Here is a 57,671-nt window from a genome sequence, read left to right as displayed (position 1 = left end):
GAGGAAATAATTATACCAGAAAAGAAATCGATAAATTAATCGATTGGGTAAAACGCCCTCAAGTTGGTGCTTTAGGTATGGTTTACTGTCGTTGTAACGAAGATGGCACATTCAAATCATCAGTAGATAAATTCTACGATCAGGATGATTTAGCAAAATGGGCTGAAGTTACCGGAGCTAAAGCCGGCGATTTAATTTGTGTGCTTTCTGGTGATAAAAATAAAGTTCGTTCGCAATTAAGTGCCTTACGTATGGAATTAGCAGAACGTTTAGGTTTACGTAACCCAGAAGAGTTCGCTCCGCTTTGGGTAATGGACTTCCCATTATTAGAATGGGATGAAGACACCGAGCGTTACCATGCTATGCACCACCCCTTCACATCTCCTAAACCTGGTCAGTTAGAATTATTAAAAACTAATCCGGGTGACGTAAAAGCGAATGCTTACGATTTAGTATTAAATGGAAACGAAATCGGTGGAGGTTCTATTCGTATTCACGATAAAGAAACCCAATCGTTAATGTTCGACTATTTAGGATTTACCCCTGAAGAAGCGAAAGCGCAGTTCGGCTTCTTAATGGATGCCTTTCAATATGGCGCACCACCACACGGAGGGTTAGCCTTTGGTCTGGATAGATTGGTGTCAATTTTAGGCGGACAAGAAACCATTCGCGATTTTATCGCATTCCCTAAAAACAATGCAGGTCGCGATGTGATGATTGATGCCCCTGCGCCAATTGATGATACACAATTAACAGAGCTTAATTTAAAACTAAATATAAATCAATAATCTAAATCCTGCTTTTGCAGGATTTTTTGATAGCTTATAATACTATGCCCAAAAAAACCATTTTAAAACAGATTTTAATCTGGAGAGCCAAATACATTTCTCACAGGCAGTTTATTTATATTCTAAGTATTATAATAGGTTTCACATCTGGAGTTGGTGCCGTTGTATTAAAAAACTTAACGCACTTTATTCAGCACTTATTAGAAGGGAAACTTATCGCAGATTATCATCATGCTTTTTATTTCTTGTTCCCAATCATTGGTTTAGCACTAGTGTATTTAATTATTAAATATGTTATAAGGAACAAAGTAAGCCATGGTATCCCTTCTACCCTTTACGCTATGGCTAAGCGCAAAGGTATTATGAAACGCTATCAAATGTTTGGTTCTATTTTAACGGCTCCTCTTACCGTTGGTTTTGGAGGGTCGGTAGGTTTAGAGGGTCCAACAGTGGCAACAGGTGCTGCGCTTGGATCTAACATTTCGAGGATGTTTCACATGAATCAAACCTCGAGAAATCTTCTTATTGGTTGTGCCGCAGCCGGAGCTATGAGTTCTATTTTTAAAGCTCCAATTGCTGCTATTATTTTTGCTATAGAAGTTTTTAGTTTAGACTTAACCATTGCTTCGATGTTGCCCCTGCTTTTGGCATCGCTTTCAGCTATTTTAACATCATACTTTTTCTTTGGAGATGACATCCTATTACCTTTTAGAATTGAAGACAAATTCTACATTGACGACGCCCCTTTTTATATTATTCTTGGTGTTGTCGCTGCATTCATTTCTATTTATTTTACTGAAATATATGATAGAATTCATACGTTTTTCGATAAGATTGAATCTCCCGTAAAACGATTAATCATTGGAGGGTTAGGACTTGGGCTTTTAATATTTTTAATTCCACCTCTATATGGTGAAGGTTTCGATGTCATCAACAATTTAATTATTGGTAACCCCGAAAAAGCATTACAAAGCAACCTGTTTCATATGGATACCGATAACATCTGGATTGTCGTTATGTTATTAGGCGGACTCATTTTCTTTAAAATTATTGCCAGCTGCTTAACCTTTGGGGCAGGCGGCGTTGGTGGTATTTTTGCACCTGTTTTATTTATGGGAAGTATTATGGGCAACGCTTTGGCAAAAATTATAAACCACTGTGGGCTATTTAACGAACCTGTTTCCGAGAGTAATTTTACTCTTGTTGGTATGGCCGGGCTACTTGCAGGTGTGCTTCATGCCCCGCTTACTGCAATCTTCTTAATTGCAGAACTTACAGGAGGGTACGAACTTTTTATTCCTTTAATGTTAACCGCCACCATTTCGTTTAGCATTACCAAATACTTTAAAACGCACTCTGTTTATAATATGGAGTTAGGTCGAAAAGGTGAACTTATTACCCACGATAAAGACCACGCCGTATTAACTTTAATGGATATTGATAAAGTAATTGAAACCAACTTCATATCGATTACTCCTGAAATGAACCTGGAACAAATGATTCATACGGCCGTAATTAAATCTAACCGAAATATTTTCCCCGTTGTAAAACAAGACACACAAAAGCTTCAAGGAATTATATTATTAGATGATTTGCGTCCAATTATGTTCGACCAGTCTCTGTACAAAGAAGTTGTTGCCACCGATGTTATGCAAAAACCACCTGCAGTTATCAATTTAGATAAAGATAAAATGACTGACATCATGCAAAAATTCCAGGATAGTAGTGCTTGGAATTTACCTGTCACCAAAAACGGTATCTATTTTGGTTTTATTTCAAAATCTAAATTATTAACAGCTTACCGCAGACAATTAATCACATTACAGGTAAATTCGTAATATAACATACGTTCAAAAGCATTTATTTATTAACTTTATAAGCATGTCTTTTGAAGCAAAAAGCCTGTTACGTAAATTTTTAATCTGGAAATACAAACATATTTCCGAGCGACAATTTATTTATATTTTAAGTGTACTGGTGGGCATGCTTGCCGGTGTTGGTACCGTGGTACTAAAAAACCTAACACATTTTATTCGATCGCTTCTAGAGCTAAACCTGTTTAAAAACTATCAGAACACCTTATATTTTATCTTTCCGATAATTGGATTAGTTCTGGTGTTCATTATAAAACAAACCTGGCTCAAAAAACATATAGGTCATGGTATTTCTACCACCTTATATGGCTTATCTAAACTCAATGGGATTCTACCAAGATATAATATTTATGCAGCGTTAATCACTGCTCCACTAACCGCTGGTTTTGGTGGGTCGGTAGGATTGCAAGGTCCTGCTGTAAGTGTTGGCTCGGCTTTAGGCTCCAATACAGCTCAGCTGTTTCATATGAATACCAAAACCCGATTACTTTTAATCGGCTGTGCATCTGCAGGCGCCATGGCTTCAATGTTTAAGGCTCCTATTGCCGCGATTGTCTTTGCAGTAGAAATCTTTAGTCTCGATATTGCCTTTACCTCTTTAGTTCCTTTACTTTTAGCATCGGTTTCAGCGGTAATAACATCTTATATGTTTTTAGGAACGGATGTATTATTACATGTTATTATTAAAGACTCTTTCAACTTTAACGATATTCCCATTTATATCTTACTAGGAGTGGTTACAGCATTTACGTCAGTGTACTTTTCAAAAGTGTTTTTTGGAATCACTAATTTTTTTAAACAATTTGAAAGCCGGGCAAAACGTCTTTTAATCGGTGGACTTGCCATTGGCACTATGCTGTATTTTATTCCGCCGCTTTATGGTGAAGGTTATGGCATTATGAATAACCTTTTAAAAGGCGATCATCTATCTGCTATAAATACCACGCCATTTAAAAACCTAGATCTATCTAATATTTGGATTGTTATCGCCATGCTTTTAGGCATTACTGTATTTAAAGCCATTGCAATGACCACCACATTTGGAGCCGGTGGCGTTGGAGGCATCTTCATCCCAACACTAATTATGGGTAGTGCTTTAGGTAATGCCTTTGCCAAAATTGTAAATAATATTGGTTTAGGGTTCTCGGTTAACGAAGCTAATTTTACACTATTGGGGATGACCGGGTTAATGGCTGGTGTCCTTCATGCCCCTTTAACAGCCATATTTTTAATTGCTGAAATTACAAGTGGGCATGAGTTATTTGTTCCCTTAATGATTGTAGCTGCAATTTCATTTGCCATTACGAAATATTACGTATCACACTCCATTTACACCATGAAACTGGCAGAGCGCGGTGAACTTATGACACATGATAAAGACCAAAACACCCTCATCGCATTAGATATTGATAAGGTTATAGAAACTAATTTCGTCAAGCTAAAACCAGATATGTCTCTGGGGTATATTTTAAATGAAGCCGTAGCTAAATCTTCGAGAAATCATTTTCCTGTTGTAAACGACGATAATGAATTTTTAGGTGTAATAAGGCTCGATGATATACGACATATGATGTTTAATGCCGATCTTTACGACAAAGTTAGTGTTACCGATATTATGCATGCCGATGCCGGTATCATTAACTACGATGACGACACTATGAACGATATCATGGAAAAATTCAAATCTACCGGAGCCTGGAATTTACCAGTGGTAAAATCTGGAAAATACTTCGGTTACATTTCTAAATCCAAATTATTAACTGCCTACAGAAGGCAACTATTAAAATTCACCAAATAACGCATGAAATATCTTATCATTATAATATTCCTTTTAGTTTTTACCAGCATTATTACAGGCCTGGTCATTGACACTTCATATTCACAAAAACTTATTGGCTTTGGCGTAATGGGTCTCTTTTTTGTGGCATTTCCGTTATTTGCGTATTACCGCTGGAAAGACAAAAACATTAAAGACTATATGATTACAAAAGAAAATTTAGAAGAAATGCGTAAATCGCAAGAAAAGAAGAAATACTAATTATTTGAGCGTAACCCTATAAAGCTCCATTTGCTGCGCACTTTACATAGTACATTCAATCTCTAACGCAACTAGTTCAAATTTCGTTTTTCAATAAAAAAACGTTTCATTAATTCTGAAGCTTGAGCTTCCAGAACACCACCCTTCATGATAGTTTTTGGGTGCAACTTAGTATTCAAATTAATACAACCCCGTTGCTCATCTCTGGCGCCATAAACAATATTTGAAATCTGGCTCCAGTACAAGGCCCCGGCACACATCTGGCAAGGTTCTAAAGTGACGTACAACGTACAATTTTGAAGATACTTCCCTCCTAAAAAATTAGCAGCCGCCGTAATCGCCTGCATTTCGGCATGAGCTGTTACGTCATTTAAAGTTTCTGTTAAATTATGTCCTCGTGCAATAATTCTATTATCAATAACAATAACAGCACCAACAGGAATTTCTCCTTTTTCAAAAGCTAGTTCGGCTTCCTGAAGCGCGCGTTTCATAAAATAGGTATCGTCAAACGGGTTTTCCATAATTCAAATATACAATTTCATATTGCTATAATATCTCGCTTTCAATTAATTTACCCCATAATATTTTAAATCTATATGATCAATAAAATCTGTACTTTTGCCTCGTGCGAAACACCTTATTACATAGTATCAATTCCCCTAAAGACCTGCGTCTTTTAAAGCCAGAGCAATTACCACAATTGGCTCAGGAATTACGTGAATTTATTATTAATATTATCGCAGTTAAAGAAGGGCATTTAGGAGCCAGCTTAGGCGTTATAGAATTAACCATTGCACTACATTATGTATTTAACACCCCGGAAGACCAACTCATTTGGGATGTAGGCCATCAGGCTTACGGGCATAAAATATTAACAGAACGTAAAGCGGTGTTTCATACTAATCGTCAATTAGGTGGTATTTGCGGATTCCCAAAACGCGACGAAAGTATTTATGACACCTTTGGTGTTGGTCACTCCTCGACTTCAATTTCTGCAGCGCTAGGTATGGCCATTGCTTCAAAACTAAAAGGCGAAACCGAAAAGCAACATATTGCAGTTATTGGAGATGCTTCCATCGCTAGCGGTATGGCTTTTGAAGGGTTAAACCACGCCGGAGTAACAGATGCTAACCTGATAGTTATTTTAAACGATAACGCCATAGGAATCGATCCGAGTGTTGGCGCCCTAAAAATGTATTTAACCAACGTTAAAAAGGGCACTCAAAAACAAGACAATATATTTGAAGCCCTGAATTTTGACTATTCCGGACCTATTGACGGACATGATTTAGATGCTATAATTTCAGAATTAGAACGTTTAAAAACGGTAAAGGGCCCTAAATTTTTACACATTATTACCACCAAAGGCAAAGGCTTACGCCAAGCTGAAGAAGACCAGGTTAGATACCATGCACCGGGAAAATTCGATTCTGAAACGGGAGAACTGATTCCGAAATCGACATCGAAAATTCCGAAATATCAAGATGTATTTGGGCATACCATAGTAGAATTAGCTAAGCAGAACAAAAATATTGTCGGTATTACTCCCGCTATGCCAACAGGCAGTTCATTAAAATACATGATGGCCCAACTGCCGGACCGTGCTTTTGATGTAGGTATCGCAGAGCAGCATGCGGTTACCCTTGCTGCGGGTATGGTTACTCAAGGATTAATTCCGTTTTGTAATATCTATTCCACATTTTTACAGCGCGCTTACGACCAAATTATTCATGATGTAGCAATTCAAAACCTGCCTGTAATATTCTGTTTGGATCGTGCGGGATTGGTTGGTGAAGATGGCGCGACCCATCATGGTGTTTACGACTTATCATATTTACGATGTATTCCGAATCTTATTATTTTTGCGCCTAGAAATGAAATGGAGCTTCGCAATATCATGTATACAGCACAATTGGGCTTAAACCACCCGATTGCTATTCGTTATCCGAGGGGTCGTGGTATTACTGCTGACTGGAAGCAACCATTTGAAGCTATTGAACTTGGAACCGGAATTACACTTAAGAAAGGTGATAAAATAGCCGTTTTAAGTATTGGAACCATTGCTAAAAATGCAACCGAAGCCATTGAACAATCTAACAATCCTAAGGCTATTGCCCATTACGATTTACGTTTTGTAAAACCTTTAGATGAACGACTGCTTCATAACATCTTCAAAAATCATAAAACACTTATTACCATAGAAGATAATTCAATTAAAGGTGGATTTGGATCGGCAATTTTAGAATTTGCAGCTTCTAACAATTACAAAAACGATATTAAAGTTTTAGGAATTCCGGATGCTGTTATTGACCATGCCAGTGTTGCTGAACTTCAAGAACAAATTGGTTTAGATGCTCATCATCTATCAAAATTGCTAAACGACATATTAACGACCTGATTTGCCGACTTCTTATCGCAACAAAAATAAAACCTAGCCATCTCTTCTCCGGCAAAAACATCTAAAAGGTGACAAAAGTCACATAGCATTTTAAATCCCTATCGTAATTTTACAATTGGGTTGTACACCGTATCTACTGTCAATAATTATATATAAAATCATGAGTAAAGTAATTAAAATTTTAGGAACCGGTTGTCCGAAATGCCAATCGATGACCAATGTTGTTAAAGACGTTGTTAGCACAAATAATATTGATGCAAGCATTGAAAAAGTTGAAGATATTGTAAAAATCATGAAATTCAATATCATGACAACACCTGCTTTAGTTATTGACGATGTCATTACCATAAAAGGACGAGTGCCTACAAAAGACGAAGTACTTACCCTTTTAAACTAGTAAAAATCTAACCATGGATGGTTTTACTAAAGCTTTACATATTGAAAGTTACAAAACAAGTTTCGAACATCTGTAATTATGTTTGATTGGTTGCAACATATTGCAGATTGGCTGGTTTACGACCTTATAGATTTAGACCAAGAACAACATCTGGCTGAAGCTTTAAACTTCTTCATTTATGATACCGTCAAAATTCTAATTTTACTCGTTATTGTTATCTTTTTTATGGGTATTGTAAATAGCTACTTCCCCATAGATAAGGTTAAAAATTATCTATCAAGAAAAAAACTATACGGCCTGGAATACCTTATGGCGAGTCTTTTTGGAGTAGTTACACCATTTTGCTCCTGTTCTTCGGTTCCTTTATTTATTGGTTTTGTAAGAGGAGGCATCCCTCTAGGGGTTACATTCGCCTTTTTAATTACCTCACCTTTAGTGAATGAAGTCGCCATTGGTTTATTTATAGGCTTATTCGGAATAAAAACGACACTATTATATATAATTAGCGGCGTATTGCTTGGCACCATATCCGGAATCATTCTTCAAAATCTAAAACTTGAAGGCTACTTAACACCCTGGGTGAAAGATATTTTGGCAAACGCACAAAAAGAACAAGACTTATTTAAAGCAGAAAAGCAAACCTTCACCCAACGTTTACCTATAATATGGACTGAAGTTTTAAACATTCTAAAAGGCATAGTACCATATGTAATTGTCGGAATTGCCATTGGCGGAATCATGCACGGCTATATTCCTGAAGGCTTTTTCGAAAAATTCATGTCTAAAGACAACCTGTTTGCGGTTCCACTTGCAACTATTTTATCTGTACCCATGTACTCGAACGCATCAGGCATCCTGCCTATTGTTCAGGTATTAGTCTCTAAAGGCATTCCTTTAGGAACAGCCATCGCCTTTATGATGGGGGTGGTTGGCTTATCGTTACCCGAAGCTATGCTATTAAAAAAGGTAATGACCTTAAAACTAATTGCCATATTTTTTAGTGTGGTAACCCTGTGTATTATCATTTCAGGATACCTCTTCAATATCATCTTATAACCACTAAAAACTAATTCCCTTTATTTTTTTATAATCTAAAATCGCCTTGCTATCAGATAATAAAGAGACGTAGTAACATACGCCGGAAAGGCGAGCATACAAGCTTGGACTATCGGTTTTTATATTCTTCGGAAGACCATTTAATATAAGTTCGTCATAATTAGAAGCCGTACCGTTAAAACTATTGTTCACCGCAGCAGTGTAGGTTTCCAATAGGGTATTAATCACACCGTAACCTGCAATTTCTTTATCGATGACTTCAGTAGACTGATAAATATTTTCGATACTTATTTTAATGATATCGTTAATCTGTGCTTCGTATTTACTTTTGTCTAGCAATGCGCAATCGAAATCGCCATTTAAAATAGCTTCTTCATTTTCCATAAAGATATCGACCGCTTCATTAATTAAAGACCCAATGGCCAAGGCACGCAAATACCCTATACGATCCTCCTTGGTGGATAAGGCATAATAATTCTCAGGTCTTATAGTATGACGAATGATTTTGGACAAATACTCTAATGCATATTCTTCCTGAATAAGACCTAGATTAATCCCATCTTCAAAGTCGATGATGGTATAACAGATATCGTCTGCCGCTTCGACTAAAAATGTTAAAGGATGACGCGCATAACTAACACTATCTTCACTACGCTTAATCAAACCAAGTTCTTCGGCAATATCTACATAAGCTTCCTTTTCACTTTGAAAAAACCCGTATTTCTTATCAGCAATATGCGTTGTTGGCTTTTTAGGCAACGACTCTTTAGGATATTTAGTAAAGGCTCCAAGCGTCGCATAACTTAAACGTAACCCTCCTATTCGTCCGGCGCGATCTTCGGTTAAAATTTTAAATCCGTTAGCATTTCCTTCAAAATCACATAAATCCTGATATTCCTTTGCGGTTAATTCGTCTTTATATTTTAAACCTTCTCCCGTTTTAAAGAATTCTCCAATAGCCTTTTCTCCCGAATGCCCGAACGGCGGATTTCCAATATCGTGTGCTAAGGCAGCTGCAGCCACAATAGCACCGAAATCGTTAGCCTGATAACCATGTACTTTTTGTAAATGCGGGTGTTTTTCCAATAACTTTTTACCAACCAAACGACCTAGCGAACGACCAACCACGCTAACTTCCAGACTGTGCGTTAATCGGGTATGTACAAAATCGGTTTCCGATAAGGGAATCACCTGTGTTTTATCTTGTAAACTTCTAAATTCTGATGAAAAAATAATACGATCGTAATCCACCTCGAAACCCAAACGTGTTTCATCCTGTTCTTTTCTAAGTCGTTTATTTGTATCACCAAAACGTTTTAAAGATAATAGTTGTTCCCAGTTCATAATATCATGTTAATGCATGGCAAGATAGTTAAATTCACCAATATTTACCCGGGTTTTATTTCTCAATAACTGTGTTCAGATAAGCTTTATTAACGTTAAGATAACATTAAATAAAGATTGTTTAATATTTACATAACACAATACTCGTCTTTAAGCTTTTAATTTGCAGTCTATTAAAAAAACACATATAAATGAAAGGTTTATTTTTTGTAGCCGCAATGTTAATTTCAACACTATCTTTTAGCCAAAACACAGGCTTAGTTGTTGGAAAAATTATGGATGCCGAGGTAAATAATGCGCCTTTAGTTTTAGCTAATGTAACGATTAAAGGAACAGAAACAAAAGTAGACACCGATCAAACCGGATTGTTTTTATTAGAAAACCTGGAAGCCGGAGATTATACCTTAGTGTGTAGTTTTGTAGGTTACGAAACAAAAGAAATTAACGTGCATGTAGATGCTTTTGAGCCTACTGAATTAAAACTATCGTTAGCAGCCAGCACCATCTCTTTAGACGAGCTAGCATTATTAACCAGCACTGCTGATAAAGGAGACAAAGCTTTACCACAAGGGTAATCAAAATATAGTATATATTAGGGATTAAAAATATATATTCGAGTAGTCTGCAAAGCCAATAACCAAGTTATTGGCTTTGTTATTTTAATGACTGTTTTTTTTAAAAAATCACATTAAAACTTTATTGATTTTTACAAACTTCCAATGTTAAGTTAACGTTTACAAACATTAAATCTCATAACATTAACATAACGCTTTTATTACCATTGTTTAACTTCTAGGTAACGATGCGTTCATACAACGTGACGTTCTTTGCAGCAGATAAAAACTAACATTTTATGAAAAAATTTACTGTATTGCTAATGCTTTTAGTAGGAGCAATGTCATACGCCCAAACCACTGGTTCTGTGGTTGGTAAACTTACAGATAAGGAATACAATAACGAACCATTAGCCTTTGCTAATGTTATTATTAAAGGTACCACTACAGGTACAACTTCAGACTTCGATGGATTATATAGTCTGGAGAATTTACAACCAGGTGAACTAACATTAATTTTTAGTTTCGTGGGTTACGAAACTCAGGAAATTCCTGTTACTATTGTTGCTGGCAAAGTAGTAGAAATTAACGTACCTATGGGTGCTAGTGCAGCCTCATTAAGTGAGGTTGTTATTACCACAACTACAAAACGTGAAAGTGAAACCGCATTATTATTAGAGCAAAAGAAAGCCGTTCTTATTAAAGAAAGTATTGGTGCTGAGCGTTTATCTAAAATTGGAGTATCTGATGCATCTGCGGCTACTGAAAAAATATCGGGAGTTACTAAAAGTGAAGGATCTGGTGATATTTATATTAGAGGTCTAGGAGACCGTTATTTATCAACAACATTAAACGGTTTACCAATTCCTTCTGATGATGTCAACAATAAAAACATCAACTTAAACCTGTTCTCTACTAATATCATTGAAAATGTTGGTATTAGTAAAACATACGCTACATCTAGCTACGCTGATCAAAGTTCTGGTAACGTTGATATTTCATCTAAAGGCTATTCTTCAAAAGAATTCGATATCCAATTATCATCTGGATACAATACTAACGTTTTAGGTAAAAACGGTTTTAAAACCAGTATCGTTTCTGAAGATGCGACTTTCGGATTCCACAAAAAACAATACGCACTTGTAGATTTAATTACCAGACAAGGCTGGGAACCTGTAAACACAAAAAATATTGGAAACTACGGTATTAAATTATCTGGAGGTACAAAATTTGATGTATTCGGAAAACAAGTAAAATTATTTGCTGCTGGTTCTCACTCGAAATCTTACGACTATAGAGAAGGTGTATTTAAAAGTTACAGGTCTAACGTTTTAGACAACTCATTTAACGACGTAGAGCAATATAACACTAGAACAAGCTCTACTGGTTATGTTGATTTAGGCTTAAAGCTTGACGATAACAACAACATTCGATTAACGAGTTTATCAGTAAACACCAGTAACGACCAGGTTTACGAGCAAGGTAGAAACGGTGAAGGTTATGTTTTCGATCAAGACCCTAAAGAAGATGGTGCTTTTGTTAGAGACCAAAACTTCAAACAAACTACCATGTTAGTTAATCAATTAGCAGGTACTCATCATATCTCTGAGAAAAACGAATTAAAATGGGCTGGAGGTTTTAACTACGTATTCGCACAAGAGCCTAACAGAATTAGAAATGAAGCTAACATTTTTGAAGAAGAAGGCTATGTACAATATGCTCACGTTGGTGATTACCAACAAAGAAAATCTAGCCAAAAAATTGAAGATACAGAATACAACGCATTTATCTCTGACGCTATCGAATTCGGTAAATTAGATGAAGACGACATGTCGCCATTCAAATTACATGTTGGTGCAGACTTCCGTCAAAAAGATCGTGTATTTAGCTCTCAATTTATTGGTGTAAGAGCTCGTGGTTTCCAAGTACCAGATGTAGATAGTTTCTCGTTAACCTTTACACCTGATAATTTTGAAAATGGTTTAGTTTTACGCGAAGGTGTTGCAGACCGTTACGATGCCGACTTAAACATCATGGCTGGTTATGCAAACTTAGATTTTGGAATCAACAAACGTTTCTCAGGTAATGCCGGTGTGCGTTTTGAAAGAGATGAGATTAATGTACTTTGGGATGTTAACAACTATGTTGGTCGTGTAGGGCAAACTACAAAAGAATATACAGGACTTTACCCAAGTGTAAACTTAAAGTATGAATTAAACGAAAAACAGTATTTACGTTTAGCTTCTAGTTTAACACAAACTTTACCAGAGTTTAAAGAAATCGCTCCATTCGAGTACGTTTCTCCAACTGGTCGTATTACAAGAGGTACACCAACCTTAGAGAAATCTGATGTATTTAACATGGATTTAAAGTATGAATTATTCCCAACTAAAGGCGAATTAATTTCAGCTACAGGTTTCTTTAAACAAATTAAAAATCCAATCAACTTAGCACAAAGTAGAGGGTCTTCAGGTGTATTCGAATATCAAAATACAGGTGACCAAGCTGAAGTTTTTGGTTTAGAATTAGAAACAAGATTCGATTTAATTAAAAATGATGAAGAGGAGAGCTTATTAAACTTTAATGCTAACGTTACCAAAATGTGGTTCAACCAAGATTTATACGAAAACTATCAGTATAAAGATGTTACAGAAACCGATTTACAAGGGGCTTCAGATTTAATTTTAAACGGATCGTTAAGCTATAACAGCAATACAGAAAGAGAGTTCAACACTTCTTTAACTGGTAACTATTCATCTGATAAAATCTTTGCTTTAGGTTCTCCTGAAGATTTTGACAACAGCGATGTACTTTACAACGACCAAATCATCGAAAAAGGATTTGTAACTCTAGATTTAGTAGTAAGTAAAGAGATTACAGAAAACCTACAAATTAAATTTGTTGGACGAAACTTATTAAACCCAGAAATCGAGCAAACACAGTTAATCAGAGACATTCCAACTGGAATTGAAACTAACGAAACTGTACAGTCTTACAAGAAAGGAAGTTTATTAAGCTTAAGTTTAAAATACACATTCTAAATAAGTTAACATTGAGTTAACAAAACACATTCGTCGCAAAGCAAAGGGTAACCTAGTTTTAATATTAGGTTAATAGTGAACAAACACTTAGTCCTTTACTTTGCGACGAAATTATTTTGCTTTGAAAAAGCACAACAAAAAACTAATTAAAAACAAAATGAAAAAATCATTCCTAAATTTATTCAAAGCTTTTACTGCATCGGCAGTATTAGTTGTAGCTACAAGCTGTGACTCTGAAGATCCTGCTCCAATTGGAGGTGGCGATACTGAAGTAATGGCTAACTTAAAAGTTGGAGTATTAAACGGTACTTTAAAAGAGTCTTATACACTTGATGCTGCAGTTCAATACGATTTAACAGGTTCATTCATTATTGACGAGGGAGCTATTTTAAACATCCCTGCCGGAACAACAATTGTTGCTGATAATGGTGGAACAGACGTATATATCGCTGCTTTAAAAGGTGGTCAGATAAACATTAACGGAACGGCAAGCAACCCTGTAATTATGTCTTCTGCCGATGGTAACCCTGGAGACTGGGGTGGATTAACACTTTGTGGTAACGCAACAACTACAGCTGGTGTTGATGCTGTTGCCGAAGTAGGTGGATTTATTTACGGTGGTAACGACGATTCAGATAGCTCTGGTGTCATAAGATATTTACAAATTGTTGGTACTGGTGCTCAAATTAACTCTGAGTCTCAGTATAACGGGGTATCTTTCTACGCTGTTGGTTCTGGTACTTTAGTAGATAACGTTGCTGTTATTAACGGTGATGATGATGGTGTTGAGTTCTTTGGTGGTACTGTATCGGTATCTAACTTATATTTAGAAAACAACAGTGATGATTCTATCGACTGGACAGAAGGATGGAGCGGTACTGTAGATAACGCTTATATCTCACACACTGTTGCTGGATTCTCTACTGTTTTTGAAGGAGATAAAGCTAACGGAAATCCTAAATTCAATAACATTACTGCCATCTCTACTGTTGGAGGTACTGCATTACAATTCAAAAAAGAATCTGGTGGAACAATTACCGGTTTATCTTTAAGTGGATATGATGTAGACTTAGATATGAAAGATGCTGGAGCAACTTCAAACGTAGTATTTGTTGATGGGTATTCGCCTGTTGCAATGGTTGAAGATGATGAAACAACTACAGATGTAGACGAAAGTGCATATACTTTTGCTTTAAACACTTCTGTTGTTCCTACAGTAGATGTTGCTGATTTTGATTGGGTAGCATCAGACTTATCTTTTGATACTGCTGTATTACAAGGTGCGGTTACTGGTGAGGTTACTTTAGATGCTTCTGTGAGCTATACATTAAACTCATCTTACATTGTACAAGATGGTGCTTCTTTAACAATCCCTGCTGGAACAAAAATTACTGCTAGAGATGGTGGTACTGGAGTTTACATTGCAGTTTTACAAGGTGGTCAAATCTTTATAGAAGGTACACCGGCTAACCCTGTAGTTATTGCTTCTGCTGCTGGTAACCCTGGAGACTGGGGTGGATTAACCATTTGTGGTAACGCAACAACATCTGCAGGTGTTAACGCTGTTGCTGAAATTGGAGGTTTCATTTACGGAGGTACTACAGACAACGATAACTCTGGTTCTGTTAAAAACTTAGTACTTAAAGGAACTGGTGCTCAAATTAACTCTGAGTCTCAATACAACGGTGTGTCTTTATATGCTGTAGGCTCTGAAACTGTATTAGAAAACATTGCGGTAATTAACGGTGATGATGACGGAATTGAGTTCTTCGGAGGTACTGCTTCGGTAACTAACTTATATTTAGAAAACAACAGTGATGATGCTATCGACTGGACAGAAGGTTGGAACGGAACTGTAGATAACGCTTATATTTCTCATACCGTAGCTGGTTTCTCAACTGCTTTTGAAGGAGATAAAGCTAACGGAAACCCTAAATTCAATAACATTACAGCAATTTCTACTGTTGGTGGTACTGCATTACAGTTTAAAAAAGAATCTGGAGGAACAATCACTGGATTACACTTAACTGGTTATGATGTTGATTTAGACATGAAAGACGGTGGGGCAACTTCAAATGTAATCATAGCAGGATCTGCAGCAGATGCTACTTTAATTACTGGAGAAACTACTTTATACACATTAAATTCTGGTAAAGATGCTACCGCATTAGACATCTCTGCTTGGACATGGATTAACGCTGGCTTATAATATAAGCTTCTTTATAAAACATAAAAAAGCCTCCCAATAGGGAGGCTTTTTTATTTAGTATTTACGTTTTAAAGACCTTTATCGTTCTTCACGTTTGTTTCTTTTAAACTTGCTATTTCATTAGCATTGTAATCTACTTCTTTTACAGTTTCACCAGTATAGTAAAACCATTTGCCGACTTTTTTCCCATTATCATAATTACCTGAAACCGTTTTCTTGCCTTCTTCATTAAAGCTCAACCATTCTCCTTGTAATTTACCATCTGTAGTGTAAAACCCTGTTTGGCTTACCTCTCCATTGTCATGATAGTAAGTTACTTCAATTAAATTGGTATCTTTATTAAACTTTAAGTCTCTTTTTTGTTGTCCAAAAGAAACCACAGTTACTAAAAAGGCCAGAGATAAAATAAACTTTTTCATAATCATGGGGTATTTAACATTAATACAGTAAAGATACGTATTTCGTAACATTTAATCAACACTTACATAACATTAATTTAACATTAGAACCTACACATATTGACTAACAGCTGTTTACACTTTAAAAATTAACATAAGCGAATTAATAATTACTTAATATTGTGGTTACATTTAAATCAAGCTTTTACATTTTATTTGCGTAAGTCTTAAGACAACATTTAGTATTTCATATAATCTATTAGTTTTTGTCGACTACATTATTATGATTTCTGTGGAGACTACCTTGGCCAAGGTAGTCTCTTTTTTTTTACGTACATTTAACATTAAGGAAACATTGGTTTCGTTTTAATATTAGACTTTTGCGCCCGACAAAAACTAAGAATACAATTTATGAAATTTAGATGGAGCCTCGTAGCTATTTTAGTATTAGCTACTAGCACTTTTTTCGCGCAGGAAACCAATGCCCCAAAATTCGGCAAAGGACTTTTTAATTTAGTAGGTAAAGACAGTTCATTTACCATGAAAGTTGGATTCCGTATGCAACTTTTAGGAACATCAACATGGCAGGATGGAGAATCTTTAGAAACAAGTGCGCTAGTAAGGCGTTCACGTTTAAAATTCGATGGTTTTGCCTTTTCACCAAAACTTAAATACAAAATAGAGTTAGGATTATCTAACCGCGATATGTCTGGTGCATCACAATATACCAGCAATTCTCCAAGATATGTTATGGATGCCGTTTTAAAATGGAACTTCGCAGGAAACTTTGTTTTATGGGCAGGACAAACCAAATTACCAGGTAACCGCGAACGTGTTATCTCATCTGCAGATTTACAATTAGTAGATCGTTCGTTAGTAAACAGCCGTTTTAACATTGACCGTGATATGGGACTTCAGTTAAGACATCACTTTAACTTAGGAAACACCTTTATTGTTAAAGAAATTTTATCGATTTCTCAAGGTGAGGGTCGTAATGTAACTACCGGTAACGAAGGCGGACACCAATATACTGGTCGTGTTGAATTATACCCATTTGGTGATTTTCAAAGTAAAGGAGATTATAAGGGATCGGATTTAAAACGCGAACACACACCTAAATTAGCTGTTGGTGCCACCTATAACTTTAACAATAATGCTGTAAGAAACCGTGGTAACATGGGGTCTTACATGGAAACAGACGAAGGTCTTTACGAAACAAATATTTCCGCTATCTTTATAGACGCAATGTTTAAGTACAGAGGGTTCTCTTTTATGGGAGAATTTGCTAATAGAACCGCTGATGATCCGTTTGCCAAAAATGCAGATGGTAGTTTAACTGGTGATGAAGTACAAGTAGGTAATGGATATAACTTAATGTCTGGTTATTTGTTTAAAAACAACTGGGAAGTAACAGGTAGATATACTAATGTAGAGTTAGATAAAACAATTACCGGTAAAGATCCGGAAACCCAATATACCCTTGGTGTTTCTAAATATTTATCTGGTCATAAATTAAAAGTACAAACGGATATTAGCTACTTAGATGTACCAACCAATACTGGTCAGATCATGTACAGGTTACAGTGCGATATCCACTTTTAAAAGTTAACATTTAGATAACATAACAAAGCAAAACACTAAAGATATTTGCAAACTATTTCAAGTTAAATTATGGATAATTTATATTTATTTATGCTGATAGCCATCACTGTATTAGCTGTGGTTGATATTGTGGTTGGTGTAAGTAACGATGCGGTTAACTTCTTAAACTCAGCTATTGGTTCTAAGGCTATTCCTTTTAAAACCATCATGATTGTTGCCAGTTTAGGTATTTTCATTGGAGCCGTATTTTCAAGTGGTATGATGGAGGTTGCCCGTAAAGGTATTTTCGTTCCAGGAGAGTTTTTCTTCGACGAGATCATGATTATTTTCATGGCGGTAATGATTACCGACATCCTTCTACTCGACTTTTTTAACACATTAGGATTACCAACCTCTACTACAGTATCGATTGTATTCAACTTACTGGGAGCGGCAGTTGTTATGGCCTTAATTAAAACCAGTGTTTCAAATACTGAAACGATTTCAGATATTGGTAAATATATCAACACTGATAAAGCCCTGACCATTATTTTAGGGATTCTGTTATCGGTCGTTATAGCCTTTACCGTTGGTGCATTTGTTCAGTGGATATCACGTTTAATATTCACGTTCCACTTCGAAACGAAAATGAAGCATTTCGGTGCGTTTTTCGGAGGTTTTTCATTAACAGCTATCACTTACTTTATTTTCTTAAAAGGATTAAAAGGAACTCCATATTATAGCGAAATGAAAGGTAGTGTTGAAGGTAACGAAATCTTCATCATGCTGGGAAGTTTTGTTTTCTGGACTTTATTTGCCTATGCATTCCAGAAATTAACAAAGAAAAGCATCTTACTTATCGTTATTGCTGTTGGTACATTTGGTTTAGCCCTTGCGTTCTCTGGTAACGACTTGGTAAACTTTATCGGGGTGCCTATGGCAGCATACCACTCTTATGAAGCCTGGATTGCTTCTGGCTTAGACGCCTCAGCATTTTCAATGGGCGTACTAGAAAAGAAAGTGCCTGCAGAACCTTTATTATTATTCATCTCTGGTGGTGTCATGGTAGTGACTTTATGGTTATCTAAAAAAGCAAGAACAGTTGCAGACACCGAGATTAGTTTATCTCACCAAGGCGATACTCACGAGAAATTTCAACCGAACTCATTATCACGAGGTGTTGTGAAAGCAACAACATTCCTTTCTGATACTTTTGAAGCTATTGTTCCTTCAAGTATTCAAGGTAAAATGAATGTGAGATTCGAAAAGCAAGAAGCTCTGTTAAGCAAAGAAAAAGCTAAAGATGCCCCTGCCTTCGATATGATTCGTGCTTCGGTAAACCTTATGGTAGCTGGTGTATTAATTGCTATTGCAACATCAATGAAATTACCACTATCTACCACTTACGTAACCTTTATGGTGGCTATGGGTACATCGTTTGCAGATCGAGCTTGGGGTAGAGAAAGTGCTGTTTACCGTGTTGCTGGTGTATTAAACGTTATTGGTGGTTGGTTCTTTACAGCTATTGGAGCTTTTATCGCTTCAGGTTTTGTAGCCTTCCTAATCCACTGGAATCCTAGTGTAATGACGCCAATCTTGTTATTATTAACTGGTTTAATAATTTACAGAAACTACAAAGCACACAAGAAAACTTCTTCTCCTAAATCTTTAGAGGAAGATTACTTAAAGCAAGCCGAAAGCAGCTCATTACAAGGTGTGATTCACGAAAGTGCATCAAACATTGCTAGTCTTGTAAAGCGTGGAAATAAAATTTACACCAATGCTATTAATGGTTTAGCTAAGCAGGATTTAGCGATGCTTAAAAAGAATAAAAAGCAAATTATTAAACTTTCAGACGAGGTTGATGAACTAAGAGATAACATTTTCTATTTCATCAAAAATTTAGATGAATCTAGTGTTGGAGCTAGTAATTTCTATATTCACATTTTAGGATATTTACAAGATATGGTTCAGTCTTTAGAATACATTACTAAAGTGAGTCATAAGCATGTTAACAATAACCATAAGAAATTAAAATTCAACCAAATTAAAGAACTTAAAGAGGTGGATGAGCGTTTCGAAACGTTATTTAACAATATTCAAAATGCGTTTAACACCCAGTCTTTTGATGAGTTATCGGTAATCTTAGGAAGAAAAGCTGAAATCACATCGTTAGTAACAACGAAAATTCAAAAACAAGTAGAGCGCACTCGTACAGAAGAATCGAGTCCGAAGAACACAACCTTATACTTTAGTTTATTGTTAGAAACTAAAGATTTATTAAACGCTACTATGAATCTTCTTGAAGAGTACGACCATGCACACGATGCATCGGTTAAGCCTGCTACCTTAAGCACAGAAGAAGCTAAAGCATAAACAAAACAATATCTTAATGAAAAAGCCTGTGATTAAATCACGGGCTTTTTTTTTTACTTGTGTATTACAGCCATTTGATAAAACTAACATAATACTAAAACTTCATTTACTTAACACTGTAGTTCTACTTTAGCTGTATAGAAAAGGATTAATCCTTTTTTCATAACATTTGAATCGTTGAGTTAGATGCAAGGCACCTGTAGTGGGTGCTTTGTTATTTCATAAAATCCTTGAAACGAATACACGGTAATTCCTATCTAATTTATATACATTTGCAAAAAACAAACCAATTATGATATCACAAAACAGTTATTTTGACAATAATGTAAAATCTTTAGGCTACACTTCTGCTACAGGAAAATCAACCTTAGGCGTTATGGAACCTGGTGAATATGAGTTCTCGACCTCTCTTCATGAAACTATGACCGTGATTGAAGGAGAAATGACCGTAAAGCTTCCTAATGTAAGCGAATGGGTAACCTACAAAGCAGGAGAAGCTTACGAAATCGATGCTAACGAAAGCTTTTTAGTAAAGGTTAACACACAAACCGCTTACTTATGCCAGTACAAATAAGTACAAGCTTTTGAATAAATAAAAAAAGGCACCTCTCTCGAGGTGCCTTTTTTGGTAATATAACACTTAATTAAAAAATTATTCAGAGACAATTGAATAACTCAGCTTTTATATATACTAAGCCTCACAGCTTGCACATTCTTTCTTTTGTTTAAATTTCTGTGCTGCATTCATACTATGTTGATAGTATAATGACTTAAGCCCTAATTTCCATGCTGTAACATATATCTTATTGATGTCTTTTACCGGCATATCTGGATGCACAATAATATTAACCGATTGCCCTTGATCTATATGATTTTGTCTATTGGCAGCCTGGTACACAATAGTTAACTGATCAATTTCAGAATAAGTTTTAAACACATCACGCTCATGCTCTGTTAAAAAGTCTAAATGCTGTACAGACCCATCATAATCACGAATACTACGCCAAACCTCAGCTGTATTTTGTCCTTTTTCTTCAAGAAGCGCTTCTAAGTAAGGGTTTTTAATTGTTGTTTTAATCTTGGCAATATCCTTAACATAAATGTTAGACCAGATAGGTTCAATCCCCTGAGATACCTGACCTAAAATAAAAGCCGAAGATGTCGTTGGTGCAATGGCATTTAAAGTTGCATTACGTCTTCCGTAGCCTTTTAATACTTCAGGCTCGCCGTATAATTTCGCCAGTTCTTCAGAAGCTTTATAAGACTTCTCCTGGATTAATTTAAAGATTTCACTATTTAAATTAAAGGCCTCTGTACTATCAAACGATAACATTTTAGACTGTAATAAAGAGTGCCAACCTAAAACTCCTAAACCTAAAGAACGGTTCGATTTTGCAAAATTATAAGCACGCTCCATGAATAAGAACGTTTGTCTGTCATCTAAATCAGCAGAATCTCTAAACTCTTCTAATTTTTCAATAAACTCGGTGATTACAGCGTCTAAGAAATATACCATGGTTTCAACGGCATCGGTATCTTTCCACTTATCGTAATGTAATAAATTCACAGATGATAATACACAAACAAAAGACCATTGATCGTTAGATGGTAACATGATTTCTGTACACAAGTTACTGGCTACAATAGGTAATTTTTTATCTCTATAAACATCGGCTGCACTATTGTTGGCATGGTCTTTAAAGAAAATATAAGGATAACCTATTTCCCCTCTTCTTTGAATAATTTTAGCCCAAATGGTACGTTTCTCAACATCTCCATCAATCATTTCCTGCATCCATTTATCGGTTACAGTTACCCCATGAGTTAATTCTTGAATGGCATTTCCTTCGGTACCTATTTCTAAGAACTCATTAATATCTGGATGCTCTACTGGTAAGTATGGCGAAAAACGACCTCTTCTTACTGACCCCTGACTAACGACGTCAACCATTTTTTCGAACAACTGCATAATGTGTACAGCACCCGATGAATACCCGTTATTTTTTACCGGAGCGCCACGGTGTCTTAAATTACCGAAATACCCAGAAGTACCTCCACCTAATTTCGACATCATTCCAACTTCAGACTGGGTATAAAGAATATTCCCCATATCGTCTGCTATGTTAGATCCAAAACAACTAATTGGTAAACCACGTTTTTTTCCAAAATTAGACCACACCGGTGAGGCTAACGAGAAAAACCCTTCAGACATATATTTATAGAACTTATCTGCATAACCATCTATTTTAAGAATTTGTTCTGCTCGTTCTGCGATTTCTCTAATTCTTCCTTCAGGAGTTACACCATCAGTTAAATACCCTGATTCTAAAAACTTACGACTATTTTCAGTAAGCCATTTAAACTCTGGTTCGCTATCTGAATCAGCCTGATTTGTGTTTTTTATATAAGCTTTCCTAGCGTTTAATAATTGTTCTTTGCTGGATTGTTGTTCTGTTTGTTCGTCTTGGAGGTGCGTGTTTAATTTCATAATTTAAAATAGGTCGTCACTAGTTATACTTTTTGTTCTCTTACTGTAATTGATAGATCGTTTCACAAAGAAATCGCCATGTTTAGTTCCAATTATTTCATCGTCAAACCACTCGGTTTGTGCTAATAATTTTTCATCTACATCAAACACTTTTCCAATACCAATACTTTCTAACGAACTATTAAATCTGTTTTTAATAAATTCGTTTACTACATTTTTAGGAAGGAAATCTAACTCACCATCTTCAAAAATCCAGTCCACAATATCACTTTCGGCCTCAAAGGCTTCTCTACAAATGTTTTGAATTTTCTCATTATACTCTTCACCAAACCACTTCGGGTTTTCCTTTTTGATGATATTGATAACATCAATACCAAAATCACCATGTATTTGCTCTTCTTTTGATGTTGCCTCAACCACATTCGAGATCCCTTTCAGCATATTTTTATGCTTATTGAAAGCCATTATGATTAAAAACTGAGAGAATAGCGACACATGTTCGATAAACAAAGAGAACAATAACACCGACTCGGCATATTCCTGAATATTTTCGCTTTTTGAGTTTTTAAGAGCCGTCTCTAAGTAATGCACGCGACGCATGATTACCGGTTTCTTTTTTAAAGTCTTAAACTCAGCGTTCAACCCTAAAATTTCCAACAAATGTGAATACGCATCATGATGACGCACTTCACTCTCGGCAAACGTAGCACCTACAGATCCTATTTCTGGCTTAGGCATTTTTTGATAAATGTCTCCCCAAAACGTTTTTACTGCAACTTCTATTTGAGAAATTGCCAACATGGTATTTTTTATTGCTGATTTTTCGGTTGGTGTTAACCCTGTTTTAAAATCCTGTACATCGCTAGTGAAATTAAATTCACTATGAATCCAGTACGAATGCCTGATAGCGTTAACATACTCGTATAAATCCGGATACTCGTAAGGCTTTAAGTTTATACGTTTTTCAAAAATGTTAGTTTGACGCTTTCTAGCTTGCTCATCGCGATAAAGAATATAGGCTTTGGCCGCATTATGAAATGCACTACCCATTAACTTATCTTCAACAATATCTTGCACCTGCTCTACAGTAGGAACATATCTTGAATCTACAGCCTTTCTAGCCAAAAGGGCTTCGAATACTTTTCCTGAAATATCTTCAGCATCTTCTCTTGTACCATGATTAACAGAAAGCATTGCTTTTTCAATGGCACAGGTAATTTTATCCAACACAAAAGGTGTGGTTTCGTAGTCTCGTTTAATAATGTGCGTTAATTCCATATTGTGGGTATTGGTTATAATCGTTACTTGAGTGTATTTCTTACATTATATAAGACCACTTCGGGCTATTAATTAACTGGGAGCAACAAAAACTTTACGTATTTTTCACGTCAAAAAACTACTCTAACAAAGTTTATAATTTGTTTAACATGTTTTGAATCAATGCAAAACACATTTTCAACAAGTTTATTAACAAGCTTTAAAAAAAATTGAAATTTATTATGATTTGGGAGTAACAAAGATTAGAAATAGATGTTAAAAAAGAAAGGCTAAGTTATAAACATTGAGCGAAAGTTTTTAACAATTTCAAAACTTATTGATTCTAAGAAGTTTACAAATAAAATTAGCTAAAACACTGATTTTAAGCGTTTTATATTTTTTTAATTTTCAAAAAGTTTACACAAAAAATAAGTTTTTTTGAAAGTCACGCCTTGTTTTTAAAGGGATGAGAGGTTATTTCGAGTCCGCTATTTTCTCTAACTCCATATACCAGTCTTCACCAAATTTTCTAATTAAAGCATCCTTGACAAATTTATAAACTGGCACCTGTAATTCTTTTCCAAGAGAACAGGCATCGTCACAAATTTGCCATTTATGGTAATTGACTGCCGAGAATTCGCTGTAATCCTGAACACGAATGGGATACAATTCGCAAGACACTGGTTTTTTCCAATCTACGTCGCCATTTCGGTATGCCGCTTCAATACCACAAAGTGCTACATCCTTTTCATCATAAATAACATAAGCACAATCGGCTCCGTTAATTAATGGTGTTTCTAATTCACCATCGTCTTCAGATGTCACAGAGGTTCCTTGCGATTCAATTACATCAATACCTTCCTGGCGTAGGTAAGGCTTCACCTTTGGGTAAATATCTTTTAAAATTTGCGCTTCTTCCTTATCAAGCGGCGCCCCAGCATCGCCATCAACACAGCAGGCCCCCTTGCACGCTGAAAGATTACATGCAAATTCCTTTTCTATAATATCTTCAGAAACAATTGTTTTCCCTAATTGAAACATACCTTTACTACAATTTTCGGCTGCAAAAATAACGAAACTTTATTTTTAAAACACTATTGTTATTTATCATATTGCTATACATTTGTTACTAAATTAAAAACGTGAGGTTATGCAATTCAGCTTTAAAGAAATATTCACAGCCTTTATGGTCCTTTTCGCAGTAATTGATATTATTGGAAACATCCCCATTATTATAGATTTAAGAAAAAAAATGGGGCATATTCAAAGTGGTAAAGCATCGATTATTGCCGGTGTGATTTTAATCCTGTTTTTATTTTTAGGAAAGAGTATTTTAAATTTAGTTGGTATTGACGTTAACTCTTTTGCTGTAGCCGGTGCATTTATTCTTTTCTTTATTGCATTAGAAATGATACTAGGCATTACCCTTTATAAAGAAGAAGAACATAACGCTATATCGGCTACTGTATTTCCTTTGGCTTTTCCTCTAATTGCCGGGCCTGGAAGTTTAACAACATTACTATCTTTACGAGCAGAGTTTAGCATAGAAAACATCATTGTTGCTGTATTATTAAATGTTATTATTATTTTTGCAGTGCTTAAAACTTCAACAAAGATTGAGCGTATTATTGGGCAAAATGGTATTAACATCATCCGTAAAGTATTCGGAGTTATTTTACTTGCCATCGCGGTAAAACTATTTGCACACAACATTAAAGCCCTGTTTGCTTTAAACTAAAACATTTTAAAAATGAAAATAGCAACCATAATAATAAGTGTATTAGCCTTAGCGCTTATCGCTTTTAATACGACAAAAATAAATTTTAGCGCACCACTGGAAGGTGAAAGTTCTATTGCTCTTATTACTATTTTAGCTTCACTTTGCGCCATTCTTATCATGCTAATTCTATTTGTTTCTAAACAAATTGAACAAAAAGTAAAAGAGCGCCGTTAGTATGACATTTGACGCTTTAATTATTGGAGGTGGTGCTGCAGGCTTATCTTGTGCTTTAATTTTAGGATCTGCTAAAAACAAAGCCTACGCAAAAGACAAACGCATTGGCATTATTGCCCACCAAAAAACGTCTCACTTACAAACCGCTTTGTTTAATAACGTTTTAGGATTACCGCCAGGTACAACCGGTGCATCCATTCTAGAAAATGGCAAACAACAACTCGCCGATTTATATCCTCACGTAGAACAAATTGAGGGCGAAAAAGTACTGGCACTGGAAAAATTAGATAATGGCTTTCAAGTTAAAACCAACAAGAATACTTATCAATCTAAAATAGTTGTTGTCGCTGTAGGCTATACGAATTTAATGCACATTAAAGGCCTGGAGCAATACGTTGAGCCCCACCCTAGAGCTGCTGTTGAAAAAAACAGAATCTGGTTAAAAAATACCGACCATTTAATCGAAGATAATTTATACGTTGCTGGTTCTTTAGCCGGATGGCGTAGTCAATTTGCTATTTGTTCAGGAAGCGGCTCCCATGTAGCTACCGATATTTTAACGCTTTGGAATAACGGGAAACATGCTAAAGTTCACGATAAGATAAAAGAATAATTACAACTTCTCTGTTGCCGCACTCAATTCAATTACCTCATCAATCATAATGTCATTTTGGTTGATAATCTGCTCAAAAGCACCATCGCCATATAACTGATCGGCTAAAGCTGCTTTAATGTATTGCTTCACCTCATCATGATAGGCCACAAAGGTAATTTTTGTATTGGTTCGAAGGTTTACATAATCCTGAAAATCAAAAACCATTTCATCACTCACAGTATAATTATTGATAAACTCTTCACGAGGGATATTACTGTAAGCGTCACGATCTTTATCTAACTCTACAAACACAAAATTACTTATAAAGCCACTGCGTTGTAAAAAAATTAGCGTTTCGTTTTGTAAACTCGTATCTATAGGCACGAACACATCAGGAATGATTCCGCCTCCACCGTAAACTACTTTTCCTTTAGGCGTAGTAAACTTCAAGGAATCGGCTACTTTTATTTTATCTGAATCGAACAACTCTCCACTTTCAATACGATCGAAATAATCGTGATAATAATCGTCATTTCCTTTATCGTAAGACCGTTGAATAGAACGTCCTGTTGGAGTGTAATATCTGGATACGGTTAAACGCACCGCGCTACCATCACCCAGATCCATTTCACGCTGCACTAAACCTTTACCATAACTACGACGCCCCACAATAGTTCCCTTATCGTTATCCTGAAGTGCTCCAGCTACAATTTCGCTAGCTGATGCGGAATTCTCATTAATCAACACAAACAGTTTCCCATCTTCAAAATCACCTTTACTTGTTGCATAGTTCTTTTCAATATGGCCACGTTTGTTTTTGGTGAATAGAATCAGTTTTTCATCCTCTAAAAACTCATCAACAATCTGCTCGGCTATACCAAGAAAACCACCCGGATTATCCCGTAAATCTAGAGCGATTTCGGTTGCACCTTTATCTAACAATTTATCTAGAGCTTTTTTAAATTCTTTATACGTCGATTCTGCAAAACGGTTAATCTTTATGTATCCTAACTTTTCAGTAAGCATGTAAGACGCATCTACACTTTTAATTGGAATCGTAGAGCGCTTTACAGTAAAGTCTAAAAGTTTAGACTCGCCTTTTCTATAAACTTTTAATCGCACTTTGGTGTTTTCCGGTCCTTTTAATTTATCGACCATATCGCTATTATTCAGCTTAGCCCCAAAAAGTGTATCGCCATCGGCCATTAAAATACGATCACCGCCTTTAATACCAGCTTTCTCACTTGGACCTCCTTCAATAGCACGGATAACGGCAATACTATCTCGAAACGGATAAAAACTAACACCGATACCTATAAAATCGCCTTTCATATTTTCTGAAACGCGCTGCATATCTTCCTTAGGAATATACACCGAATGCGGATCGAGATTCTCTAAAATTCCGTTTACGGTAACATCAACAATACTATCGGTATTAATATCATCAACATAGTCGTAGTCTATATAATCTATGAGTCGATTAAGCTTATCCTTCTTACTGTTGGTAGAAAACAGTCTGTCCGGTGAATCACTGAAATTTAATTTTCCGCCAATAAAAATCCCTGCCGCAATTGCAACACCTAAAATTAAGGGCAAGTATTTTTTATTGTTTGACATTAAGCTTCTATATCTTCAATTTGTTTAAGTTCGATACCGGCTTTTTCTAAAAACTTAAGACCAGAGTCGTCTTTATATGCATCTTGATAAACCACCTTTACAATCCCCGCCTGATGAATTAGTTTACTACACTCCTTACACGGCGACATGGTGATGTAAAGTGTAGCTCCTTTACTCGATTGTGTCGATGCAGCTACTTTTAAAATCGCATTAGCCTCGGCATGTAAAACATACCATTTTGTGTAGCCTTCATCGTCTTCACAAAAGTTTTCAAATCCCGACGGTGTTCCATTATACCCATCAGAAATTATCATTCTATCCTTTACGATAAGCGCACCAACCTGTCTACGGTTACAGTAAGATAATTTTCCCCATTCTTTAGCAATTCTTAAATAGGCTTTATCGTACTTAAGCTGTTTAATCTTCGGCATGAACTTGAATTTGTTTTTGGCGTGCTGCCCATGGCAACTAGGCTTCGGTAGTCGATTTTATTTAAAAAAAATAAAGAGCTTCAACAACTACCTCAATCCTTCACGCGAAATAATATAACGAATATACTTGGTTCGTATTTTAATTACAACCCTACTTCGTTAAACTTTTACGAAAGTTTATATAATTTTAGATGTTAAGTGCTTAATTTTTAATTAAGCCAGGAAATCGCTGTTTAAAATCATAGGAATGACTAAGCCTACAACAATGGCAGAAATCACCATAATCCAATCGCGTTTTGAAAAACGGAAGATGGTTTGCACCAAATACCCTAAAAACAATACGATAAATACAATAATAATCTGCGCAATTTCAATACCCAAAGCAAATTCTAATAGCAATACCAGTTTACTGTCGGAGTCTCCAAGCAACATTTTAAACTCTCTGGCAAACCCGAGTCCGTGAATTAACCCGAAAAACAACGTAGATAAAAACAAAACACCAACCTTTTCTTTTTGCGCGCCTTTACCTGAAGTAAACACATTAAACAGGGCAACCACTAAAATGGTAATCGGAATTAAGAATTCGACAATCGTAGCATTTACACTTACCATACCATAAGATGCTAAAACCAACGATAAGGTATGCCCTAAAGTAAACATAGACACCAATAAAAATACGCGTTTCCAGTCTTTAAACAAGTACGGAACCGTTAACACAATTAGAAATAAAACGTGGTCGTAAGCTTTAATGTCAAGCACATGGTTTATACCGTATTCTACATTAAACCAAAAATTCTCTAGCATAATAATTAATTAAGATATGGGAAAAGTCAAAGATACAATTAATTCGATTTTTTCAGAGGACTCTTATCCTTTTTATCCAACTGAAACAACATCTCCTTAGTAATATCCTGAAGATCAAATTTATGTTTCCAACCCCAATCGGTTCTGGCTCTGGAGTCATCAATACTTTTAGGCCAGCTATCGGCGATAGCCTGTCTGTAATCGGGACTATAAGTTATTTTAAAATCGGGAAGACTGACCTGAATACTTTCCGCAACCTCTTTAGGGGTAAAGCTTATGGCCGCCAAATTATACGATGACCTAATTTTTATGTTTTCGGTTGGTGCTTCCATAATATCAACAGTTGCCTTTATCGCATCATCCATGTACATCATGGGTAATTTGGTGTTTTCGGACAAAAAACATTCGTAAACACCATCTGCTATAGCTTTATGATAAATTTCCACAGCATAATCGGTAGTGCCACCGCCTGGCATAGTCTTCCAGCTAATAATACCTGGATACCGCAAACTTCTCACATCAACGCCATATTTATTAAAATAATACTCACACCACCGCTCCCCTACTTGTTTGGTAATACCATAAACAGTCGATGGCTCCATAACAGTATACTGCGGTGTATAATCTACTGGAGTTGTCGGCCCAAACACTGCAATACTAGATGGCCAAAAGACTTTTTTAATAATATTAGTCTTCGCGAGATTAAGAACATGAAACAGTGATTCCATATTTAAATCCCAGGCTTTCATTGGGTATTTTTCGCCCGTTGCACTAAGCATAGCAGCCATCAAATAAATGGTATCTATTTCATACTTCTCAACACAAATTTTTATACTGGAATAACTACGCGCATCAACCACCTCAAAAATTCCAGAATTAACAACACCCAAATTACTATAACTAATATCGCTGGCAATAACATTCGAACTACCATACATGTCACGCAGCTTAAATGTTAATTCTGAACCAATTTGTCCGCAAGCTCCTATTATTAATACTTTAGGTGTCATTTAAATACAGTTTTAAGTAGGTTATTTAAATTTACTAAGATTTTATTGAAAACATTTCACATCCCAATAAAAACATTTTAATTCGTTTCTATCTATTTTAAAGATTAATAAACTATTCCTATATCTTTGCCGTTGTATTTATATTTAAAACCTATGAATTTTAAATTTTTAAGTCTTTTAAGCATTTTCATCGTAATCGTGAATTCTTGTAAACAATCTGAAAATGAAGAGCAGCATATCGATACTTCAGAAAACACCTCCGAAATTACTGAAAGTGACATTTCTAAACTTAAATACACCGAGTTTTTATTAGACCATCAGGCCGAAGAAGCCATACTCAGCTGGAATGAATACACCCAAATTAACGATGTGGTTACCAATGTAAAAAAAGGCGACCTAAGTTTCTTTAATGATAACGACGAAGCCATTACCGCATTACTAAAGGATTTCAATAAAAATATTCCTGAGAAAGTAAATACCGATGCTGTAAAAGCTCGCATTACTGCTTTTGAAACTAAACTTTATAAACTTCAAAGTTTTTCGGGATTATCAACTACCAATCGAGATGAATTACTCGCAACCATCAAAGAATTTCTTGTAGCTTTTTCAAATTTAAACCTTCAAATGAACAAAAAAATGGAAGCCGACAAGAACGTATTTGAACGCCCTTAAATACACTTCCATTTTAACAAGTTTGTTCGCTAAATTTGTGTTAAGGTTATCATAATCACCCCTCTATTAAAACACAAGTATAGTAACTTGTGCCTTATTTTTTAACCAAATCAGTATATGAAAACAAACTTAAATTTTAAGCCTTTCTTAGGCTTATCTTTGGTTTTAGCCGTTGCTTCGTGTAAAAACGAAACAAAAACCGACACCAATGAAGTTGCCCACACCCCTGGCATTAACCTTGAGTACATGGATACCTCAATAAAGCCACAGAACGATTTCTTTAAATTCGTTAACGGAAAATGGCTGGAAACAACTAAAATCCCAGACGATCAAACCCGTTGGGGAAGCTTTAACGAGCTTAGAAAAAAAACAGATGAAGACGCCCTTGCCATTTTAAAAAACGCTATGTCTGACAACAAAGACATAAAAAAGAGTGAAGTACTTCCAGGATCTGATCAACAAAAAGCCATCGAACTTTTTAAAACTATAGTTGATACTGTTAGCAGAAATAAACTTGGCATCAACCCTATTAAACAGAATTTAAAGAAAATTGATGCCATTGAAAACATTGACGACCTTCAAAATTTCTTAATTGAAATGGAACCTTACGGAGGCATAGGCTTCTTTGGTTTTTACGTTGGCACAAACCCTAAAAACAGCGATATTAATTCAGCCTTTCTTGGCTCTGGTCGCTTAGGGCTTCCTGACAGAGATTACTATGTAAAAGACGATTCAGACTCTAAAGAAAAAAGAGAATTATACGTTGCACACATTACAAGAATGCTTCAATATTTAGGAGATAGTGAAACTGAAGCAAACGAAGAAGCTAAAGGTATTTTAGCTTTTGAAACCCGCCTTGCTGAACCAAAAATGGATAAAGTAGAACGTCGCGATGCACGTAAACGCTACAACCCTAAATCAATTACCGAATTACAAAATATGGTTCCTGCGATTAACTGGGATGCCTATTTTAAAGGTATTGGTGTAAAAAGTTTAGACACCATTATTGTGAGTGAAGTAAAATATACCCAAGCGCTACAAAATATCCTTGCAGAAAATAATGTAGCAGACTGGAAAGCATACTTACGTTGGTCCCTTTTTAACAAATCGGCAGGTGCTTTAAGTACCGATATAGAAACTGCAAACTGGGAATTCTATGGTAAAACATTACGTGGAGCACAACAACAACGCCCTCTGGAGGAGCGCGCATTATTAACAGTTAATGGTGCTGTTGGCGAAGCTTTAGGTAAACTTTATGTCGATGAAGTATTTCCTCCTGAAGCAAAGGAGCGTGCAGAAAAAATGATTGCAAATGTGATTAAAGCTTTTGAAAATCGCATTAGAAACGCTTCTTGGATGACTGAAGAAACCAAGGACAAAGCTGTTGAAAAACTATTGGCTTTAACTGTTAAAATAGCTTATCCTGACAAATGGAAAGACTACTCCGATTTAGAAATTCATTCAACAGATGAAAACGGCTCCTTTTCGCAAAACATGCTTAATGTAAACGCATGGCATCACAAAAAAAACTTAGAAGATTTAGGTCAGCCGGTAGATAAAAGCCGTTGGGGCATGTCGCCACAAACAGTTAACGCTTATTTTAATCCGTCGTTTAACGAAATTGTATTCCCGGCAGCCATCTTACAACCTCCATTCTTTAACTTTGAGGCAGACGATGCGGTTAATTATGGCGGAATTGGTGCTGTTATAGGTCATGAAATTTCACATTGTTTCGACGATTCTGGTGCGAGATACGACAAAAACGGAAACCTGAACAACTGGTGGACCGATGAAGATTTAAAACAATTTGAAGCGTTAGGAAAAGATTTAGCCGATCAATACAGTGCTATTGAAGTATTACCTGAAACCAACATTAACGGACCTTTTACACTTGGTGAAAACATTGGTGATTTAGGTGGTGTAAATGCTGCTTACGACGCTTTACAGTTAAGCTTTGCAGAAAACGGAAGACCAGAAAATATTGATGGATTTACTGCCGAGCAACGCTTTTTCATGTCATGGGCAACCGTTTGGAGAACTAAAATGCGTGATGACGCTTTAAAGAACCAAATTAAAACCGATCCGCACTCTCCTGGTATGACCAGAGCTGTTCAACCTCTATTAAATGTTGATGCTTTTTATCAGGCATTCGATATTAAAGAAACGGACAATTTATATTTAGAACCAAGTAAACGCGTAAAAATCTGGTAATAAAAAAAGGGTGTTTTCAAAATTAAGAAAACACCCTTTTTTACTTTAACACTAAATTTATTTTTAATCCTCTTTTACAAAGGAATTATTAAATATTCTCACCCGCAACCTATCTTCCTTCTCTAAGACAGTATATATCAAAATCGGGAAAAGCAAAGCAAAAGCGACAGAAGAAATAACCGTTACCGTTTTTAAAACAATAAACATTTCAGCAATCATATAAAGAGCAAAACCTGTCCCTAAAACAAAAACCATTATTGCTATAAATGAAATTATTTTAGATTCATTTGCATAAATTTGGTTTATATGATAACTCTTCGTTTTCTCACAACTTTTGCATTCTTCCTTTAGAATTTTTCCATTTGTCATAGCAAATTCAACACGGGTGGATACATTAAATTTAATTTTATTCTCCTCTTTACAATTAGAACATTTAAAATAAAGATTCACTATTTATTCCTGCTTTTTACCTTCTGCCGCTTGCGCTTGAAGCATTTGTTTTTGTCTTAACAATTCGTTCTTGGTAATTTGAATTAAATTAAAATTAGGCGACTGTTTAAACGCTGCATCCAAAATATCTACAGCAGCATCAATATTTGCTTTTCGATCTTTATTATAAAGCGATAATGCCTGTAAATACATAAACGCCGATTTTAAAGACACCTCATAAGGTTGTTGTGTTTCATAAAATGCCTTTTTCATATCATCTGTAGCATTAGCTAAACCATAGGCAATATTTTTATCGGCTTCTTCAACCTGCTGAGTTTGTAAATTAAGTTCAGCTAACTCGTATGCCAAGTGTGCATTTGGATCTCTTTTAAAGATTTCCTGAAAAAACCATAAAGCCAATTCCGGACGCTTTACCGCCTTTAACGAAATAGCCTTAACCTCTAATGCCATATCAGAATCATCCATTTTTTTCTCAACACCAATGGTATTCAAGGCCTGAACGTATTGTCCCTCTCTCATATAAATATAAGCTAAGGTATCTACGCGTTCCATAGATGGCGACAACACATTTAAATGGGTTAAACCACTGATAATACCCTGTACATCGCCTTGCTTTTGCATTTGCTTATAATAGGCTTCAAAATGTTTTATTAAATCAGAATTACTTTGGGCTCCCATCGTCATTCCAAAAACCAATCCTACCAATACTATTACTTTCTTCATATAACTCTATTTTTTAGGGTGCTAAAACTATAAAAAATTAACATTTAACCAAGCAAAAAAATCAGTAATTCTTGCTATACCCTTTTAAGTGATAATTTTTATTGATAATAATTGTTAAAAACGAAAATTAGCTTTCTTAGGAATACTTAAAAAAAAGAATTATATTAGTAGAACTACTAAATTAAATATTATGGGGATAAAAAGTTTTCAAGGGTCAAGGAAGCATTCACAAGTTGCTGATGAAACACCTTTAAAGGTGAGTGATTATATGTCTACGGATTTGATTACGTTTACTCCCGATCAAACTATTGAGGCAGCTATTGAAGCCTTAATTCATCATAAAATTTCCGGAGGACCTGTAATTAATGAAAAGCACGAATTAGTAGGTATAATATCGGAAGGAGATTGCATAAAAAAAATAAGCGAAAGTCGCTATTACAATATGCCAATGCAGGATAAAACCATTGAAAATTATATGGCTAAAAATGTGGAAACCATTGATGGAAACATGAACATTTTTGATGCTGCTAACAAATTTTTAAATGCAAAAAGACGACGTTTTCCTATTGTAGAAAATGGCAAACTGGTAGGGTTAATTAGTCAAAAAGACATATTAAAAGCCGCCATGAAATTAAAAGGACAGAACTGGAAATAATAGAGAGATAAGCAAATTATGATTCCAGTATTAAAGCTTTTGGTTTAACATTTAAATCAAAAGCTTTTTTGTTACCATTAACTTTCCCTTTTTACTAAAGCATAATATTCGCCCTCTAAAGGCAAATAGCCCTGATCGTACACAAAGTAATATACATTGCCAGATTTGGTAGTATAAATGCTGGTAAAATAGTTAAAATCGAATCCAGCCTCGATTAATTTTGCGCGCGAAGTTTTTGTTTTCTGATCCGGGTTCAACTGTTCTAAAATTCTATAGTTCTTACGAAGTCTGTTATTCGTATTTCGAATTAAATTCTTGCTATCCTTATTCACCCTATTGTTATAGGCATTCCGGCAACCATCGCTGCAGAATTTTTTGTCGATGCGACCTACAATTTTTTCACCACATTCTAAACATTGTTTCATATTAATATTTACGGTTTGGTTTCTTTGGTGTTATTTACATTTCCTTTAGTAATTCAACTGCAATAAGTTATATACGGGAGTGCTCAAATATTTTTTATAAATCCGTAATCTCGTTTAAAATTGCAAAAAGATCATTCAAATCGCAATAGGGCTCTGTAGCTTTTCTTTGTCCTTCTTCTTTTGTTTCGAATTCGTATTCGTCTATTAACTCATTTAATCCAGTTACGTAAACTTGCATTTTGAATTGAGTTTTTAGATTTGAATAGTCAATTTCTTTATTTTTAAATTCAAAATTTTCTTCAATTTCAACTCCTTTTTTGGGTTTATTATTTTTCAAATAAATTAATCTTGTGTATCGCCCATAAGAAGTTCCAAATTCTTCTTCAACTTTTACTATTTGACTTTTTACTTTCCATATTCTTAATGTTGCTCCATGGTCAACATGACTTTCTGTAATTTTATTCCAATCGTATTCACTCACCTTTAATTCAGGGTTTGAATCAATGTTCTTAACATATTTATCAATTTCGTTAGTCAGTTTATTTTGGGAATAACCTATTAAAGTAGAAGTAAGAAGTATTATTATTAAATTATATTTCATAGGGGCTAAGCAAAATTATATACAACATCTAGCTAAATATACAAATTATTCGTTTACAAACGACTACAAACATTTACAAACGAATTTAAACAAGTAATAACCGACTAACATTTTCATTCTAACTGATCTTTGCTTTGTCGAAACATAAGAACTCGATAGTATTAACTGTTTAACCTTAAAAATAAAATTATGAATACGCTTAGAAACAAAGTACAGTTGATTGGAAACTTAGGAAATGATCCTGAAATTTTAAATTTAGAATCTGGTAAAACTTTAGCCAAATTCACGATTGCAACAAACGACACGTATACCAATAACAAAGGTGAAAAAATAACGCATACCCAATGGCACAATGTAATAGCCTGGGGAAATACCGCAAAGATTATCGAAAAGTATATAGGCAAAGGCAAAGAAGTTGCTATAGAAGGTAAATTAACTTCAAGAAGCTACGACGACAAAGAAGGAAACAAACGTTACATTACAGAAATTGTTTGTAATGAACTTTTAATGTTAGGTAAAAATTAACTTCTACGAAGTATTTACTTGATAAAAGAGTTTTAAAAACTCTGGTTGTATTGACGTTGATTCAGATATCAAGGCCGCTGTATTACATGCGGTCTTGATTATTTTTTAACGTTATCTACATTAAAATAGCCGCCTTTATTTTCTTTGCGCTCTAACGACTGATTTACGATAAGGTGTGCCACATTAACCATATTTCTTAACTCGCAAAGCGACGTGGTAATTTTCGATTCCTTGTAAAACGCTTCCACCTCTTCATGAATTAATTCCAAACGTCTTTTAGCACGGTATAGACGTTTATTACTCCTTACAATACCAACATAATCACGCATTAAGGCCTGTAACTCTTTTAAATTATGCTGAATTAATACGTGCTCTTTAGTAATAGTGGTACCTTCATCATTCCAGTCCGGAATTGCAACATCGGCTGTCTCATACTCATGCTTTACATGATGTTTAAAAATGTTATGTGCATAAACTAAGGCTTCTAACAACGAATTTGATGCTAAACGATTTGCACCATGTAATCCCGTTCTAGAACACTCACCACAGGCAAACAAATTATCAATTGTTGTTTTTCCCTTTTTAGAAACTTTAATTCCACCACATAAATAATGCGACGCCGGAACTACGGGAATCCAGTCGGATTTGATATCGATATGATTGTCTAAGCATTTCTGATAAATATTAGGAAAGTGCTTAATAAAAGCTTCAATATCCAGATGTGTACAATCTAAAAATACATGAGACGCTCCGGATTTTTTCAACTCATTATCAATGCTCTGAGACACGATATCACGAGATGCCAATTCGGCACGTTCATCGTAATTTAACATAAAACGCTCGCCTTCGGCATTTCTTAAATGCGCACCAAAACCACGAACCGCTTCTGAAATTAAAAATGAAGATTCGCCGCCCTTAGCCTCATATAACGCCGTCGGGTGAAACTGGACAAATTCCATATCCTTTATCCTGGCTTTTGCGCGGTACGCCATAGCGATACCATCGCCAGTTGCAATAACCGGATTAGTAGTATGCCCATAAACACAACCTATGCCTCCGGCTGCTAACAAAGTGCTATTGGCCTTTATAGTTGAAATCTCTCCTGTTTTCTGATTAAACACATAAGCACCATAGCACTTCAACTCATCAGGATCTGCGCCTTCAATATGGTGATTGGTAATTAAATCTAAAGCAAAATGATGCGGTAAGATAGAAATATTTGGCAACTGATGGGCGCGCATCAATAAGGCGCGTTCAATTTCATAGCCTGTTATATCTTTATGATGCACTACACGATACTCAGAATGTCCTCCTTCCTTACCCAGGTCGAATTCTCCGCTAGAATCCAAATCAAAATTAGCACCCCAAAGCAATAATTCTTCAAGACGCTCGGGACCTTCTTTAATCACCATCTTAACAACGTCTTCTTTACAAAGACCGTCGCCAGCAATTAAAGTATCCTTTATATGTTTTTTAAAAGAATCGTTCTCTTTATCAAGAACTATGGCTACACCGCCCTGAGCATACTTAGTATTGGATTCATCTTCGTTAGCTTTAGTAACTATAATGACATTTCTTTCTGGGAATTTTTCAGCAATTTTAACTGAAAACGTTAATCCGGCAACCCCCGAACCAATAACTAAATAATTTGCAGTAACCATGATTTTACTCGATAATCGAGAATTAAATATTTCGTCTATTTAGACAATTCTAACATACGTTCTATTGGCAATAAAGCGCGATCTATAATGTTTTCCGGCACGTGTATTTGTGGCGATTCGTTTAATAAACAATCATACAATTTCTGCATCGTATTCATTTTCATAAAATGACATTCACTACAAGCGCAAGTGTTATCTTCTACAGCTGGAGCTGGAATTAAATCTGCCGTCGGAATTTCCTCTTGCATTTTATGTAAAATACCAGCTTCGGTAGCCACAATAAATTTCTCGTTAGGGTGCTCCTTAACAAAATTAATCATTCCTGATGTTGAACCGATATATGCAGCGGTATCTAAAATATGTGTTTCCGATTCCGGATGTGCTATAATCTTATAATCCGGGTGTTTTTTGTGTAGTTCGATTAACTTATCGATAGAGAATGCTTCGTGTACCACACAACTACCATCCCAAAGCAACATATCTCTACCTGTTTCACGCATAATATAACGCCCTAAATTCTTATCTGGCGCAAAAATGATTGGCGTTTCCGCAGGTATAGACTGTACAATTTTTAATGCGTTTGAAGATGTACAAACAATATCACTTAAAGCCTTAATTTCTGCCGAACAGTTTACATAAGTAATTACCACGTGATCTGGATGTGCTTTAGTAAACGCTTCAAAACTCTCTGGCGGACAAGAATCGGCCAGCGAACAACCTGCATTTAAATCTGGTAATACAACCGTTTTTTTCGGGTTTAATATTTTAGCAGTTTCGGCCATAAAGTGCACACCTGCAAATACAATAATATCGGCATCAGTTTCGGCTGCTTTTTGAGACAAGCCTAAACTATCTCCAACGTAATCTGCTATATCCTGAATTTCCGGCACCTGATAATAATGGGCAAGAATTACAGCATTTTTTTCCTTTTTAAGACGATTTATTTCTTTTACTAAGTCTATTGTTTCACTCATAACTTCTCAATTTCATCTACAATCGAACACTATGTAAACGCATATTTTTTGCAAATATCTTAATTAAAATTCTAATGCATTAGGTTTACACTAAAAAATAAAGTGAAATTGAATACAAATTAGCTATTCTATAAATCTTTTAATTCTTGTTAAAGAAAAAGGCGTTTCTTTAATAAAATTGAAACGCCTCTTAAGAAGCTATTAACCACAAATATCTTGTTTTTAACTCACAAAAACCTCATCTTCAATCTCCAACTCAATAATTCTCAACACAAAGTCACCACTTTCCAACTGGTTTAAAACATCATTTTTCACATCCTGAAACTTGTCTTGAAGATTTAAAAACAGGGATTTATAATATGCTACACCCGATTTCATATTCTCTAAAAAAGTTAAAAGATACTTCTCTTCTTTTTTAGTCATCTCAGTTTTAGTGGCTTCAAATTTTTTCTTTAAATAATCGATATAAATGAAGAGTTCTTTAACGAACATATGCGGCCTGTCTTTTCGAGAAATCATATTGGCGCGACCATAGATATGGTCTGTCATATTATTCAAGCTCATCACTTTAGAATAATATGCCATATTAGGTCCCGGACAAATAGAAACACCTGCGCCTTCGGTTTTAGTATCTAAATTATATTTTAATAATGCAGAGGTACCTAACCCTACGCAAGTACAAGACTTCTCGATAATTTTATTGTACTCTTTATTATAATCACTCTCAGATAAACTCAAATCATCTAAAGCTTTGATTTTTAAATACTGGTACTCACGTGATGCCGTACAAATGCCATTATCTTTAAATTCTTTGTTAAGTGCTACAAACTTTTTAGGACAGGCACTTCCCGGTCGCCCTTTATTAATCAAAGTTTCCTTTTCTAAGTCTTTGGTATTGTTTTTTAAATTATTAAACGGAATACCTAAAGGCGAAATATCGCTTAAATACAAATCGTCTTCTTTAGCTAGCAGCAATTTGTCTAATGTTTGCTCATCAACTGTTGTTGCTTCTGGCACCAACAAAAATGGTGTCCCCCAACCAACAGCATCCAACTGATATTCCTCTATTAAAAATTCATGTTCTTCATGTGTACCCACACCGCCTTGAGCTGAAATTTTTATGGACAACGGTTCATTTGGGATAACTTTATTTTGATTTTCCAGTTCTTTAATTAATACAGATTCTATAGAGCTTCTTAAAGCTTCACGGTTTGCTTTAAATTCTGCTAACACCGGCCCCAATAAATAGCCGTCGGTAGCAAAGGCATGACCTCCACAGTTTAAGCCGGATTCTATACGGTATTCAGAAACCCAAAGTCCTTTTTTAGCTAAAAATTTACCCTGGATTAAAGCCGATCGATAATCGCTAACTTTTAAAATGATTTTCTTTTTAAACTCACCATGCTGATTAGGAAAGAAATCGTTAAACGAACTCATATAGGCATACAACCTTGGGTTCATTCCAGCCGAAAGGACTACTGAAGAATTTAACTTGCTATTAGCAAAACCTCTAAAAGCCGCATGTGCATCATTATATTCTACAGGCAGTTTTTCATCTTTATCATAGTTATCTTTATCAACCTTAGTCATAATATTAACATCAATACTTCCTTTAACTAATCGTTGATCTAACCATGATTTAATATCAGATTTCGACACCCCTTTTTCTAATAAATTTTGAAATTCGGCCTTTAGATGACTATTACCAGGCAGTAAGTCTAAATAGGTTTTAAAATCGTGACTCATTTCAAGTGCCGATTTTTTCATGGCTTCAAACTTCTTATCAACAACATCACTTATTAAATTCAAATAAGACGTAATGCGTTTGGCTCTAAAATCGTCTACTTTATTGGTAATTTCCTGATAGGGTATCTCAAACTTTTCACTGTACATTTTTCGCAACTTCTCGATAAGAATATCGTCTACCAGAGAAATCACCGAATCAATTCCATATTGCGCTACTTTTAACGGCGAATCTATAGTAAAACCAATACCCATAACCGGAATATGAAACGAATGTGCTCTTTTATTCATAGTTCAATTTTTGGTTATTCTATTAAAAAGCCAAAAGTAAAAGGTTCATATTTCATGAATTATGATATTTATCATAAAACCCATATTTGATAAAGTGAGGAAACTTAAGGAATTCGCAATTATAAAGATTTGGAATAAACACTTCTTTTATTTAATTATTCACAACAAGAAATCGATAATTGCCAAATTTTAATAAAACTTTAAGACCATAGTACTTGTTTCTTAGAGCTTCATTATTTTTATGCTTAATTTTCAATTAGAACGATATATGTCTGTAGAACCAAAATTAACACGATTTAAGCAAAACGTATTGTCTAAATACCAAATATACAACAGTATATTTATGACCTTACCTTTTGATTCTATCACAAAAACAGGAGTCTTACTCCCATTATTTCATGAAACTTGTAGAAAAGGATTTGCAAACGGAGACGATCCGACAACCATTGTAGACACCTTCTTCAAAAAATATCAGGCAAGGCGTAATAAAGAAAGTCAAATTAATCTGTTATTCAGATTCATACAATACATAGAGCGTCAGGTTGTATTATTTGATGCTATTGAAGACGCTGCCTTCCCGATTGTAAACAACATGGAAGGTATTGGAACGCTTCGAAACCTTAAAGAGACTTCCAATTCTGAAAATAAATTAGAAGAATTACGTGCCTATTTAGAAGAATTTAAAGTGCGTATCGTATTAACAGCGCATCCAACGCAATTCTACCCGGGTTCAGTTTTAGGAATTATTACCGATTTAACCGAAGCCATTAAAAGCAACGATCTGTCTCAAATTAACAATCTATTTGGGCAGTTAGGTAAGACGCCTTTCTTTAAACATAAAAAGCCAACGCCATACGATGAAGCCATTAGCTTAATATGGTATTTAGAAAATGTATTTTACAATTCGTTTGGACAGATTTACAATTACATTCAAACCAATATTTACGACGACAGTAAAAAACATAACGAAATTATTAACATAGGCTTCTGGCCAGGTGGTGACCGTGATGGAAACCCATTTGTAAAACCAGATACTACACTTAAGGTTGCTCGTAAATTAAAACAGTCGATTTTAAAGAAATATTACGCCGATCTTAAAAGCTTAAGACGAAAATTAACGTTTAGAGGTGTTGAAGACCGCATTGTTCGTTTAGAAACGATTATCTACAATTACAGTGTAGACTTAGATACTCCAGATAAAATTTCATCGAAAGAGTTACTTACCGAGTTGTTAAGCATTAGAAAAGTAGTTGTTGAACAACACCAGTCGTTATACGAAACTGAAATTAATCAGTTAATCAATAGAATTCACATGTTCAGGTATCACTTTGCAACCCTAGATATCAGACAGGACAGTAGAATTCACCACTCGGTATTTACCAGCGTAGTAGACCATTTAATAGAAAAAGGAAGTAATTCTATACCGAGCAATTATCATGATTTAACAGAAGCTGAACAAATTGATATTTTATCGAAAGTTTCTAATGAAGATATCGATTTTAATGCCTTCGAAGACGAAATGGTTTACAATACATTAAAAACCATTGAAGCTATAAAAGAAATTCAGGCTACTAATGGTGAGCGCGGTGCTAACCGTTACATTATTAGTAACAACCAAACCGCATTAAACGTAATGCAGTTATTCGCGATGCTTAAAATGGTAGCCTTTAGCGATGACCTAACAGTTGATGTCGTACCTTTATTTGAAACCATTACCGATTTAGAAAATGCACCTGCTGTTATGGAGCAGCTTTATACTAATCCACAATACATGGCGCATTTGAAAGAAAGAGGTATGAAACAAACCATTATGCTTGGTTTCTCAGACGGAACTAAAGATGGTGGTTACTTAATGGCCAACTGGGGTATTTACAAAGCCAAAGAGCTATTAACCGAAATGTCCAGAAAATATGATGTAACAGCCATATTCTTTGACGGTCGTGGTGGACCACCAGCACGTGGAGGAGGAAAAACACATCAGTTCTACTCTTCTCTAGGCCCAACTATCGAAGACAAAGAAGTTCAGTTAACTATTCAAGGACAAACCATTAGCTCTAACTTTGGAACTTTAGATTCATCACAATATAACCTTGAGCAATTAATTAGTTCCGGTATTAAAAATAGGTTAACTGAGAAGAACAAATTATCTGAAGAAGACAGAGTTGTAATGAACGACTTAGCTGAAACCAGCTATCAGGTTTATAAAGACTTTAAAGGACACGACATGTTCATTCCGTATTTAGAGCGTATGAGTACATTAAAATACTACGCGAAAACTAATATTGGAAGTAGACCATCGAAACGTTCAAAATCAGATAAATTAATTTTCTCAGATTTAAGAGCCATTCCATTTGTAGGATCTTGGAGCCAGTTAAAACAAAACGTACCAGGATTCTTTGGGGTAGGTACAGCTTTAAAGAAATATGAAGAACGTGGAGAATTCCATAAAGTGGAACAACTTTACAACAATTCTAAATTCTTTAAAACGCTGTTAGAAAACAGTATGATGTCTCTAACCAAGTCGTTCTTCGATTTAACCAAATACATGTCTAAAGATGAAGAATTCGGCACATTCTGGAACATTATTTACACCGAATATGAGACCACTAAGGAGTTACTTTTAAAGCTAACAGGATATACGGAGTTAATGGAGAACGAACCTTCTGGTAAAGCCTCTATTGAAGTAAGAGAATCTATCGTTTTACCTTTATTAACCATCCAACAGTATGCGCTTAAGAAAATTCAGGAGTTCGATAAAGAAGGTGTTGCTGCAGATGACGAAGAAAGAAAAATTTTCGAAAAAATCGTTACACGTTCGCTTTTCGGAAACATTAACGCCAGTAGAAACTCTGCTTAACAGACAAAACAATGTTTATTTTATAGAAAAAGCCTTCGAATTCGAAGGCTTTTTCTTTTCCTAATATTAGTATACCGCCCTATTTTGATTGATTATTTCATATAATTTACGGGGATAAATGTTCTTGAGAGTATAGAAAATAACCAAAGGGACTCCGAACAAAGTTCTTCTACTACAACAATATTTCGGCAATTCATACAGCTATTAGGTATAATAAAAAAGGATAGCTTGCCAAAGACAAACCATCCTTTTTAACACTAACTAAAACGATATATAATTAGTTGTCATTTAACCTGAAATCCGGATACGCATCCATTCCATGTTCATGACCATCTAACCCTTCTACCTCTTCTTTTTCAGATACTCTAATACCCATCGTTTTCTTAAGTACATAAATGATTAAAAACGATGATACCACACAAATAGCAGCATAACAAAGTACTCCTATTAATTGTGTTAAGAAACTGTGATCTGGATTCGTAGAAAAAATTCCAACTGCTAAAGTTCCCCAAACACCACATACTAAGTGCACGGCGATAGCACCTACCGGATCATCTAATTTTAATTTGTTATCTACAAAGCTTACCGCTAAAACAATTAGTACACCAGCTATAAGTCCTATAATAATAGCACTTGTTGGCGATACAACATCAGCACCTGCAGTTATACCTACTAAACCTCCTAAAATACCATTTAAGAACATGGTTAAATCCATGTTTTTATACATGGCTGTAGACAATAACATCGCAGCTACACCACCAGCTGCCGCAGCTAAACAGGTTGTTACTAATACTAAAGACGTTAATCCTGGATCTGCTGAAAGTACCGAACCACCGTTAAATCCGAACCATCCTAACCAAAGGATTAAAACACCTGCAGTTGCCAAAGGAATACTGTGACCAGGAATCGCTTGTGCTTTCCCTTCTTTAAACTTACCAATTCTAGGACCTAATAAACAAACTGCTACTACAGCAGCCCATCCTCCAACAGAGTGTACTAATGTAGAACCTGCGAAATCATAGAATCCCATGGCATCTAAAAATCCGCCACCCCATTTCCAAGAACCAGCAATAGGATATACTAACCCTACATATATTAAAGTAAAGATCATGAATGGTACAATTTTAATACGTTCGGCTACAGCTCCAGACACAATAGTTGCTGCTGTTGCTGCAAACATCCCTTGAAATAAAAAGTCTGTCCAGTAGGTATACCCTTCATTATAGGTTAAGTCTAATGCTCCCTCAGCAGTTAATGGCGAATCTAATCCGAAACCGGCAAAACCGATAATACCGTTAAATTCTCCAGGGTACATTAAATTGAATCCCACAAGGCAATACAGTAATAAGCCTATGGTGATAATAAATATGTTTTTAAATAATATGTTTATTGTATTTTTTTGTCTAGTTAAACCAATTTCTAAACATGCAAATCCTAAGTGCATGAAAAAAACCAGTGCTGTACAGATCATCATCCATACATTATTTGTTGTAAGTAATTCCATTGTTAATTAGTTATTTTTATCCTTTTTAAGATACTTGTGCTATTATTATTTTAAGGTTTCTCCTCCTTTTTCTCCCGTTCGTATTCTGTAACATTCTGTAACGTCTGAAACAAAGATTTTACCATCACCTACTTCACCGGTTCCTGCAGAACCCAAAATAGCCTGAATGGTAGCCTCTTCAAAATCATCATTAACTACAATTGATAAATACCTACGCTGAATATCTGAAGTACTGTAAGTAATACCGCGATACACATGCCCTTCTTTTTCATTACCAATACCGGTAACATCCCAATACGAAAAGAAGTTAACTCCTACTTCATGTAATGCTTCTTTAACTACACGAAATTTAGATTTTCTAATAATTGCTTCAATTTTTTTCATAATATCTTCTTATTTGTTTAGTTAGTTAAATTTAAAAAAATATCTCTATCCATAATTTCTTCCATCCTCATAAACATTTAAAAAGATGCCTTGTTAATACAAGACATCTTTTAAACAAAACTCTAATTTCTATAAAGAAATCGTTATTATAATTTTATTCTTATTCTATTTCTCTTTGTCTCTTACCTGCGTAAGCAATAGATCCGTGCTCTGAAATATCAAGACCTGCAATCTCCTCTGCTTCTGTTACACGTAATCCCCCACAACATTTACTAATAATTGTTAGGAATACCCAAGAAGCAGCAATAGCCCAAACAGCATAAGCAACAACTCCAATAGCTTGAGCAGCTAATTGAGAAACACCTCCTCCGTTAAGGATTCCAATACCAGCATCACCATCAATACCCCAAAGACCAATCACTAAAGTCCCCCAAGCACCAGCAACACCGTGTACAGAAATAGCACCTACAGCATCGTCAATTTTTAATTTACTTTCTACAAATCCAATAGATAATACCACTAAGATACCTCCTATTAAACCAGCTAAAACAGCACCACCTTCACTCATGTTACCACAACCAGCAGTAATACTAACAAGTCCAGCAAGAGCACCATTTAAGGTCATACTTAAATTTGGTTTTCCATTTTTAATCCAAGTGAATAATAAAGCACTTAACGCACCCGCAGCAGCAGCTAAGTTAGTTACTAATACCACTTGAGAAGCAGCAGTAGCATCATCACCACCCCAAGCTAATTGAGATCCACCGTTAAATCCGAACCATCCTAACCAAAGGATAAACACCCCTAGTGTAGCATACATTTGGTTATGACCGTGCATTTCGATTGGTTTACCATTTAAGAATTTTCCAATTCTAGGTCCTACCATCCAAGCAGCAACAAGTGCAGCCCATCCACCCACAGAGTGAACGATAGAAGATCCTGCGAAATCGATAAATTCAGCTGGCATCCATTCAGCGTTTAACCATCCGCCATTCCATTCCCAACCACCTGCGATTGGATAAATAAGCGCGGTTAAAACGATACTAAAAATTGCATACGTTGTATACTTTGTTCTTCCTGCTATTGCTCCAGATACAATAGTTGCAGCTGTAGCGGCGAATACCGTTTGGAAGAATAAATCGGCAGCACCTTGAGAGAAGGTAAAACCACCCCAGTGGAAGAACCCACCACCCGAAACATCAGCTCCGTACATTAACGAATACCCGATAAACCAGAAGGCCAACGAACCAACAGCGATGTCAAGGAAGTTTTTCATTGCAATGTTTACGGCATTCTTAGAATCTGTCATACCAGACTCTACTAAGAAAAATCCTGCTTGCATAAAAAATACTAAGATACCCGAGATAAGCATCCATAGCATCCCCATATCGCCTTCAATCGCGGCGGTATCCTGAATTAAAAGAGGCATGTTTAATAAAGACATATTATATAATTTTTAAGGGTTAGATTGTTTTAGAGGGCGAAGCAAGTTGGTTAGTTAGTGTGTACCCCACCCTCCTTATAGTTTATTTAAAATTTATTGCATGCTTTTAAATTAGAATGAATAGATGGCTGCAAGCGTGAAAGCAGCTAAGCTATCAGTACCAACACCATCACTATCAATAAAGTTCCCGTAGAACTGACCATCATCTTGATTAGTTAAAGCATCTAATCTAAGTTCTGGCTTGATAATTAAATTTTCAATTGTATAACTTCCAGTTAAAGTAGTTGCAAACACAGAAGGTAAATCGTCTCCATCACCGTGAATAGCAAAATACTCACCTCTTAAACCAATACTAAAAGAATCGCTTGTTGCTAACTGTGGGTAAAGTGCTGCACCGTAGAAACCAGAACCATCATTATCGTTATAAGCAGCGTTGATTCCTAAATAAAAAGCATCAGATACGTCGAAACCACCAGTATAGTCGATTTCAAATCCTAAACCACCGTGCTCTCCACTATCGTAGTATAAATTAAGGAACTGTCCTGAATACCCTAACTGAGCACCAAATGCATACTCACCAGTCATAGAAGTATCGTTAGTATCCCATGGATTAGTTACTGCTAACATTAAGCTAAAGTCATCAGATAAAGCAAAGTCAGCTTTTAAACCCATATGAGAGAATGGTCCGCTTGAGAATAAATAAGAACAGCTGTAGTTAAAGTTAGCTGCCGGAGCAATAACTTCGTATCCTAAAAATGTATTCCATCTACCAAATGTTAAAGTAGTTTTATCAGAAACATTCCAGTAAACGTAAGCCTGATTTACAATTCCATCAACAATATCTGAAGCAAAAGTAGCACCAGCACCTCTTGGTCCTGTAACTAAATCAAGAACAGCACCTACTTTTTCACCTTCGTAGCTCGCTATTAAGTTACCCATACCTAAAGCAAAACCAGATTTACCTGCGAAAGCAGTACCAAAAGTAGCACCTTCATTATCTGGAGCTGTTAAATATGTTTGATAGTAAGCATCTACGCTACCACTCAAACTGAATTTAGAAGTAGATTCTTCCTGAGCAAACAATGACGTAGCCGCAAAAAGCATTGAAAGAGTAAGTAATTTTTTCATAATGTTTAATTTAAGTTATTAATTTTTTGGTTAATTTTTTCCTTAAGAACGCCGTAAAACTATGTGAAAAAATATTAACCCCCATAAAAAAAGGGGGTATAACTTAAACTTTTGTTAATATTTTAATTTTATCCCTTTTTTTTTACGGGTACCATTTTATTTTTTTGATTTTTTTGAATTTTAACAACTCTATCAATTGAATTATCATCAATATTTACTAGTTTTTTATGTGTTAAATTCTATTTATCGAAATATTCATTAAAATAATTTCAAGAATCTCAATTAAACACTGATAATAACGCTTTGAATATTTATTAAAAAACGCCAAATTTATTAACATATAATTATTTTTATCTTGACTTATCTCCTAATATCGAAATAATGAAATAGCCATTATTTTTATTTAAAATCTATACATATATTCGCTTATTAAGTCACTTTTCAAAACCAAAATTTGTTGATTATGCTGAAGAAACAAGGAATGTATTTACCTGAGTTTGAACATGAAAATTGTGGGGCTGGTTTTATTTGTAATCTTAAAGGAGAGAAAACAAATCAAATTATTCACGATGCATTAGAAATTCTTGTAAAACTAGAACATAGAGGAGGCGTTAGTGCCGATGGAAAAACTGGAGATGGAGCCGGTTTGTTGATAGATATTCCTCATGATTATTTTAAGCGTGTATGCAGCTTTAGTTTACCAGAGCAAAGAGAGTATGCCGTAGGTATGGTTTTTTTACCAAAAAACACCAACCAATATAAGTTCTGTAAAGATATTTTCGAGAAAGAAATAAAAGCACAAGGTCTATCTATTTTAGGATGGCGTAAAGTCCCTGTAGATTCTTCTCAGTTAGGAGAAATTGCCTTAGCTTCAGAACCTAATATCGAGCAATTATTTATCGGGAAAACTGAGGATATTTCAGAAGATATTTTCAAAGCAAAACTATATGCGGCTCGTAAAATTACTGAGCACACTATTAGAACATCAAAAATATCTGAAAGTGGTTATTTTTATATTCCAAGTTTATCAACTACAACATTGATATATAAAGGAATTATTATGCCCGAAGATATCGGACCTTACTATACCGATTTACAACAAATCGATTTAGTAACCCGTTTAGCTTTGGTACACCAGCGTTTCTCAACCAATACCATGCCGACATGGGAACTGGCACAGCCATTCCGTTTTATGTGTCAGAATGGTGAGATTAACACCCTTCGTGGCAACGTAAGTAGAATGCGTGTTCGTGAAGAAATCATGAAGAGCGAAGTATTTGGTCCGCAAATAGATAAATTATTCCCAATCATATTACCAGGAAAGTCAGATTCGGCTTCTATGGATATGGTGGTTGAATTATTAACACACACCGGAAGATCGTTACCAGAAATCATGATGATGATGATTCCTGAGGCATGGGAAAAACACAAAACCATGTCGCCAGAGCGTAAAGCATTCTACGAATATAATGCTTGCATCATGGAGCCTTGGGACGGACCTGCTTCGGTACCATTTACCGATGGAGATTACATTGGAGCGCTTCTTGACCGTAACGGATTAAGGCCATCGCGTTACACCGTAACAAAAAGTGGTAAATTAATCATGTCTTCTGAAGTTGGTGTTGTAGACATCGAACCAGACGATATTAAAGAACACGGTCGTTTAGAACCAGGAAAAATGTTCTTGGTAGACATGAATGAAGGTCGTATTGTAAGTGACGAAGAAATTAAAAATAAAATCGTTTCAGAACGTCCTTACCAGGAATGGTTAAACAAAACCAGACTTCATTTAAGAGACGTACCGTACACCAACGAAACTTGTCCGATTGAGACCATAGACATTAAAACAAGACAACGTTTATTCAACTACACGTTCGAAGACATACAAGAGGTAATCACCCCAATGGCCGTAGCAGGAAAAGAAGCCTTAGGATCTATGGGTATCGATACGCCTTTAGCCGTATTATCAGACCGACCTCAATTAATTTCAAATTACTTTAAACAATTATTCGCACAGGTAACCAATCCTCCATTGGATGGGATTCGCGAGGAAATTGTAACAGATATTGCCTTAAACTTAGGTAAAGACCGTAATATTTTCAGCATTACAGAAAGACAATGTAGAAAATTACGCATTCAGAATCCGGTCATTTCAAATGCCGATTTAGAAAAAATAAGAACCATTTCTATTGAAGGATTTAAAGCTGAAACGATTCACATGCTTTATCCTAAAAACCAAGGATTAAACGGTTTAGAAAATGCTTTAGAAGACATTATTATACAAGTAACTAAAGCCTTAGAAACCGGAGCTAACATCATCATCTTATCAGATAGAGGTGTTAATAAAGATTTTGCTCCAATCCCTGCACTATTGGCATGTTCTTATGTAAATCACCAGATGAACCGTTTACGTAAGCGTTCTAATTTCGATATCATTATCGAATCGGCAGAACCTCGTGAACCGCATCATTTCGCAACCTTATTTGGTTATGGAGCTAGTGCTATTAACCCATACATGGTTAACGAAATTATAAGAATGCAGGTAAAAGAAGGCTTTATCGAAAATCTAGATGAAGAAAAAGCTGTTGAGAATTTCAACAAAGCTATCGGTAAAGGACTTCTTAAAATTATGAACAAAATTGGAATCTCTACTTTACACTCGTACAGAGGTTCGCAAATTTTCGAAATTGTTGGTTTCAACTCTCAATTCGTTGAAAAATATTTCCCTTACACGGCTTCAAGAATTGAAGGTATCGGACTTTACGAAATTGAAAAAGAAATCACCGAACGTTATAAACAAGCCTATCCAGATAACCTAATCGATAAAAAATTAGGTTTAAATATTGGTGGCGATTACCGTTGGAGACGTAATGGCGAGCGCCATATGTTTAACCCAACAACCGTGGCTAAATTACAACAAGCTGTTCGCTTAAGTGACCAAAAGAGTTACGATGTTTACTCTAAAGCGATCAACGAGCAAGCTGAAAATTTAATGACCATTCGTGGCTTATTTGAATTCGATAATTTAGACCCGATTCCTTTAGAAGAAGTAGAGCCTTGGACAGAAATCGTGAAACGTTTTAAAACCGGCGCAATGTCTTACGGGTCTATTTCAAGAGAAGCTCACGAAAACTTAGCTATCGCGATGAACCGTATTGGTGGTAAATCAAACTCTGGAGAAGGTGGAGAAGACAGACGTCGTTTCCATCCAGATGTAAACGGCGATAGCCGTAACTCAGCCATCAAACAGGTTGCATCAGGACGTTTTGGGGTAACATCGCATTACTTAACTAATGCAAGAGAGATTCAAATTAAAATGGCACAAGGAGCGAAACCTGGTGAAGGTGGACAGCTGCCTGGTGAAAAAGTGTTACCTTGGATTGCCTCTGCTCGTAACTCGACGCCTTTTGTTGGATTAATTTCACCACCACCGCATCACGACATTTACTCAATCGAGGATTTAGCGCAGCTTATTTTCGACTTGAAAAATGCAAACAGAGAAGCGCGTGTTAACGTAAAATTAGTATCAGAAGTTGGTGTTGGTACCATTGCTGCTGGTGTTGCAAAAGCTAAAGCTGATGTGGTATTGATTTCAGGATACGATGGTGGTACAGGAGCCTCTCCTTTAACCTCATTAAAACATGCAGGTTTACCTTGGGAGCTTGGTTTAGCTGAAGCACAACAAACATTAGTTCTTAACAACTTACGTAGTCGTATTGTAGTTGAGTGTGACGGACAGTTAAAAACTGGTCGTGATGTTGCTATTGCCGCTTTATTAGGTGCCGAAGAATTTGGTTTTGCTACGGCTCCGCTAGTAGCTTCAGGATGTATCATGATGCGTAAGTGTCACCTAAATACATGTCCTGTAGGTATTGCAACTCAAGACAAAGAATTACGTAAAAACTTTAAAGGTACGCCAGAACACGTGATTAACTTCTTCTATTATGTAGCTGAAGAATTAAGAGCAATTATGGCACAATTAGGATTTAGAACACTAGCCGAAATGGTTGGTCAGACTCATAAAATCAACGCCAATAAAGCCATTACACACTATAAAGCAAAAGGTTTAGATTTATCTGCTATTCTTCACAGACCAGAAGCTTACAGTAAAATGACCGTGAGAAACACTGAAAAACAAGACCATCATTTAGATGAAGTTTTAGATTTCACCATTTTAAAAGATTCTCACAGAGCTTTATACAGAAAAGAGAAAATGGATTTAACTTACCCTATTCACAACACCGATCGTACTGTTGGAGCGATTGTAAGTAATGAAATCTCTAAAATATACGGACACTTAGGTTTACCTGAAGATACTTTAAACATCAACTTTACAGGATCGGCAGGACAAAGTTTCGGAGCTTTCGGTGCCCACGGTTTAACCTTTAAATTAGAAGGAAACACCAATGATTATTTAGGTAAAGGATTATCTGGTGCTAAATTAATAGTTAAGAAACCTGCTAAAGCCGACTTTATTGCAGAAAACAACATTATTGTTGGTAACGTTTGTTTATTCGGAGCTATTGAAGGTGAAGCTTACATTAACGGTATTGCTGGAGAACGTTTCGCTGTAAGAAATTCAGGAGCAAGAGCCGTTGTTGAAGGTGTTGGAGATCACTGTTGTGAATATATGACCGGAGGTCGCGTAGTTGTTCTTGGTAAAACAGGAAGAAATTTCGCTGCTGGTATGAGTGGTGGTATTGCTTACGTTTACGATCCGGAGAACAAGTTCACTAACGGGTTATGTAACACAGAGACCATTGAATTTGAAACGCTGTCTTCTGAAGATCAAACCGAATTGAAATCAATGATCCAAAAGCACGTAGCCTATACCGATAGTAATAAAGGGAAAGCCCTTCTTGAAGATTGGGACAACAGCTTAGCAAACTTTGTAAAAGTAATGCCTACGGAATACAAACGTGCACTTAAGCGTTTAGAGACTGAAGAACAAATGGTAGAAGAATTAACAACAGCATAATTGTCATGGGAAAAGTAACAGGATTTAAAGAATTTGAAAGACAAGATGAAAGCTACACGCCTGTAAAAGACCGTGTGCAACACTATAAAGAATTTACAGTGCCTTTAAGCGAAGCCGAAGTTACAAAACAAGGTTCTCGCTGTATGGATTGTGGAATTCCATTTTGCCACAGTGGTTGTCCACTTGGTAACTTAATTCCAGATTTTAACCACATGGTACACCAGGGTGAGTGGCAAAAAGCCTCTTGGTTATTACACTCAACCAATAACTTCCCGGAGTTTACGGGTCGTTTATGCCCTGCTCCTTGCGAAAAATCATGCGTATTAGGTATTATTGAAGATCCAATTTCAATTGAAAATATTGAAAAGAATATTGTAGAACGCGCGTTTAAAGAAGGTTGGATAAAACCACAGCCACCAAAAACAAGAACAGGTAAAACCGTTGCCGTTGTCGGATCTGGACCTGCAGGTTTAGCCACTGCACAACAATTAAACAGAGCGGGACACACTGTTACTGTTTTTGAACGTGACGATGAAGTTGGTGGTTTATTACGCTACGGTATTCCTAATTTTAAATTAGAAAAAGAAGTTATAGACCGCCGTGTAGCCATCTTAAAAGCTGAAGGTATTACTTTTAAAACGAACGTTAATGTTGGTGTAAATTATGAAGTTGAAAAACTTCATGAGTTTGATGCCGTGGTCCTTTGTGGTGGAGCAACTAAAAGACGTAGTTTACCTACTCCAGGAATTGATGCCGATGGTGTAGTACAAGCTATGGATTTCTTAACGCAACAAACCAAAGTATTATTTGGTAAAGAAGTTAAAGATCAGGTAATGGCTACTGATAAAGACGTTATTGTCATTGGTGGTGGAGATACTGGTTCAGATTGTATTGGTACATCCAACCGTCACGGAGCCAAATCGGTAACAAACTTTGAAATTATGCCGAAACCTCCAGGCCACCGTTCTCCTTCAACACCGTGGCCTTACTGGCCATTACAATTAAAAACATCGTCTTCTCATGAGGAAGGTGTTGAACGTAACTGGTTGATTAACACTAAAGAATTCGTAACGGATAAAAACGGTAAATTAACCGCTTTAAAAACGGTAAACGTAGAATGGAAAATGGTTCCTGGTGAACGCCCTCAATTAATAGAAATTGAAGGTACAGAGAAAACATGGCCTTGCGACTTAGCGCTATTAGCACTTGGATTCACTGGTCCTGAAGCTACAATTGCAGAACAATTAGGCATTGAAACAGATGCGCATTCTAATTACAAAGCAGAATACGGTAAATACCAAACCAATATTCCGAACATCTTCACAGCCGGAGATATGCGTCGTGGACAATCATTAATTGTTTGGGCAATTTCTGAAGGTAGAGAAGCTGCTAGACAAGTTGATCTTTATTTAATGGGTAAATCAGATTTACCGACCAAAGATGCTTCTGGAGATTTAGTAGCACTTTAATTATCAACATATTAAAAATTCAAACAACCCTCTTGTAGTTAACTTCAAGAGGGTTTTATTTATCACTTCTTCATAATTTATAAGTTTATATTTCCATATTTTTAAAAATTTAAACATTTTATAGCATTTTTAAAAAAATTTCACTTCTAAAACAAGACAGAATATTATATTTGTTTATAACAACAATACTGTCTGTATGTTTAAAAGAGCAATTGCAATATGTTTTACAACCATATTCATGACGTTAATTATGGCGCCATCGGTAATTGTTGTATTAGATGATACAATTGACACCTCAGTCTTTTATGCTATGGCAGAAGAAGAAGAAAGCGGTAAATGCAAAAGTTTAGTATCTCCATTTTCAATGCAAACTCACGATGGACTTGCTCACTACTTAATCAATAATACCCCTTGTTACACTTATCGTTTTAAAAGCTACCCAAAACCACATTTAAATTTGGTTTATCCCCCTCCTGAATTCCATATATTATAATAACGTCTTGAACTTAAAAGTTCTACCCTATCCTAAATATTAACGCATTCTGACTTAACCGTCAGGAAAAAAATTATTAACGAGTATGTTTAAAAATTTAAAAAGCGACTTGCCTGCAAGTATCGTTGTATTCTTTGTAGCATTACCCTTGTGTTTGGGTATTGCATTAGCCAGTGGCGCTCCTCTGTTTTCTGGATTAATAGCTGGTATTGTAGGAGGAATTGTTGTAGGGGCTTTAAGTGGCTCCAAAATTGGTGTTAGCGGTCCTGCAGCTGGTTTAGCAGCAATAGTATTAACCGCCATTGGAAGTCTTGGTGGCTATCAAAACTTTTTAGTTGCTGTCGTTATAGCCGGAATCATTCAAATTGTATTTGGTATTTTAAAAGCCGGAGTTATTGGTTACTATTTCCCTTCTTCTGTAATTAAGGGTATGCTTACTGGTATTGGTATCATAATTATTTTAAAACAAATCCCACATTTTTTTGGTTACGATTCCGAGCCTGAAGGTGCCGATAGTTTTATTGAAGCTTCAGGAGAAAATACGTTTTCTGCCATTCTTCATATTGTAGACAATATTACTATAGGATCAATGATTATAGGTTTTATTGGCTTAGGCATTATACTCTTATGGGACAAAGTTCTGGCTAAGAAAGCCAAATTCTTTCAGGTCATTCAAGGGCCATTAGTAGCTGTAGTGGTTGGTATAATTTATGTCGTTCTTACCTCTGGTTCTGATAGTTTATCCATTCTTGACAAACATCTGGTAAGTGTTCCTGTGCCGGAAGACACAACCTCATTTTTAAATCAATTTAGCTTCCCTAATTTTTCAGCCATTACAAACACAGAAGTTTGGATTGTAGCGTTTACTATGGCATTAGTAGCCAGTTTGGAGACCCTCTTATGTGTTGAAGCAACCGACAAATTAGACCCTCATAAAAATGTAACACCAACCAACCGGGAATTATTAGCTCAAGGTACAGGGAACATTATTTCTGGGTTAATTGGTGGTTTACCTATTACTCAGGTTATCGTAAGAAGTTCTGCCAATATTCAATCTGGAGGTAGAACAAAATTATCTGCTATAATTCATGGGTTCTTCCTTCTTATTTCTGTGATATTGATTCCTCGATTATTAAACCTAATACCGTTATCCGTTTTAGCGGCAATCTTATTAGTTGTCGGCTATAAATTAGCCAAACCATCACTATTTAAAATCATGTATGGTTTAGGTTGGAAACAATGGTTACCATTCATTACAACCGTAGTAGGAATCGTTTTTACAGATTTACTAATTGGTATCAGTTTAGGACTTCTGGTAGGTATTGTAGTGGTTTTATTAAAAAGTTACCAAAACTCACATTTCCTTCATATAGAAGATAACAATAACGGTAAACACCAAATTAAAATGACCTTAGCCGAAGAAGTTACCTTCTTTAACAAAGGAGCTATTCTTAAGGAATTAGACAGACTACCAAAAGACACGTATCTGGAAATTAATTTAATTAAAACTCGCTATCTAGATAACGATGTTATAGAAATACTAGAGGACTTTTTACTAATAGCAGAAGAAAGAAACATAGATATTAAACTGGTTTCTAAACGTGGGGTTGTAGAAAATCCCGCTAGTTTTATTCATTTCTTTAACGAAAGACCTAAATCTGATTTAAGCCTAAGTTAGGTCCAATTGCCAAAGCAAATATAAAGCCTTAAATTTAGCCTGTTTATAACAACATTTTAAATATAACATCAATTTCAAAGCTATATTATTTGCTTGAAAACAACATATCACTAAAACGTTTAAAACATTATGAAAGCACATACAAAAGAAACTCAAGCAACAATGACCCCAGAAAAGTCATTGCTATTCTTAAAGGAGGGAAACCTTAGGTTTCAACAAAACCTTAAAGCTAATAGAAACCTTTTAGAACAGGTAAACGATACGAGCGAAGGACAATTTCCGTTTGCAACTATCTTAAGCTGTATTGACTCCAGAGTATCAGCAGAATTAGTTTTTGACCAAGGCCTTGGAGATATTTTTAGTGTTCGTATTGCTGGAAATTTTGTAAACGAAGACATTTTGGGAAGCATGGAGTTTGCTTGTAAATTAGCAGGAACTAAACTTATCGTAGTACTTGGACACACTAGCTGTGGGGCCGTAAAAGGTGCTTGCGACGATGCTAAACTAGGCAACTTAACAAACATGTTAGCGAAAATAAAACCTGCTGTTGATGCTATAACAGAACCAACGGACGCAAGTTTAAGAAACTCTAAAA

General features: G+C 35.6%; 47 protein-coding genes (2 of these 47 running past the window's edge). 26 read left to right on the top strand and 21 right to left on the bottom strand.

The genetic code is table 11. The features are described 5' to 3' along the window. The 4 genes in view from aspS to RBH94_RS06985 are tightly spaced (at most 44 nt apart) and all read left to right on the top strand, a layout consistent with a single transcriptional unit that may run on beyond the window. Window positions 1-788 carry the 3' portion of an aspartate--tRNA ligase gene (aspS, locus tag RBH94_RS07000; RefSeq protein ID WP_307882977.1) on the top strand. The gene continues 967 nt to the left of window position 1, outside the view, so only the last 788 of its 1,755 coding nucleotides appear in the window; its start codon lies off the left edge, out of view; it ends in the stop codon at window positions 786-788. A 44-nt stretch (window positions 789-832) separates the two neighbouring features. Further along, a complete protein-coding gene (locus tag RBH94_RS06995) occupies window positions 833-2,626 on the top strand; it encodes a chloride channel protein (protein WP_307882976.1) in 1,794 nt (597 codons plus the stop codon). A gap of 43 nt (window positions 2,627-2,669) precedes the next feature. Beyond that, window positions 2,670-4,460: a chloride channel protein gene (locus RBH94_RS06990; protein ID WP_307882975.1), complete on the top strand. Its 1,791-nt coding sequence runs from the start codon at window positions 2,670-2,672 to the stop codon at window positions 4,458-4,460. A gap of 3 nt (window positions 4,461-4,463) precedes the next feature. Further along, window positions 4,464-4,700: a hypothetical protein gene (locus RBH94_RS06985; protein WP_307882974.1), complete on the top strand. Its 237-nt coding sequence runs from the start codon at window positions 4,464-4,466 to the stop codon at window positions 4,698-4,700. 71 nt (window positions 4,701-4,771) lie between these two features. On the opposite strand, the gene RBH94_RS06980 is transcribed toward RBH94_RS06985, so the two are convergent. After that, window positions 4,772-5,221 carry a nucleoside deaminase gene (locus RBH94_RS06980; RefSeq protein WP_188224068.1) on the bottom strand — a complete coding sequence of 150 codons (450 nt, stop codon included), beginning with the start codon at window positions 5,219-5,221 and terminating at the stop codon, window positions 4,772-4,774. Between the two features lie 104 nt (window positions 5,222-5,325). Between RBH94_RS06980 and dxs the strand changes: the two genes are divergently transcribed. The 3 genes from dxs to RBH94_RS06965 all read left to right on the top strand — a co-directional run bounded on the left by dxs (window position 5,326) and on the right by RBH94_RS06965 (window position 8,551). After that, a complete protein-coding gene (gene dxs / locus RBH94_RS06975; RefSeq protein WP_307882973.1) occupies window positions 5,326-7,098 on the top strand; it encodes a 1-deoxy-D-xylulose-5-phosphate synthase in 1,773 nt (590 codons plus the stop codon). 160 nt (window positions 7,099-7,258) lie between these two features. Continuing rightward, window positions 7,259-7,495 (top strand): thioredoxin family protein, encoded by a 237-nt coding sequence (locus tag RBH94_RS06970; RefSeq protein WP_307882972.1) that lies wholly within the window; start codon window positions 7,259-7,261, stop codon window positions 7,493-7,495. A gap of 78 nt (window positions 7,496-7,573) precedes the next feature. Then, complete coding sequence (locus tag RBH94_RS06965; RefSeq protein ID WP_307882971.1) at window positions 7,574-8,551, top strand: permease; 978 nt, start codon at window positions 7,574-7,576, stop codon at window positions 8,549-8,551. A gap of 3 nt (window positions 8,552-8,554) precedes the next feature. On the opposite strand, the gene dgt is transcribed toward RBH94_RS06965, so the two are convergent. After that, on the bottom strand, window positions 8,555-9,895 hold the full coding sequence (dgt, locus tag RBH94_RS06960; RefSeq protein WP_307882970.1) for a dGTP triphosphohydrolase: 1,341 nt from the start codon (window positions 9,893-9,895) through the stop codon (window positions 8,555-8,557). Between the two features lie 191 nt (window positions 9,896-10,086). Here dgt and RBH94_RS06955 point away from each other — a divergent pair, with 191 nt between their 5' ends. The 3 genes from RBH94_RS06955 to RBH94_RS06945 all read left to right on the top strand — a co-directional run bounded on the left by RBH94_RS06955 (window position 10,087) and on the right by RBH94_RS06945 (window position 15,699). Then, window positions 10,087-10,470, top strand: coding sequence for a carboxypeptidase-like regulatory domain-containing protein (locus RBH94_RS06955; RefSeq protein ID WP_188224062.1), 384 nt, complete (start codon window positions 10,087-10,089; stop codon window positions 10,468-10,470). A gap of 278 nt (window positions 10,471-10,748) precedes the next feature. After that, window positions 10,749-13,490 (top strand): TonB-dependent receptor, encoded by a 2,742-nt coding sequence (locus RBH94_RS06950; RefSeq protein ID WP_307882969.1) that lies wholly within the window; start codon window positions 10,749-10,751, stop codon window positions 13,488-13,490. A 157-nt stretch (window positions 13,491-13,647) separates the two neighbouring features. Continuing rightward, window positions 13,648-15,699, top strand: coding sequence for a hypothetical protein (locus RBH94_RS06945; RefSeq protein ID WP_307882968.1), 2,052 nt, complete (start codon window positions 13,648-13,650; stop codon window positions 15,697-15,699). Window positions 15,700-15,767: 68 nt separating this feature from the next. Here RBH94_RS06945 and RBH94_RS06940 read toward each other — a convergent pair whose 3' ends face one another. Further along, on the bottom strand, window positions 15,768-16,118 hold the full coding sequence (locus tag RBH94_RS06940; protein WP_188224059.1) for a toxin-antitoxin system YwqK family antitoxin: 351 nt from the start codon (window positions 16,116-16,118) through the stop codon (window positions 15,768-15,770). A gap of 390 nt (window positions 16,119-16,508) precedes the next feature. Here RBH94_RS06940 and RBH94_RS06935 point away from each other — a divergent pair, with 390 nt between their 5' ends. From RBH94_RS06935 to RBH94_RS06925, 3 genes are all read left to right on the top strand, one after another. Next, a complete protein-coding gene (locus RBH94_RS06935; protein WP_307882967.1) occupies window positions 16,509-17,699 on the top strand; it encodes a porin in 1,191 nt (396 codons plus the stop codon). 69 nt (window positions 17,700-17,768) lie between these two features. Beyond that, window positions 17,769-20,054, top strand: coding sequence for an inorganic phosphate transporter (locus RBH94_RS06930; RefSeq protein ID WP_307882966.1), 2,286 nt, complete (start codon window positions 17,769-17,771; stop codon window positions 20,052-20,054). 292 nt (window positions 20,055-20,346) lie between these two features. After that, the gene (locus tag RBH94_RS06925; RefSeq protein WP_307882965.1) at window positions 20,347-20,628 is read left to right on the top strand and encodes a pyrimidine/purine nucleoside phosphorylase; all 282 of its coding nucleotides are present in this window, start codon (window positions 20,347-20,349) and stop codon (window positions 20,626-20,628) included. Between the two features lie 117 nt (window positions 20,629-20,745). Here the strand turns inward: RBH94_RS06925 and RBH94_RS06920 are convergent, their stop codons facing one another. The 3 genes from RBH94_RS06920 to RBH94_RS06910 form a co-directional block, all read right to left on the bottom strand. Further along, the gene (locus RBH94_RS06920; RefSeq protein WP_188224055.1) at window positions 20,746-22,542 is read right to left on the bottom strand and encodes a ribonucleoside-diphosphate reductase subunit alpha; all 1,797 of its coding nucleotides are present in this window, start codon (window positions 22,540-22,542) and stop codon (window positions 20,746-20,748) included. Between the two features lie 3 nt (window positions 22,543-22,545). Next, window positions 22,546-23,820: a ribonucleotide-diphosphate reductase subunit beta gene (locus RBH94_RS06915; RefSeq protein WP_307882964.1), complete on the bottom strand. Its 1,275-nt coding sequence runs from the start codon at window positions 23,818-23,820 to the stop codon at window positions 22,546-22,548. A gap of 453 nt (window positions 23,821-24,273) precedes the next feature. Beyond that, on the bottom strand, window positions 24,274-24,840 hold the full coding sequence (locus RBH94_RS06910) for a DUF3109 family protein (RefSeq protein ID WP_307882963.1): 567 nt from the start codon (window positions 24,838-24,840) through the stop codon (window positions 24,274-24,276). A 109-nt stretch (window positions 24,841-24,949) separates the two neighbouring features. Between RBH94_RS06910 and RBH94_RS06905 the strand changes: the two genes are divergently transcribed. Genes RBH94_RS06905 through RBH94_RS06895 form a run of 3 tightly spaced genes read left to right on the top strand, consistent with a single transcriptional unit; the run spans window position 24,950 to window position 26,366 of the window. Beyond that, window positions 24,950-25,537, top strand: coding sequence for a MarC family protein (locus tag RBH94_RS06905; RefSeq protein ID WP_307882962.1), 588 nt, complete (start codon window positions 24,950-24,952; stop codon window positions 25,535-25,537). Window positions 25,538-25,549: 12 nt separating this feature from the next. Continuing rightward, complete coding sequence (locus tag RBH94_RS06900; RefSeq protein ID WP_188224051.1) at window positions 25,550-25,753, top strand: hypothetical protein; 204 nt, start codon at window positions 25,550-25,552, stop codon at window positions 25,751-25,753. A 1-nt stretch (window position 25,754) separates the two neighbouring features. Further along, on the top strand, window positions 25,755-26,366 hold the full coding sequence (locus RBH94_RS06895) for an NAD(P)-binding domain-containing protein (RefSeq protein WP_307882961.1): 612 nt from the start codon (window positions 25,755-25,757) through the stop codon (window positions 26,364-26,366). Here RBH94_RS06895 and RBH94_RS06890 read toward each other — a convergent pair whose 3' ends face one another. The 4 genes from RBH94_RS06890 to RBH94_RS06875 form a co-directional block, all read right to left on the bottom strand. Continuing rightward, window positions 26,367-27,965: a S41 family peptidase gene (locus RBH94_RS06890; RefSeq protein ID WP_307882960.1), complete on the bottom strand. Its 1,599-nt coding sequence runs from the start codon at window positions 27,963-27,965 to the stop codon at window positions 26,367-26,369. It lies immediately after the preceding gene. Next, window positions 27,965-28,396: a dCMP deaminase family protein gene (locus tag RBH94_RS06885; RefSeq protein ID WP_307882959.1), complete on the bottom strand. Its 432-nt coding sequence runs from the start codon at window positions 28,394-28,396 to the stop codon at window positions 27,965-27,967. The genes RBH94_RS06890 and RBH94_RS06885 overlap by 1 nt, the downstream gene beginning before the upstream one ends. Before the next feature lie 213 nt (window positions 28,397-28,609). After that, on the bottom strand, window positions 28,610-29,200 hold the full coding sequence (locus tag RBH94_RS06880) for a HupE/UreJ family protein (protein ID WP_240575137.1): 591 nt from the start codon (window positions 29,198-29,200) through the stop codon (window positions 28,610-28,612). A gap of 38 nt (window positions 29,201-29,238) precedes the next feature. After that, window positions 29,239-30,210: an NAD-dependent epimerase/dehydratase family protein gene (locus tag RBH94_RS06875; RefSeq protein WP_307882958.1), complete on the bottom strand. Its 972-nt coding sequence runs from the start codon at window positions 30,208-30,210 to the stop codon at window positions 29,239-29,241. Window positions 30,211-30,363: 153 nt separating this feature from the next. On the opposite strand from RBH94_RS06875, the gene RBH94_RS06870 reads away from it, so the two are divergent. After that, window positions 30,364-30,882, top strand: a complete 519-nt coding sequence (locus RBH94_RS06870; protein ID WP_307882957.1) for a hypothetical protein — start codon at window positions 30,364-30,366, stop codon at window positions 30,880-30,882. Between the two features lie 117 nt (window positions 30,883-30,999). Further along, complete coding sequence (locus tag RBH94_RS06865; protein WP_307882956.1) at window positions 31,000-33,093, top strand: M13 family metallopeptidase; 2,094 nt, start codon at window positions 31,000-31,002, stop codon at window positions 33,091-33,093. 63 nt (window positions 33,094-33,156) lie between these two features. Here the strand turns inward: RBH94_RS06865 and RBH94_RS06860 are convergent, their stop codons facing one another. Continuing rightward, a complete protein-coding gene (locus tag RBH94_RS06860) occupies window positions 33,157-33,462 on the bottom strand; it encodes a hypothetical protein (protein WP_307882955.1) in 306 nt (101 codons plus the stop codon). Between the two features lie 84 nt (window positions 33,463-33,546). After that, complete coding sequence (locus RBH94_RS06855; protein WP_307882954.1) at window positions 33,547-34,266, bottom strand: hypothetical protein; 720 nt, start codon at window positions 34,264-34,266, stop codon at window positions 33,547-33,549. A gap of 190 nt (window positions 34,267-34,456) precedes the next feature. Here RBH94_RS06855 and RBH94_RS06850 point away from each other — a divergent pair, with 190 nt between their 5' ends. After that, the gene (locus RBH94_RS06850) at window positions 34,457-34,921 is read left to right on the top strand and encodes a CBS domain-containing protein (RefSeq protein ID WP_188224042.1); all 465 of its coding nucleotides are present in this window, start codon (window positions 34,457-34,459) and stop codon (window positions 34,919-34,921) included. Window positions 34,922-34,998: 77 nt separating this feature from the next. On the opposite strand, the gene RBH94_RS06845 is transcribed toward RBH94_RS06850, so the two are convergent. After that, window positions 34,999-35,346: a hypothetical protein gene (locus tag RBH94_RS06845; RefSeq protein ID WP_307882953.1), complete on the bottom strand. Its 348-nt coding sequence runs from the start codon at window positions 35,344-35,346 to the stop codon at window positions 34,999-35,001. A gap of 94 nt (window positions 35,347-35,440) precedes the next feature. Further along, window positions 35,441-35,947 (bottom strand): hypothetical protein, encoded by a 507-nt coding sequence (locus RBH94_RS06840; RefSeq protein WP_307882952.1) that lies wholly within the window; start codon window positions 35,945-35,947, stop codon window positions 35,441-35,443. A 189-nt stretch (window positions 35,948-36,136) separates the two neighbouring features. Between RBH94_RS06840 and RBH94_RS06835 the strand changes: the two genes are divergently transcribed. Further along, the gene (locus RBH94_RS06835; RefSeq protein WP_307882951.1) at window positions 36,137-36,472 is read left to right on the top strand and encodes a single-stranded DNA-binding protein; all 336 of its coding nucleotides are present in this window, start codon (window positions 36,137-36,139) and stop codon (window positions 36,470-36,472) included. A gap of 98 nt (window positions 36,473-36,570) precedes the next feature. Here RBH94_RS06835 and nadB read toward each other — a convergent pair whose 3' ends face one another. From nadB to RBH94_RS06820, 3 genes are all read right to left on the bottom strand, one after another. Next, complete coding sequence (gene nadB, locus RBH94_RS06830; protein WP_307882950.1) at window positions 36,571-38,133, bottom strand: L-aspartate oxidase; 1,563 nt, start codon at window positions 38,131-38,133, stop codon at window positions 36,571-36,573. A 35-nt stretch (window positions 38,134-38,168) separates the two neighbouring features. Continuing rightward, window positions 38,169-39,107: a quinolinate synthase NadA gene (gene nadA / locus RBH94_RS06825; protein ID WP_307882949.1), complete on the bottom strand. Its 939-nt coding sequence runs from the start codon at window positions 39,105-39,107 to the stop codon at window positions 38,169-38,171. 222 nt (window positions 39,108-39,329) lie between these two features. Continuing rightward, window positions 39,330-41,141 (bottom strand): hypothetical protein, encoded by a 1,812-nt coding sequence (locus tag RBH94_RS06820; protein WP_307882948.1) that lies wholly within the window; start codon window positions 41,139-41,141, stop codon window positions 39,330-39,332. A gap of 268 nt (window positions 41,142-41,409) precedes the next feature. Between RBH94_RS06820 and RBH94_RS06815 the strand changes: the two genes are divergently transcribed. After that, window positions 41,410-43,998 (top strand): phosphoenolpyruvate carboxylase, encoded by a 2,589-nt coding sequence (locus tag RBH94_RS06815; RefSeq protein ID WP_307883147.1) that lies wholly within the window; start codon window positions 41,410-41,412, stop codon window positions 43,996-43,998. A gap of 277 nt (window positions 43,999-44,275) precedes the next feature. On the opposite strand, the gene RBH94_RS06810 is transcribed toward RBH94_RS06815, so the two are convergent. From RBH94_RS06810 to RBH94_RS06795, 4 genes are all read right to left on the bottom strand, one after another. After that, window positions 44,276-45,502: an ammonium transporter gene (locus tag RBH94_RS06810; RefSeq protein WP_307882947.1), complete on the bottom strand. Its 1,227-nt coding sequence runs from the start codon at window positions 45,500-45,502 to the stop codon at window positions 44,276-44,278. A 45-nt stretch (window positions 45,503-45,547) separates the two neighbouring features. After that, window positions 45,548-45,886, bottom strand: a complete 339-nt coding sequence (locus RBH94_RS06805; RefSeq protein WP_188224034.1) for a P-II family nitrogen regulator — start codon at window positions 45,884-45,886, stop codon at window positions 45,548-45,550. Window positions 45,887-46,046: 160 nt separating this feature from the next. Further along, window positions 46,047-47,330: an ammonium transporter gene (locus tag RBH94_RS06800; protein ID WP_307882946.1), complete on the bottom strand. Its 1,284-nt coding sequence runs from the start codon at window positions 47,328-47,330 to the stop codon at window positions 46,047-46,049. A 111-nt stretch (window positions 47,331-47,441) separates the two neighbouring features. Beyond that, complete coding sequence (locus tag RBH94_RS06795; protein WP_307882945.1) at window positions 47,442-48,458, bottom strand: outer membrane beta-barrel protein; 1,017 nt, start codon at window positions 48,456-48,458, stop codon at window positions 47,442-47,444. A 463-nt stretch (window positions 48,459-48,921) separates the two neighbouring features. Here RBH94_RS06795 and gltB point away from each other — a divergent pair, with 463 nt between their 5' ends. From gltB to RBH94_RS06770, 5 genes are all read left to right on the top strand, one after another. Continuing rightward, window positions 48,922-53,436 (top strand): glutamate synthase large subunit, encoded by a 4,515-nt coding sequence (gene gltB, locus RBH94_RS06790; RefSeq protein WP_307882944.1) that lies wholly within the window; start codon window positions 48,922-48,924, stop codon window positions 53,434-53,436. Between the two features lie 5 nt (window positions 53,437-53,441). Next, entirely contained in the window at window positions 53,442-54,905 is a 1,464-nt protein-coding gene (locus RBH94_RS06785; protein WP_307882943.1) for a glutamate synthase subunit beta, read from the top strand. A gap of 196 nt (window positions 54,906-55,101) precedes the next feature. Continuing rightward, window positions 55,102-55,398 (top strand): hypothetical protein, encoded by a 297-nt coding sequence (locus RBH94_RS06780; protein ID WP_307882942.1) that lies wholly within the window; start codon window positions 55,102-55,104, stop codon window positions 55,396-55,398. An 85-nt stretch (window positions 55,399-55,483) separates the two neighbouring features. Next, window positions 55,484-57,076, top strand: coding sequence for a SulP family inorganic anion transporter (locus tag RBH94_RS06775; RefSeq protein WP_307882941.1), 1,593 nt, complete (start codon window positions 55,484-55,486; stop codon window positions 57,074-57,076). A 129-nt stretch (window positions 57,077-57,205) separates the two neighbouring features. Next, window positions 57,206-57,671 carry the 5' portion of a carbonic anhydrase family protein gene (locus tag RBH94_RS06770; protein ID WP_307882940.1) on the top strand. Its footprint extends 164 nt past the window's final position, so the window shows 466 of its 630 coding nt (coding positions 1-466); the start codon lies at window positions 57,206-57,208; its stop codon lies beyond the right edge, outside the window.

Source organism: Aestuariibaculum sp. YM273 (assembly GCF_030908365.1).
In the GTDB taxonomy this organism is placed as follows: domain Bacteria; phylum Bacteroidota; class Bacteroidia; order Flavobacteriales; family Flavobacteriaceae; genus Aestuariibaculum; species Aestuariibaculum marinum.
Note: the sequence above shows the minus strand (reverse complement) of the source record. Positions and strands in the feature narration are given on the sequence as shown.

What these genes read in the sequence shown, in the direction of transcription:
- RBH94_RS06945 (WP_307882968.1), top strand. Translation starts at nt 13,648, where the DNA reads ATGAAAAAATCATTCCTAAATTTATTCAAAGCTTTTACTGCATCGGCA.
- gltB (WP_307882944.1), top strand. Translation starts at nt 48,922, where the DNA reads ATGCTGAAGAAACAAGGAATGTATTTACCTGAGTTTGAACATGAAAAT.
- RBH94_RS06995 (WP_307882976.1), top strand. Translation starts at nt 833, where the DNA reads ATGCCCAAAAAAACCATTTTAAAACAGATTTTAATCTGGAGAGCCAAA.
- RBH94_RS06850 (WP_188224042.1), top strand. Translation starts at nt 34,457, where the DNA reads ATGGGGATAAAAAGTTTTCAAGGGTCAAGGAAGCATTCACAAGTTGCT.
- RBH94_RS06985 (WP_307882974.1), top strand. Translation starts at nt 4,464, where the DNA reads ATGAAATATCTTATCATTATAATATTCCTTTTAGTTTTTACCAGCATT.
- RBH94_RS06820 (WP_307882948.1), bottom strand. Translation starts at nt 41,141, where the DNA reads ATGAATAAAAGAGCACATTCGTTTCATATTCCGGTTATGGGTATTGGT.
- nadA (WP_307882949.1), bottom strand. Translation starts at nt 39,107, where the DNA reads ATGAGTGAAACAATAGACTTAGTAAAAGAAATAAATCGTCTTAAAAAG.
- RBH94_RS06775 (WP_307882941.1), top strand. Translation starts at nt 55,484, where the DNA reads ATGTTTAAAAATTTAAAAAGCGACTTGCCTGCAAGTATCGTTGTATTC.
- RBH94_RS06845 (WP_307882953.1), bottom strand. Translation starts at nt 35,346, where the DNA reads ATGAAACAATGTTTAGAATGTGGTGAAAAAATTGTAGGTCGCATCGAC.
- RBH94_RS06785 (WP_307882943.1), top strand. Translation starts at nt 53,442, where the DNA reads ATGGGAAAAGTAACAGGATTTAAAGAATTTGAAAGACAAGATGAAAGC.
- RBH94_RS06810 (WP_307882947.1), bottom strand. Translation starts at nt 45,502, where the DNA reads ATGGAATTACTTACAACAAATAATGTATGGATGATGATCTGTACAGCA.
- RBH94_RS06990 (WP_307882975.1), top strand. Translation starts at nt 2,670, where the DNA reads ATGTCTTTTGAAGCAAAAAGCCTGTTACGTAAATTTTTAATCTGGAAA.
- RBH94_RS06800 (WP_307882946.1), bottom strand. Translation starts at nt 47,330, where the DNA reads ATGTCTTTATTAAACATGCCTCTTTTAATTCAGGATACCGCCGCGATT.
- RBH94_RS06940 (WP_188224059.1), bottom strand. Translation starts at nt 16,118, where the DNA reads ATGAAAAAGTTTATTTTATCTCTGGCCTTTTTAGTAACTGTGGTTTCT.
- RBH94_RS06890 (WP_307882960.1), bottom strand. Translation starts at nt 27,965, where the DNA reads ATGTCAAACAATAAAAAATACTTGCCCTTAATTTTAGGTGTTGCAATT.
- RBH94_RS06920 (WP_188224055.1), bottom strand. Translation starts at nt 22,542, where the DNA reads ATGAAATTAAACACGCACCTCCAAGACGAACAAACAGAACAACAATCC.
- RBH94_RS06970 (WP_307882972.1), top strand. Translation starts at nt 7,259, where the DNA reads ATGAGTAAAGTAATTAAAATTTTAGGAACCGGTTGTCCGAAATGCCAA.
- nadB (WP_307882950.1), bottom strand. Translation starts at nt 38,133, where the DNA reads ATGGTTACTGCAAATTATTTAGTTATTGGTTCGGGGGTTGCCGGATTA.
- RBH94_RS06980 (WP_188224068.1), bottom strand. Translation starts at nt 5,221, where the DNA reads ATGGAAAACCCGTTTGACGATACCTATTTTATGAAACGCGCGCTTCAG.
- RBH94_RS06965 (WP_307882971.1), top strand. Translation starts at nt 7,574, where the DNA reads ATGTTTGATTGGTTGCAACATATTGCAGATTGGCTGGTTTACGACCTT.
- dgt (WP_307882970.1), bottom strand. Translation starts at nt 9,895, where the DNA reads ATGAACTGGGAACAACTATTATCTTTAAAACGTTTTGGTGATACAAAT.
- RBH94_RS06805 (WP_188224034.1), bottom strand. Translation starts at nt 45,886, where the DNA reads ATGAAAAAAATTGAAGCAATTATTAGAAAATCTAAATTTCGTGTAGTT.
- RBH94_RS06835 (WP_307882951.1), top strand. Translation starts at nt 36,137, where the DNA reads ATGAATACGCTTAGAAACAAAGTACAGTTGATTGGAAACTTAGGAAAT.
- RBH94_RS06895 (WP_307882961.1), top strand. Translation starts at nt 25,755, where the DNA reads ATGACATTTGACGCTTTAATTATTGGAGGTGGTGCTGCAGGCTTATCT.
- RBH94_RS06860 (WP_307882955.1), bottom strand. Translation starts at nt 33,462, where the DNA reads ATGACAAATGGAAAAATTCTAAAGGAAGAATGCAAAAGTTGTGAGAAA.
- RBH94_RS06905 (WP_307882962.1), top strand. Translation starts at nt 24,950, where the DNA reads ATGCAATTCAGCTTTAAAGAAATATTCACAGCCTTTATGGTCCTTTTC.
- RBH94_RS06910 (WP_307882963.1), bottom strand. Translation starts at nt 24,840, where the DNA reads ATGTTTCAATTAGGGAAAACAATTGTTTCTGAAGATATTATAGAAAAG.
- RBH94_RS06780 (WP_307882942.1), top strand. Translation starts at nt 55,102, where the DNA reads ATGTTTAAAAGAGCAATTGCAATATGTTTTACAACCATATTCATGACG.
- RBH94_RS06955 (WP_188224062.1), top strand. Translation starts at nt 10,087, where the DNA reads ATGAAAGGTTTATTTTTTGTAGCCGCAATGTTAATTTCAACACTATCT.
- RBH94_RS06870 (WP_307882957.1), top strand. Translation starts at nt 30,364, where the DNA reads ATGAATTTTAAATTTTTAAGTCTTTTAAGCATTTTCATCGTAATCGTG.
- RBH94_RS06815 (WP_307883147.1), top strand. Translation starts at nt 41,410, where the DNA reads ATGTCTGTAGAACCAAAATTAACACGATTTAAGCAAAACGTATTGTCT.
- RBH94_RS06840 (WP_307882952.1), bottom strand. Translation starts at nt 35,947, where the DNA reads ATGAAATATAATTTAATAATAATACTTCTTACTTCTACTTTAATAGGT.
- RBH94_RS06925 (WP_307882965.1), top strand. Translation starts at nt 20,347, where the DNA reads ATGATATCACAAAACAGTTATTTTGACAATAATGTAAAATCTTTAGGC.
- RBH94_RS06950 (WP_307882969.1), top strand. Translation starts at nt 10,749, where the DNA reads ATGAAAAAATTTACTGTATTGCTAATGCTTTTAGTAGGAGCAATGTCA.
- RBH94_RS06795 (WP_307882945.1), bottom strand. Translation starts at nt 48,458, where the DNA reads ATGAAAAAATTACTTACTCTTTCAATGCTTTTTGCGGCTACGTCATTG.
- RBH94_RS06935 (WP_307882967.1), top strand. Translation starts at nt 16,509, where the DNA reads ATGAAATTTAGATGGAGCCTCGTAGCTATTTTAGTATTAGCTACTAGC.
- RBH94_RS06880 (WP_240575137.1), bottom strand. Translation starts at nt 29,200, where the DNA reads ATGCTAGAGAATTTTTGGTTTAATGTAGAATACGGTATAAACCATGTG.
- RBH94_RS06875 (WP_307882958.1), bottom strand. Translation starts at nt 30,210, where the DNA reads ATGACACCTAAAGTATTAATAATAGGAGCTTGCGGACAAATTGGTTCA.
- RBH94_RS06865 (WP_307882956.1), top strand. Translation starts at nt 31,000, where the DNA reads ATGAAAACAAACTTAAATTTTAAGCCTTTCTTAGGCTTATCTTTGGTT.
- RBH94_RS06930 (WP_307882966.1), top strand. Translation starts at nt 17,769, where the DNA reads ATGGATAATTTATATTTATTTATGCTGATAGCCATCACTGTATTAGCT.
- RBH94_RS06885 (WP_307882959.1), bottom strand. Translation starts at nt 28,396, where the DNA reads ATGCCGAAGATTAAACAGCTTAAGTACGATAAAGCCTATTTAAGAATT.
- RBH94_RS06900 (WP_188224051.1), top strand. Translation starts at nt 25,550, where the DNA reads ATGAAAATAGCAACCATAATAATAAGTGTATTAGCCTTAGCGCTTATC.
- RBH94_RS06915 (WP_307882964.1), bottom strand. Translation starts at nt 23,820, where the DNA reads ATGGAATTAACGCACATTATTAAACGAGACTACGAAACCACACCTTTT.
- RBH94_RS06855 (WP_307882954.1), bottom strand. Translation starts at nt 34,266, where the DNA reads ATGAAGAAAGTAATAGTATTGGTAGGATTGGTTTTTGGAATGACGATG.